General features: G+C 58.7%; 44 protein-coding genes (2 of these 44 cut by a window edge). 19 read left to right on the top strand and 25 right to left on the bottom strand.

The window, feature by feature from the left end:
• The 3 genes from Q1A59_RS05890 to Q1A59_RS05880 all read right to left on the bottom strand — a co-directional run.
• Positions 1-924, bottom strand: the 5' portion of a protein-coding gene (locus Q1A59_RS05890) for a VWA domain-containing protein (RefSeq protein ID WP_298404949.1). It extends 336 nt beyond the left edge of the window; the window shows 924 of its 1260 coding nt (coding positions 1-924); its start codon is at positions 922-924; the stop codon falls past the left edge of the window.
• A 194-nt stretch (positions 925-1118) separates the two neighbouring features.
• A complete protein-coding gene (locus Q1A59_RS05885; protein WP_298404947.1) occupies positions 1119-1502 on the bottom strand; it encodes a hypothetical protein in 384 nt (127 codons plus the stop codon).
• Between the two features lie 288 nt (positions 1503-1790).
• Positions 1791-2549 (bottom strand): RNA polymerase sigma factor, encoded by a 759-nt coding sequence (locus tag Q1A59_RS05880; protein ID WP_298404944.1) that lies wholly within the window; start codon positions 2547-2549, stop codon positions 1791-1793.
• A 240-nt stretch (positions 2550-2789) separates the two neighbouring features.
• Here Q1A59_RS05880 and Q1A59_RS05875 point away from each other — a divergent pair, with 240 nt between their 5' ends.
• Positions 2790-3869 (top strand): hypothetical protein, encoded by a 1080-nt coding sequence (locus Q1A59_RS05875; RefSeq protein ID WP_299644317.1) that lies wholly within the window; start codon positions 2790-2792, stop codon positions 3867-3869.
• Here the strand turns inward: Q1A59_RS05875 and Q1A59_RS05870 are convergent.
• The 4 genes from Q1A59_RS05870 to Q1A59_RS05855 all read right to left on the bottom strand — a co-directional run bounded on the left by Q1A59_RS05870 (position 3861) and on the right by Q1A59_RS05855 (position 8280).
• The gene (locus Q1A59_RS05870; protein ID WP_298404940.1) at positions 3861-4907 is read right to left on the bottom strand and encodes a UDP-glucose--hexose-1-phosphate uridylyltransferase; all 1047 of its coding nucleotides are present in this window, start codon (positions 4905-4907) and stop codon (positions 3861-3863) included. The two genes, Q1A59_RS05875 and Q1A59_RS05870, sit on opposite strands and share 9 nt — an antisense overlap.
• A 14-nt stretch (positions 4908-4921) precedes the next feature.
• The gene (locus tag Q1A59_RS05865; protein WP_298404938.1) at positions 4922-5761 is read right to left on the bottom strand and encodes a carbohydrate ABC transporter permease; all 840 of its coding nucleotides are present in this window, start codon (positions 5759-5761) and stop codon (positions 4922-4924) included.
• Between the two features lie 13 nt (positions 5762-5774).
• The gene (locus Q1A59_RS05860; protein ID WP_298404936.1) at positions 5775-6716 is read right to left on the bottom strand and encodes a carbohydrate ABC transporter permease; all 942 of its coding nucleotides are present in this window, start codon (positions 6714-6716) and stop codon (positions 5775-5777) included.
• Between the two features lie 244 nt (positions 6717-6960).
• Entirely contained in the window at positions 6961-8280 is a 1320-nt protein-coding gene (locus Q1A59_RS05855) for a sugar ABC transporter substrate-binding protein (RefSeq protein WP_299644313.1), read from the bottom strand.
• A gap of 547 nt (positions 8281-8827) precedes the next feature.
• Between Q1A59_RS05855 and Q1A59_RS05850 the strand changes: the two genes are divergently transcribed.
• Both Q1A59_RS05850 and Q1A59_RS05845 read left to right on the top strand, forming a co-directional pair.
• The gene (locus Q1A59_RS05850) at positions 8828-9292 is read left to right on the top strand and encodes a MarR family winged helix-turn-helix transcriptional regulator (RefSeq protein WP_298404930.1); all 465 of its coding nucleotides are present in this window, start codon (positions 8828-8830) and stop codon (positions 9290-9292) included.
• A gap of 5 nt (positions 9293-9297) precedes the next feature.
• On the top strand, positions 9298-10569 hold the full coding sequence (locus tag Q1A59_RS05845; protein WP_298404927.1) for an MFS transporter: 1272 nt from the start codon (positions 9298-9300) through the stop codon (positions 10567-10569).
• Here the strand turns inward: Q1A59_RS05845 and Q1A59_RS05840 are convergent.
• The 3 genes from Q1A59_RS05840 to Q1A59_RS05830 form a co-directional block, all read right to left on the bottom strand.
• A complete protein-coding gene (locus tag Q1A59_RS05840; RefSeq protein WP_298404925.1) occupies positions 10517-12118 on the bottom strand; it encodes a hypothetical protein in 1602 nt (533 codons plus the stop codon). The genes Q1A59_RS05845 and Q1A59_RS05840 overlap by 53 nt on opposite strands.
• 64 nt (positions 12119-12182) lie before the next feature.
• The gene (locus Q1A59_RS05835; protein WP_298404923.1) at positions 12183-13454 is read right to left on the bottom strand and encodes an alkaline phosphatase family protein; all 1272 of its coding nucleotides are present in this window, start codon (positions 13452-13454) and stop codon (positions 12183-12185) included.
• Between the two features lie 170 nt (positions 13455-13624).
• Entirely contained in the window at positions 13625-19435 is a 5811-nt protein-coding gene (locus Q1A59_RS05830; RefSeq protein ID WP_299644308.1) for a caspase family protein, read from the bottom strand.
• Between the two features lie 525 nt (positions 19436-19960).
• On the opposite strand from Q1A59_RS05830, the gene Q1A59_RS05825 reads away from it, so the two are divergent.
• Genes Q1A59_RS05825 through Q1A59_RS05815 form a run of 3 tightly spaced genes read left to right on the top strand, consistent with a single transcriptional unit; the run spans position 19961 to position 21498 of the window.
• Positions 19961-20674 (top strand): diacylglycerol/polyprenol kinase family protein, encoded by a 714-nt coding sequence (locus tag Q1A59_RS05825; protein WP_298404917.1) that lies wholly within the window; start codon positions 19961-19963, stop codon positions 20672-20674.
• Positions 20675-20723: 49 nt separating this feature from the next.
• The gene (locus Q1A59_RS05820) at positions 20724-21110 is read left to right on the top strand and encodes an STAS domain-containing protein (RefSeq protein ID WP_298404914.1); all 387 of its coding nucleotides are present in this window, start codon (positions 20724-20726) and stop codon (positions 21108-21110) included.
• Positions 21097-21498, top strand: coding sequence for an anti-sigma regulatory factor (locus Q1A59_RS05815; protein WP_066788037.1), 402 nt, complete (start codon positions 21097-21099; stop codon positions 21496-21498). The genes Q1A59_RS05820 and Q1A59_RS05815 overlap by 14 nt, the downstream gene beginning before the upstream one ends.
• A 35-nt stretch (positions 21499-21533) precedes the next feature.
• Here the strand turns inward: Q1A59_RS05815 and Q1A59_RS05810 are convergent, their stop codons facing one another.
• On the bottom strand, positions 21534-22721 hold the full coding sequence (locus tag Q1A59_RS05810) for an iron-containing alcohol dehydrogenase (RefSeq protein WP_298404911.1): 1188 nt from the start codon (positions 22719-22721) through the stop codon (positions 21534-21536).
• A 269-nt stretch (positions 22722-22990) separates the two neighbouring features.
• Here Q1A59_RS05810 and Q1A59_RS05805 point away from each other — a divergent pair, with 269 nt between their 5' ends.
• Positions 22991-24241: an acyl-CoA dehydrogenase family protein gene (locus Q1A59_RS05805; protein ID WP_298404909.1), complete on the top strand. Its 1251-nt coding sequence runs from the start codon at positions 22991-22993 to the stop codon at positions 24239-24241.
• A gap of 99 nt (positions 24242-24340) precedes the next feature.
• On the opposite strand, the gene Q1A59_RS05800 is transcribed toward Q1A59_RS05805, so the two are convergent.
• A complete protein-coding gene (locus Q1A59_RS05800; RefSeq protein ID WP_298404906.1) occupies positions 24341-24664 on the bottom strand; it encodes a metalloregulator ArsR/SmtB family transcription factor in 324 nt (107 codons plus the stop codon).
• A 427-nt stretch (positions 24665-25091) separates the two neighbouring features.
• On the opposite strand from Q1A59_RS05800, the gene Q1A59_RS05795 reads away from it, so the two are divergent.
• Both Q1A59_RS05795 and Q1A59_RS05790 read left to right on the top strand, forming a co-directional pair.
• Positions 25092-26876: a SulP family inorganic anion transporter gene (locus Q1A59_RS05795; protein ID WP_298404903.1), complete on the top strand. Its 1785-nt coding sequence runs from the start codon at positions 25092-25094 to the stop codon at positions 26874-26876.
• Between the two features lie 190 nt (positions 26877-27066).
• Positions 27067-28005, top strand: a complete 939-nt coding sequence (locus tag Q1A59_RS05790; RefSeq protein WP_298404900.1) for a 1-phosphofructokinase family hexose kinase — start codon at positions 27067-27069, stop codon at positions 28003-28005.
• Here Q1A59_RS05790 and Q1A59_RS05785 read toward each other — a convergent pair.
• From Q1A59_RS05785 to Q1A59_RS05775, 3 genes are read right to left on the bottom strand one after another with little or no spacing between them, the layout of a single operon-like run.
• A complete protein-coding gene (locus tag Q1A59_RS05785; RefSeq protein WP_298404898.1) occupies positions 27996-28319 on the bottom strand; it encodes a hypothetical protein in 324 nt (107 codons plus the stop codon). The two genes, Q1A59_RS05790 and Q1A59_RS05785, sit on opposite strands and share 10 nt — an antisense overlap.
• Positions 28297-29112, bottom strand: a complete 816-nt coding sequence (locus Q1A59_RS05780; protein ID WP_298404896.1) for a class I SAM-dependent methyltransferase — start codon at positions 29110-29112, stop codon at positions 28297-28299. The genes Q1A59_RS05785 and Q1A59_RS05780 overlap by 23 nt, the downstream gene beginning before the upstream one ends.
• Before the next feature lie 17 nt (positions 29113-29129).
• The gene (locus tag Q1A59_RS05775; RefSeq protein WP_298404895.1) at positions 29130-29849 is read right to left on the bottom strand and encodes an SDR family oxidoreductase; all 720 of its coding nucleotides are present in this window, start codon (positions 29847-29849) and stop codon (positions 29130-29132) included.
• Between the two features lie 253 nt (positions 29850-30102).
• Between Q1A59_RS05775 and Q1A59_RS05770 the strand changes: the two genes are divergently transcribed.
• Entirely contained in the window at positions 30103-30606 is a 504-nt protein-coding gene (locus Q1A59_RS05770) for an HD domain-containing protein (protein WP_298404892.1), read from the top strand.
• A gap of 131 nt (positions 30607-30737) precedes the next feature.
• Here Q1A59_RS05770 and Q1A59_RS05765 read toward each other — a convergent pair whose 3' ends face one another.
• From Q1A59_RS05765 to Q1A59_RS05755, 3 genes are all read right to left on the bottom strand, one after another.
• Positions 30738-32000: an AI-2E family transporter gene (locus tag Q1A59_RS05765; RefSeq protein ID WP_299644298.1), complete on the bottom strand. Its 1263-nt coding sequence runs from the start codon at positions 31998-32000 to the stop codon at positions 30738-30740.
• Positions 32001-32040: 40 nt separating this feature from the next.
• Complete coding sequence (locus Q1A59_RS05760) at positions 32041-32586, bottom strand: helix-turn-helix domain-containing protein (protein ID WP_298404886.1); 546 nt, start codon at positions 32584-32586, stop codon at positions 32041-32043.
• Positions 32587-32817: 231 nt separating this feature from the next.
• Entirely contained in the window at positions 32818-35409 is a 2592-nt protein-coding gene (locus tag Q1A59_RS05755) for an FHA domain-containing protein (RefSeq protein ID WP_298404883.1), read from the bottom strand.
• A 246-nt stretch (positions 35410-35655) separates the two neighbouring features.
• On the opposite strand from Q1A59_RS05755, the gene Q1A59_RS05750 reads away from it, so the two are divergent.
• From Q1A59_RS05750 to Q1A59_RS05730, 5 genes are all read left to right on the top strand, one after another.
• Positions 35656-36915 carry a protein phosphatase 2C domain-containing protein gene (locus Q1A59_RS05750; protein ID WP_298404880.1) on the top strand — a complete coding sequence of 420 codons (1260 nt, stop codon included), beginning with the start codon at positions 35656-35658 and terminating at the stop codon, positions 36913-36915.
• Positions 36916-36925: 10 nt separating this feature from the next.
• The gene (locus Q1A59_RS05745) at positions 36926-38650 is read left to right on the top strand and encodes a Stp1/IreP family PP2C-type Ser/Thr phosphatase (RefSeq protein ID WP_298404877.1); all 1725 of its coding nucleotides are present in this window, start codon (positions 36926-36928) and stop codon (positions 38648-38650) included.
• Positions 38647-39942 (top strand): serine/threonine-protein kinase, encoded by a 1296-nt coding sequence (locus Q1A59_RS05740; protein ID WP_298404875.1) that lies wholly within the window; start codon positions 38647-38649, stop codon positions 39940-39942. Before Q1A59_RS05745 ends, Q1A59_RS05740 begins: the two co-directional genes overlap by 4 nt.
• Before the next feature lie 53 nt (positions 39943-39995).
• Positions 39996-41243, top strand: a complete 1248-nt coding sequence (locus tag Q1A59_RS05735) for a VWA domain-containing protein (RefSeq protein ID WP_298404873.1) — start codon at positions 39996-39998, stop codon at positions 41241-41243.
• A gap of 68 nt (positions 41244-41311) precedes the next feature.
• On the top strand, positions 41312-42736 hold the full coding sequence (locus tag Q1A59_RS05730; protein WP_299644290.1) for a zinc-ribbon domain-containing protein: 1425 nt from the start codon (positions 41312-41314) through the stop codon (positions 42734-42736).
• Here the strand turns inward: Q1A59_RS05730 and Q1A59_RS05725 are convergent.
• From Q1A59_RS05725 to Q1A59_RS05715, 3 genes are all read right to left on the bottom strand, one after another.
• Positions 42729-43121, bottom strand: a complete 393-nt coding sequence (locus Q1A59_RS05725; RefSeq protein WP_298404869.1) for a hypothetical protein — start codon at positions 43119-43121, stop codon at positions 42729-42731. The genes Q1A59_RS05730 and Q1A59_RS05725 overlap by 8 nt on opposite strands.
• Before the next feature lie 237 nt (positions 43122-43358).
• Positions 43359-44789 (bottom strand): VWA domain-containing protein, encoded by a 1431-nt coding sequence (locus tag Q1A59_RS05720; protein ID WP_298404868.1) that lies wholly within the window; start codon positions 44787-44789, stop codon positions 43359-43361.
• A 10-nt stretch (positions 44790-44799) separates the two neighbouring features.
• Positions 44800-45789: a MoxR family ATPase gene (locus tag Q1A59_RS05715; protein WP_298404866.1), complete on the bottom strand. Its 990-nt coding sequence runs from the start codon at positions 45787-45789 to the stop codon at positions 44800-44802.
• A gap of 238 nt (positions 45790-46027) precedes the next feature.
• Between Q1A59_RS05715 and Q1A59_RS05710 the strand changes: the two genes are divergently transcribed.
• Positions 46028-46681 (top strand): HAD family hydrolase, encoded by a 654-nt coding sequence (locus Q1A59_RS05710; protein WP_298404865.1) that lies wholly within the window; start codon positions 46028-46030, stop codon positions 46679-46681.
• Here Q1A59_RS05710 and Q1A59_RS05705 read toward each other — a convergent pair.
• The 4 genes from Q1A59_RS05705 to recO all read right to left on the bottom strand — a co-directional run bounded on the left by Q1A59_RS05705 (position 46678) and on the right by recO (position 52188).
• Entirely contained in the window at positions 46678-49473 is a 2796-nt protein-coding gene (locus Q1A59_RS05705) for a C1 family peptidase (protein WP_298404862.1), read from the bottom strand. The genes Q1A59_RS05710 and Q1A59_RS05705 overlap by 4 nt on opposite strands.
• A 161-nt stretch (positions 49474-49634) precedes the next feature.
• Positions 49635-50453 carry a purine-nucleoside phosphorylase gene (locus Q1A59_RS05700; RefSeq protein ID WP_298404860.1) on the bottom strand — a complete coding sequence of 273 codons (819 nt, stop codon included), beginning with the start codon at positions 50451-50453 and terminating at the stop codon, positions 49635-49637.
• A gap of 245 nt (positions 50454-50698) precedes the next feature.
• Positions 50699-51388: a PH domain-containing protein gene (locus Q1A59_RS05695; RefSeq protein ID WP_298404858.1), complete on the bottom strand. Its 690-nt coding sequence runs from the start codon at positions 51386-51388 to the stop codon at positions 50699-50701.
• Between the two features lie 44 nt (positions 51389-51432).
• Positions 51433-52188 carry a DNA repair protein RecO gene (gene recO, locus Q1A59_RS05690; RefSeq protein WP_298404855.1) on the bottom strand — a complete coding sequence of 252 codons (756 nt, stop codon included), beginning with the start codon at positions 52186-52188 and terminating at the stop codon, positions 51433-51435.
• Between the two features lie 294 nt (positions 52189-52482).
• Between recO and smc the strand changes: the two genes are divergently transcribed.
• The 3 genes from smc to Q1A59_RS05675 all read left to right on the top strand — a co-directional run.
• Positions 52483-56052 carry a chromosome segregation protein SMC gene (gene smc / locus Q1A59_RS05685; RefSeq protein ID WP_298404852.1) on the top strand — a complete coding sequence of 1190 codons (3570 nt, stop codon included), beginning with the start codon at positions 52483-52485 and terminating at the stop codon, positions 56050-56052.
• On the top strand, positions 56049-56663 hold the full coding sequence (locus Q1A59_RS05680; RefSeq protein WP_298404849.1) for a hypothetical protein: 615 nt from the start codon (positions 56049-56051) through the stop codon (positions 56661-56663). The genes smc and Q1A59_RS05680 overlap by 4 nt, the downstream gene beginning before the upstream one ends.
• 104 nt (positions 56664-56767) lie before the next feature.
• On the top strand, positions 56768-57671 hold the 5' portion of the coding sequence (locus Q1A59_RS05675) for a deoxyguanosinetriphosphate triphosphohydrolase (protein ID WP_298404847.1). It continues 164 nt past the right edge of the window; only the first 904 of its 1068 coding nucleotides appear in the window; its start codon is at positions 56768-56770; the stop codon falls past the right edge of the window.

The following is a 57671-nucleotide window of genomic DNA, read 5'->3' as shown; positions in this document are numbered from 1 at the left end:
CCGCGCCTTTTCACTAACCAACTGCAACGCCGGCGCGTCATAGCTCAGCTCGACCTGCCCAACGCGGTATGTACCGATTGGCCGAGGGTCGATCAGGAGTTCAATCAACAGCGCGCGCGCTTGGGAACTTTCGAGTTCACCGAGATTGACACTGACGGCGCGATCACTGATCGGCTGGTAGCCGAGATTGTCGATCAGTGGTGTCACCTGCCAGACGGCGCGCGGTGTGACGCCTTGTACCAGCCGTAAGGTTAGCACACTGTTCTGAATGACGGTCTGTTGGGCGCGTTGCACGGTGTGCTGGAAGTAGTTGACGATTTCGCTCGGTTGGGCGATGTAGTCGGCCACTCCTTTCGAGCGATTTGCCATCTCGATCAGCAGATCTTCATTCCAATCTTTGCCAATGCCAAGCGCAGTGATCGGAATGCCTAGCCGGCCAGCATCGTCAGCCCGCAGCAGACACTCCTTCTCGTGCTCGGTTTGGCCGTCAGTCAGCAGGATTAAGCGGCGCACACCGGTCGGCATCTTTTGCAACTCGTTCAACCCCTTCTCGACCGCCGGCGCAATGCGGGTGCCGCCAGCATCGCGGATGCGGTGGACGAGATCGAGAATGGTGGCCCGATTGCGCACCGGCTGGGCTGGCACAATCACTTCGGTGCGGTGATCGAAAATAACGATGGCGATGTTGTCTTGCTGGTCAAGCTGCTCGATTGCCTTGACAACCGCCTGCCGCAGCCGCTCAATTTTCTCCCCCTTCATCGAACCACTACGGTCAAGCACGAAACAAACGTTGACCGGTATGCGTACCTGCGTCATCTGGGGCGCCGGCTGAACTTCGAGCAAGATGTATGCTACCTGTGGCGTTGTCGTGGCCGCCAAAAAGGGACGCGCCAGCGCGGCGCGCAGATTCACTTCTCCTGCCATAGCCAACTCCTCGTCGTAACCGGCTCGCCCGGTTGGCGAACGGCCTCGACGTATGCGACGATGCGACAGTGGCGACGGTTGCAATTAATCGTATTGTACCGCACCCTACCAAAGATCGCACTCCTGTACAGCCGCACGGCCTGTGGCTCTCCCTTAGCGATGCAGCCTGCACACCGTCGTGTAGCTCTACGTGATTACCGCAGATACCGCAGCACGCGTTGGTTAAGCAAATCGCTGAGCAATAATCGGTCGATCAGGGGATCGCGCTGCATCAATAACTCAATTTCGGCGCTACAGTAGGGGCAAGAAGCAATATGGCGGGCAACGAGAGCGTGTTGAGCAGGAGAGAGGAGACCTTGACAGTAATCAATTAACTGATCAGTGGAAGGGCAAAGAGCGCGGTATAAGCGATAGCGCAACGCTTGTTGCACATTGCGCAAGGTGGTGACTCGTTGGCGACACAACGCACACTGACGCAGGTGAGACACAATACCTTCACTAGCCTCGCCGTCAGCAGCCGCAATAAGTTCAGGGCCGGAAAGATGGATTGCGCCGTCGCTCAATTGTTCTTCTTCCATACCGGCGCACCTCCGTGAGCAACCAGATCAACAGGTGAACCTGCAAGCGTTTCCTGTTGAAAGAAACGCAAACGGGAACGTTTTTCACGTTCCCGCCGGTACAAGATTTTTGTTACTTCTTTTGCAATGACTATGACAACTTGCGAATATCTATCAACACCTCTATCTGATCCGTATCGATACTATTGCACCCATGTCGATCCTTGTACTGTTCGCGCTGCATTGACGCCTTTGCGTGCTCGGCGCACTCTGCGCCTTTACGTTTGAATCCGCTGCGCCCTTCTGCGTTCACGCCTGCCCAAACAACGTCCGCAGATGGCTATTACGGCTGAGTCGGCTCAAAACGTTGCGCTTGACGTTGTACACATCGTAGACGCTCTCGAACAGCGTGGTATAACGCTCAAAGATTGCTCGTGGCGTCAAACCGAGCACAAACGAACCATAGACCACCACCCGTTCGCTCTCGCTGTGCAATTGGCTATCAATAAACCGCCAGAACTCTTGCCGATCGACGCGCTGCATCGCTTCTTCATCAGGCGAGAGGCGCGGCACTCGCTGCTCGCTGATCCGATCTTCCGGCATCATCTCGGCCCACGACTGAGCCCGTACTGAGTCGATCACGACGCTTGAGGCGCACAGTTGCAAGTATTGCAACAGCGAAGCCAGATTGGGGAACGAAGCGAAACGTTCGGGAGTCACCGCGCGCCAAAACTTCGCGAACGCACCCACGACAAAATATTCGCTACTTTCGCCGCTGCTGACAAATGCGCCGCTGCGCCGGATCCATCCCTCAACCAACGGGCTATAATGTTGAAAGAGGTAATTCCACGCGGTTTCATCACGCTCGACCAGCGCCCGCCGGAATAACTCATAGCTGTAGCGCGAGTCGTGCGACTGGCCGCGGTAGAACCGCTCACTCTCAATCGCACAACGACGGGCTAACTCTTCCACGTCTATCGTGGCAAGGCCGGTCGCCGCTTCATCGCCCACGACTGACGCATGCAACGTTGCCGGTGAGTTCAAGGTGGTCATTGTAGGCGCAATCATCGATTTCCTCGTTTCGTATGCTCAATGTCTCCGCTTCGCGCCTCGGTGGCTGAAACAACCGGCGACACGATCGCTTGGTTTATGTCCCTCTGCGCTGCATTGTAGGAAGTTGCGCCGCAATCGAGAAGTATGCAAGATGAGCAAGAGATGACAAATAAGGTTAAAAATCGTAGCAGCTTTGTTGCGCAATGATGCAACGAATGAGCCACTTGCATAGTTTAGCGACAGGATAATCGTTGAATGAGTAACGTAACCATTAGCCCACTATCCACTGCGATACCCGCTCTGATCGATCCAGCGCTGTTGGCGCACCGGCAACGCCACCCACGCTACCAACCTGCCTTGCATCTGTTCGCCACAACCGATCGTGGTGATCAGGCTATCGGTCTCGTTACCCATACTCGTTGGCGACGCCAGCTCGCCCAGTTTGAGGTAGGAGAGGTGGAATTGTTTGGCAGCGCTCATTTTGACGTGACGGAAACGCTGCTGGCTGCGGCTGCCGAGACTGCCGTCGCCGCCGGCATAGCATGGTTGCGCTGCGCGTTGCCGTTGAGCATAGCCGGCCAATGGGGCATGATCCCGGCAACCCTGCACAGTCGGATCACGTGGCATGGCGGGGATGGTACGCTGATACCGGCTACACTTGCCGATGTGGCCGATCTCGTGGCGCTGGATCAGCACGCGCCTACGCCGCGTTGCGTGACACCCCTACGTTACGAACCTGATTGGCGCTGGCAGATGAGGGATCAGCCGCCGTTAGTGGCGCACGACCAACTTGGCCGCATTGTCGGCTATGTCCTGCTGCGCGATGAACACGTGATTGAAGGTCGCGCCGTCGATGCAGGGGCGGCACGCGATTTGCTGTGCCGACTGCCCCACTCAACGCACGAACTGTGGCTTACGCCCGATCATCCACTGGCGCAGGCAGCGCTTGAGTTGGGAGCCACCCTGATGCTCCATCTTCCACCAGCCGATGGCATCCTTCCGGTGTGGATTGTGATCGACCCGCTGACAGCATTGCGTGCTCATCAAGCGGCGTTCAGGGTTAGGATTGCCGCTTCGCGGTATGCTGATTGGTATGGCAGCGTAGCGTTGAGCGGCGAGTGGGGGGCAATGCGCATTGAATGCCGCGCCGGTAGAGTGCATATCAGCGTCGGAACTGGCATTGCCGATATTAACGTATGGCAGCTCAGCAATAGTGGGCTGTCAGCGCTTTTGCTGGGCCGACGCAGCGTGAGCGATCTGCGCGCTACCAACGAGCTGCGCTGCGCCGATCACGGATTAGAAGTGGTAGAGACGCTCTTTCCGGTTTCAGCGTAACCGCTCCGCTGCCTGTTCGGGTGTCAGATCGCGTTGGGGCTGACCCAGCATCTCGTAGCCGACCATAAACTTCCGCACCGTTGCCGAACGTAACAGCGGCGGATAAAAATGGGCATGTAAGTGCCAACCATCGTGCGGCAATCCATCGGTTGGTCGCTGGTGAAAGCCCATGCTGTAAGGAAATGAAATGTTGAACAGCCGGTCGTAACGTCTGGTCACATCGCGCAAGATGGCGGCTAACCCCTCTCGCCCAGCATCATCGAGATCGGGAATCGCCCCGGTATGGTTGCGCGGCAGTACCAGCGTCTCGAACGGCCATACCGCCCAAAACGGCACCAGTGCTACCCATGTCTCGTTGGCGCAGACGATCCGCTCACCGGCGTCCAGCTCAAGCGCCAGATAGTCGCAGAGCAGGCAGCGGTTGTGCTCGTGCCAGTAAGCCGTCTGCGTCGCTAGCTCTTTCCGCATCTCGTTCGGCAACTGCTCGTTAGCCCAAATCTGACCGTGCGGATGCGGGTTCGACGCCCCCATCATCGCGCCGCGGTTCTCGAAGATCAACACCGACTGTACCCAATCGATTGCGCCCAATTCGCGATATTGCTCAGCCCAAACTTCAATCACCCGCCGCACCTCAGCCTGCGACATCTGCGCCAGCGTCAAATCGTGGCGCGGCGAGAAGCAGACCACCCGGCAAATGCCGCGCTCGGCTTCGGCGTGTAACAGCACCGGGCCAATCTCGCCATCAGCAGCCGGCAAGCGGATACTCACCCGCTCGAGCGGAATATCTGGCAGCAAAGCGGCAAAATCGTTCTCGAACACAAACGTCTCGGTGTAGGCTGGGTTCTGCGCCCCATTCGCCCGCGTGTTGCCGGGGCAGAGGTAGCAGGTCGGATCGTAGGCCGGCAACTCGGTGGGTGGCAACGTCTCGACCTGACCCAACCACGGGCGCTGGGTGCGGTGGGGCGATACCAACACCCACTCGCCGGTGAGCTGGTTAAGCCGGCGATGCGGTCGACTGAAGAGATCGTGATGATGCATAGCACCTTCCTCGCTCAGCGTCCGGCTAACCCAGACGTAGCGATACCCTCGATGAAGTAGCGTTGGGCGAACAAAAAGACGATCAGCGTCGGCAAAATGGCCAGCGTCGAGCCGGCCATAATCAGATCGACGCGCGCAGCGTAGAGCGCCTGTAGATCAACCAGACCCTGCGTCACCACCTTGCGCGATGGACTGCTGATGATGATTAGCGGCCAGAGGAAGCTATTCCACGCATAAAGGAACGCAAACGTCGCTAGCGTCGCAATCGCCGGGCGAGCTAGCGGCAGGAAGATGCGGAAGAGAATGCCCCAATGCGACGCTCCATCGATCAGCGCCGCATCTTCTAAATCTTTTGGCACACTCATGAAAAATTGGCGGAGCAGAAAGGTGCCATAAGCTGTGAATAGCCACGGGATAATCAACGCTTCCAGCCGATCAACCCAACCAAAGACCAGCATCAAACGATACATCGGCACAATCAGCACTGCAAACGGCACCATCAACGTAGCGAGGTAAGCACCAAACCAAAACTCGCGTCCGGGAAATTCGAGCCGGGCAAAGGCGTAGCCGGCCAGCACCGAAGTAATCACCCAACCAAGCACTACCAACGCCGTGACGATCACGGTATTGAGCAATTGGGTACCGAGCGGAACAATATTTAGTACTTCTAAGTAATTTGACCATCGAATCTCGCTTGGCCACAGCGTTGGCGGCACCTGCACCACTTCGGTCGAGGGCTTGAGCGAGGAGAGCACCATATAGATAAAGGGAAAGACCATCACAAAGCCGGTCACGCTGAGCACCGCGTAGGCCAGCAATTTTTCCCATGGCCGGCGTAAAATTAAGCTTGCCATCAGCCCTCCTCGCTTACTCGTAATGCACCCATCGCCGCGACAGCCGGAACTGGATGAAGGTCAGCAGCAGAATAATCACAAACAGCAACCATGCCAGCGCCGAAGCGTAGCCCATGCGTCCGCCAATAAAGGCCTCGCGCCAGAGCAACGGCACAATCGTCAACATCGAGTCGGCTGGGCCAACCGTATTCGAGCGGGTCAAACCGAGCGCAATCGGCACATCAAACACTTGCAGACAATTGATTAACGTTGTCACCAACACAAAGAAGGTGGTTGGTGAAAGCATTGGCACAGTGATGTAGAGAAACTGCTGCCAGCGACTGGCTCCATCAAGACTAGCCGCCTCGTAGAGCTGCGGCGGCACCCCCTGCAAGCCAGCCAAAAAGATCACCATATTGTAGCCTATCGTCTTCCACGAGAAGACCAGTATCACGCTGGCCAACCCCCATTCTGGGCGCGTCAGCCACGGGATCGGCTCGAAGCCAAGCAGACGAATGGCATAATTGACGAAACCAAAATCGACATTGAGCAGATAGCGCCAGAGCAAGGTCACGCCAACCACTGACGCCACCACCGGAATGAAGAAGACGGCGCGAAAGAAGGTACGACCAGCGATTCGCTCGTTCAGGATCACGGCCAGCAGCAAGGCCGGCACCGTCGAAACAACTAACGTCACCAGCGAAAATGCCGCCGTATTCCACATTGCCCGGTAGAAGGTCGGGTCAGACAAGGCGCGCTGATAATTGCTCAAACCAACCAGATTCGGGTCACCGAAAAGGCGTGCATCGGTAAAGCTCAGGTAAAACGAGATAGCAAGCGGCACTAAGAAGAAGATCAAAACACCCAAAATAGTCGGCAACAGCATGCCGAAAGCGTCGATCCATTGCCGCACACGCCGCCCGCTCAGATGGCGCGCGGTTGGTGCAGGCAGAGCGGCCGGCGCTTGGTTGGCCATGGTGTACCTCCGGGAAACTATTGCTGCGCTTCAATCTGATACCCCGCTTGTCATGGCGAGCCACCACAGGCGGCGCAGCAATCTTCCTGACCACGCGAGTAACCCACTGTGGGTTCGCGCTCGCCGCAGCGGGCGATTGCTGCGGGCGCTTTGCCCCCGCGCAATGACAAGCGGGCACGTTCTCCCAAGGATATTGCCGATCAGGCGAACCGGCGCACGCCCACCGCTCGCCTATCGACAGCATCTACTTGAAGGTATTAGCCGTCTGCTCACAAGCCCGCTGACCGAACTGCTCAGGCGTGATCTGGCCGGCGATCATCTGATCCCACAAGCTCTGGACGATACCGCTAAAATCGGCCCAGTTACCATCCCATACCGGCGCTTCCAACGCAGCGTAAGGAATGCCATCGAGGAAGGCCTGATTGTTGGCCGGTGGGGTCGAAGCGAGGAAGGCACTCACCGCCTCTTGATCGCTGCGCGGCGGGATGTTGGTACCGAGCGCGGCCACCTTTGCCGTTGCCTCGGCGCTGGTCAGCACCTTCAGCACCTCCCATGCCGCCTGCGAGTTAGCCGTCTTGGCGCTGACGAGATACGGCCCCCAGAAGAGCCACGTACTCTTGACCTTGCCCTCCGGCATCACCGCCACGTCCCAATTAAACGTAGCATTCGTGCGCACGCCGGGGGTAAACCAGCGCCCATTGAAGTACATAGCGACCTTGCCGGCATTAAAAAGCGCCTCGCCATCGGCATCACCGGCCGGCAACAGCTTCTCGTCGTAGAGCATGCGCACCATCGTCGCACCGGAAATCGCCTCTGGGGTATTCAGCGCGCAGCCGCGCCGATCGGGGGTGAAGGGACTGCCGCCAGCAGCGTTGATGAAATAGCCCCAACCCGGCCCCCACCAGTTGCCAAAGCCGAGACCGTACTGCTGGTTCGCCGGGTCGGTCAACTTGCGCGCCGCCTCCAGCATGGTGTCCCAGTTCCAATTGCCCTCAGCCGCCAGTTCTTTGGGCGTCTTCAGGCCCGCTGCCTTGAACAGGTCTTCGTTGAAGTAGACGACCATGGTCGAAATGTCGCGCGGCAAGCCGTAAATCTTGCCATCGCGCGTCAACTGCTCGATCACGTTGGGGTAGAAGTTACCCAACTGGAAGCTGCTATCGGCATCGATGATCGGCTTGAGATCAAGAATCTGACCGGTATTCACAAAATCTGCTAACTCAACACCGCCGATCCAAAAGATATCGGGTGCATTACCGGCTGCCAACTCAGTCTTCAACTTCTCGAAGTACCCCTGATTAGGCGCTGGATCATAGACCGCCGTAATACCCTTGTCCTTCAGCTTCTCGTTCACTAAAGTGTTTAGCTCTTCATAGACCCGCTGCTCGGCAGCATCGCCGGGGCGGGTACGCCAGCGAATCGTTACCGGCTGGCCGCCAGTGGTCACATTGCTGCCACTACCGCCACTACCGCCGCCGGTAGTCGGTTGCCCGCCGCCACAAGCCGCGAGCAACGTTGCGAACAATGCAACTAGCGCAATCCACGACAGGGTGTGTTTCCGTAGCATCGTTGCTAGATCCTTTCTCAACAGAATATCCTTACCACGCACTACGACGCCATCACGCAGGCTCGCCATTAACGGGGCGTGCCGCCATGAGCGCAACACTGCGTGTAACAGGTGCATTGCGTGGTGTGCGCATTATATAGTTGTTGCGCGAACTATGCAAGTATATCGCAAAGAGAGCTTCGCGGGCCATTTCTTGCGCGCCACGCCATAAGGTGCAAACTATCGGGTCGCTCTCTCCTTGTCTTGTCACACACTCGGCCAAAACGCGGTACAATGTGTCACATAAGGCCGTGTCGGCGCTCAGCGCCGGAAAGGAGAGAGGTATGCAGCCCGAGTGGAGCGGCGATCCTGAGGTCAAGCCCGTCTTTTTCGCCATTACTCTGACCGGAGCGGTCGCGTTTCTGCTGATGGTCTGGCTGTTCGCATTCTACTGGTGAGCACGCCGCAGCCGCTGCGCCTGACGCCGATACGCTTGGGGTCAGGCGCAATTCTTACTTGCTAAATCCAATAATTTTGATACAATAGTTGATAAGTCTAGGGTAGGATTATGCCTGAAATTAGTACCTGCGACTCGCCGCAAATCGAAGCCTATCGCCTTTTCCTGAAGCTGCATCGCCGCTTTCAGGAGCTGAACCGTGATGAGTTTCGTCCGTATGACCTCTCGACCCCACAATACGCTATTCTCTTCTACGCGACCGAAGAGGGGGTACCGCTCAGCTATATCTGTAACGAGATGCTGGCTGATAATTCCAACCTCACCCGGCTGGTTGACCGGCTTGAGCGGCGTGGCTTGGTGCAACGTGCTACCGACCCACGCGACCGGCGGGTGACGCTCGTGCAGTTGACGCCTGCCGGCAAGGCGCTAATCGATGAATTGCGTCCACGTCATCGGCGTTTGGTTGAACAACGTTTGAGCTACCTTTCCCCAGAAGAGTTAGCCGCCTTCCATCACGCGATGCAGCATCTGTATGAGGCATTACAGACCCATCGCGATCGCGAAGATACTGAGTAACATCTATGCGCACAAGCCACGCTCTTGCGGACGTTGACCATTGGCCGGCGATGTTTCGCGCCTTACGCCATCGCAACTATCGCCTCTTCTTCAGCGGGCAACTGATTTCGCTGACCGGCACGTGGATGCAGAGTGTGGCGCAAGGCTGGCTGGTGTTACGATTATCTGACTCGCCTTTTTTGCTTGGTTTGGTGGCGGCTGCTAATTCGCTACCGGTGCTTTTGTTTTCCCTCTTTGCCGGCACCATTGCTGACCGCTTTCCCAAACGACGCATCCTGCTCATTACTCAATCAATGGCGATGGTGTTGGCAGCGATCCTCGCCGTACTCACGCTCAGCAATCTTGTGCGCATTGAGCACGTGCTGAGCTTAGCATTGCTTTTGGGTGTCGTGAATGCGTTCGACGCACCGGCCCGGCAGGCGTTTACCGTCGAGATGGTCGGGCGCGAGGATTTGCTGAATGCGATTGCGCTCAATTCGTCCATCTTTAACGGTGCGCGCACAATGGGGCCAGCCGTGGCCGGTATGGTAGTGGCATGGATTGGCGAGGGGCCAGCGTTTCTGTTTAATGCGTTGAGTTTTGGAGCAGTGTTGACGAGCCTGCTGCTGATGCGGCTTGATGCCCAGCTTGCGGCTGGCCCGCGCCGCGGTGGGATGCTGCAAGCCGGCTTGCGGTATATCGTGACTGAACCCAATGTGCGAGCTTTGTTGTTCCGCGCCGGTGCGGTCAGTTTCTTTTGCTTCGTGCATTTGCCGCTGTTGCCGATCTTTGCTCGCGATATTCTACACATTGGCGCCGCCGGCCTCGGCTGGCTGTCGGCGGCGAGCGGGTTGGGATCGCTGGTTGCCGCGTTGATGTTGGCCCAGTTACGTGATGATGCGCCCCGCGATAAGCTGCTGACAGCGGCGGCGCTGCTCTATGCGCCGCTGCTGATCGCCTTTACCCAAGTGCGCAACGTGCCGCTCGCCCTTGTGTTGATCGGATTGTGTGGCTGGGCCGGCGTTACCACCATGGCATTGACCAATACGCTCATTCAACTGATCGTGCCCGACGAGCTACGCGGGCGAGTGATGAGCGTGTTTACCCTAATGCTGATGGGTTTGAGCCCATTGGGTGGCATGCTAGCCGGCAGCATTGCCGAACTAACTGGCAACGTGCCGTTGGTCGTCGCCAGTAGTGCAGTGATCGGTTGGGTATTCGTGGTGCTGGTCGAGCGGCGCGCCCCTACCGGGAAGGAGCACACGCCGGCGGCGCAGTCAACCACGGGGCAAATGTGATATTGCTACCTACCGCCTCGCCAATCCCTTGCGGGTTCGCATCAGGCTCATACGGCCCAGAAGCATGCCCCCACCAATTGTTGCGCATGTCGAGCGCGATCTCGCTCGCAGCACCACGGCCAATACCAAAGGTAAGGTAGGTTGGCCTAATCACCGGCGTGTGGCCCTCAATGAGGTTCTGCTCGATCCGCAATGGCATCAAGAAGCTGCCATCAGGATTCACTTGTAACGTCTCACTGCGCAAACTCAGCCCCAAATTGTCGCCAATCAAGGCATTGCAGACGATGGTACCCTGCAACATACCATTGGTGGTGAGCTGTACATTGGCGCTCCCACCACGGAAAAGATTCCCTTCAATTGTGAGGTTGAGCGTATCACGTGCATTTTGATTCGCCACTCGTACCATCGGCGCACCCGAACTAAGAATATTGCCGCCAATCCGATTGCCGGAGAGTGTGACGAAATTACCGCGGCTATACGCCGCGTCGAGAGCAGCGCCAAACGGTACATCATTGCCGGCAATTTCACTCTGCGTCATCTCGAGCTGCGAATCGACCACAAGTACGCCGCCGCCGTTATCGGTAATCCGGCTGAAGCGCATCACCAAACCACCCTCTTCACTGACTAACACTGTCCCGCCGAGACCGCCGCCACGGATTTCGGTATGCTCAAGCGCGATAAAACCGCCGGGACGACCAAAGATACCGCTCCACCGTGTACCGGTCGCGCCAACGAAACGTACCGGCCGTTCGGGCTGACCGAGCGCAATCATGCGACCACCATCAATATAGATCGACACAGCCGGCCCTAGGCGCACTTCAACCCCCGGCTCGATGATCAACTCGCTCCCGGGCGGGATTTGTACATCGCGGTTGAGCACAATCGGCCCTTGGCCCGCCGCCCAGCGCGTGCTGCCACGCAGCACTAACGCCGGAATTGGGGTAGGGGCAGCGGTAGCCGTCGGTACAGGGGTCGCTTTTGGCGGTGGTGATACTGTCGGACTATCATCGATCACAAGATCAGAACGAGTTGGCGTAGGCGGTGGCGGCGAGGTCGGACGCGGTACCGCAACTGTCGGCGGCGGTGCTACTGTCGGCGGCGGTGGTGGCGCCACCGTTGGTGGAGTTGGAATGGTCGGTTGGGCCGGTGGAGTCCCCTCTGGCACTGGATAAGCCGGTACCGTTGTCGTTGCCGAGACCGTTTCAGCCTGCACCGTAGCCGCCAAGGCAGTAATTTCCTGCACAATGCTGGTTTGGGTCTGAGCAATATCAACTGTTGGTTGTGCCACCGGATAAGTAGGCCCAGCGGTTGCCACACTTCCAGCCGGCATGGGCGACGTTTGGACAGGATACGGCGCAGCTTGCGTTGGTGGACGTTCACTGGTCGCAATCGATGTTGGCGCACCTATATCATCAGTCGTAGGTGAAAAGAGAAAGGTCAGCGCAACGCCAAGTGCAAGTAGTGCTAATGCACCAATCAAGAGCAGCGTATCGCGGTTTAAGCGGGGCGCTGGCGACGATGGCGGCGGTGATGGTTCAATCTCAGACACGAAAGATCCTCCGCTAACATAGAAACATCTCTCGTTATCTTATCACACTTGCGCAAGAGGCATACTACAACGCCAGTGCCGCCAACTCAGTCAACATCTCAACCGGCGTCAAGCCGCCGTGCAAGCCACGCAGTGCAAAGGGCTGCGCGCGGGGATATTCCCAGATAATTGCCTTACCGGGCGCTGGCAAGATTGTCAGTTCACCCAAGCGCGATCGCAACCGTTCACCCGGTTGCGGGCCAAAATAGCCAGCCGCTAGCAGATCGGCGGTCGGCAACACAGTAGCACTATCGGCGAGACGCTGTTGCAATTGCGCTTGCACCTCGGCCACTGCTCCCGGCTGCACGTGAAGCATCGTCACTCGGGGCGACCCAGACGGCGGTAGTGGGTGATGATCCCCGCCACGGCGCAGGTACTGTTCGAGCTTGGGCCACCGTTGATTGAGTACAATCGCCTGCTGCGGATCGACGGCGATCTGACCATGATCGGCGGTCAGCAAGAGTAATGCCGGTTGTGGCGCGGTACGTAGCGCAGACAGCAGATGTTGTTCAAGATGAGCTAGCACCGTCTCGATGGTAGCCATCGCCGTTGCCGACTCCGGCCCGTGTTCATGCATTGCTGCATCAATCGAATCGATATAGAGTGAATAGAATGTTGGCCCGTGCTGATGAGCAAACAAATACTGCAACCGCGTCGCTGCATCGGCGAGATGTTGAAATGGCACAACCAGCGCGCCGTTGCACATAGTACGTGTGTAGACGGAATGGGCCAGTGGTGCCGGCAACAACACTGTGCTCGTTACTCCAGCAGCGCTCAGACGGCGATAAAACCGTTCGGTTGGATAGACCAGCGCTGGATCAACGCCATACGCGGCTAAGCCATCAGGCTCGCGGGCAAACACCGGCGAAAAGAGGAGTGAACCGATCACCGCTTGCAAATCAGGCACGAAGATATGCCATTCGTAGATGCCACTCTGATCGGCGGCTAAGCCGGTATGCAGTAGGGTGACATGCACCGCAGTTGTTGAGGGAAACGCACTGGTTAATTGACTGATCCGCCCTTCGTGCAGGAACCGACGCAAAAACGGCGCATGCTCGACAAAGCGATGAAAAAACTCCCAGCCAAACGAGTCGAGCAACACGAGCACCACCGTCTGGGGATGTTCCGGCAAACCTGCTAAGGCAACCGACGGCAAACCATTTGTGTCAGCACCGGTTAACAGGTGCTCAATCGTCGCTGGAATCCGGGCAAAACCGAAGGTGTCGTACAATGGGCGAACGTACCCATCAGCGTGAAACGCGGCGGTGACAGCAGCAGTCGATTCGGCAATAAGCATTAGACACTCCTTGACGATACTTGACCTGATAGTAGCACCTTGCCGCGTGTATGGGCGATATACCCCCGACAAGCAACCCTATCGTCCGAAACGAGAGACCACCTGCTGGAACACACATAAAGGAGCGCCCCTCATGGACTTGACCCACGAGCAGTCTCCATGCACAGTATTCATTCCTTCTCTACTTTGAATCCTGCTACACGCAGCAATGCGCGGTAGAAGGACTGATTGAGCGTGCCAGCTTCTTCAATGTCACTCCCATTCCAACGCCAGACACTGCGCCGACTGCGTGGATCACGTAGGGCATCGGCCAACAGTGCAACGATCTGGCGGCGTAGACCGGGTGTGATCATAGTGGCCGTTGACGTGCCAAGCGCCTCGAGCACTTGTGCGGCAACATAGGCACGAACGGCGCTTTCGCCGGTAAGCGCCTGTACCAACTCGTCTGGCAACCGCTCGCCGAGGTCGCGGTGCAGCCGATTGAAGCGCCGTGCTGCATCGATGATATCATTTTGCAATTCCACAATGTCACCGACGAGTCGGAAGAGTGCCGTCAGCACTTCACCGGTTATTTCGCGTAGCGCGGCAAGGGCAGTGATAGCAAAGCGACGCGCATCGAAACTCACCTGACTCACGGCGCTGCTCAGCAATAGTGACACCAGATCAGAACTGGCGGCCAGCGCGTTGAACCACTCAGGCATCGCGGTTGCACAGCGTGCCAACGCTGCCAATGCAATCCGTTGCGAAGGCCATCCGGCGTCAGTATTTCGCAACCGGGCAAGCAGCTCTGGTAAGAGGCAGTCATGGATAGCGAGCAGGTCGCGAATGGCGTCGGCAATCCGCTCATGGTAATCACTCCACCGGTCTTCATCAGCCCCCGCTGCCAGCAACGCTGCAAGGCAATCAGCAGGTTTAGGAACAATTGCAGTCAGTTCCGCCAACGAGATAGCTTGCCGTTTTGCCGCAATACCCTGCTGCACCGCCCGTCGTACCCGCGCAGCACGCACGGCCGGTATGTCCGGCGCAGCAGCGAGAGTAACGGCAATAGTGTCAGTGTTGGGCAAGCTACTCAACCGAGCCAACGTTGCCCACAGCGCCGCTGGCGGTTCAGACAGCTCCACCAATTGACAGAGCTGTGCCGTCTGGTCTGCACTAAGAGCGCGGGCAGAGCCTAATGCTCGCAGCGCCATCGCGCTAACCGGCGACGGCGCGGCACTCAGGCCAAGCAGAACATCCACCGTAGCCGATAGGTGCGGATGCCGAGGCGGTGTGGCCTGCAAGAGCCAGTAGAGCGAAGTGAGAATTGCCGCCTGCGTGTCGGGACTTGCGATGCGCAAATTGTCTAGTAGTGGGGGCCAGCACCCCTCAGCAAGGCGATGGATCGAGCCGAGTATGTAGCGACTGACCCGATCACCCGCATCAGACCGCGCGATCCAGTCGGTGATCCAAGCAGCGTCCGTATACTCAATCCGCTGCAACGCCCAGCCGGCATACATCGTGCGCAGATGTCCCTCAAGAATCGTATGCCCTTCCTGCGCCACCTGTGCTAGCCGCTCGATTGCTGACAACGACCACTCATCGGCGTTACTATCACGCACGAGCACCCGATACGCCCGGTAGCGGAACAGATCATGTGGGCTGGTCAACAGATCTAATGCGGCAGCAACCGATTCCGGTGTGCGCTCACCGGCTTCAAGCAGCAGCAGACTGGCACTCGCGCGCGCGACCGGATCGGCACTCGTAAGCCAGCCACGTACCTGCGCCAGCACAGCACGCCGCTTCTTTACCTCATTCGGCAGTGCTAAGGCTGCATGCTGCTCGGTTGTTAACGGCAAGGTCACATCTGCCGACAGAGTCAGCCTTCGTCGACCATCAAACACCGCACCATCAGGCTGCACCAATTGATTTGCCAACACATCCACCGCCAACTGCCACTCGCTCACTCCATGTTCATTTACCAATGCGCGCACATCGGGCAACGCTGCCTGCGCCTGAGCAATCGATACGTGATCGACGCCTGTTTCTACTAAAGCCCGATCTAAATACTGACCGATCAGAACACATATCGTATTCAGCAGGTTGCGAGCGCGGGCACGCACATGAGCACGGACGCGGGTAAGGATAAGGATACGGGCAAGGGCACGGGCCCGCCCACGGGCACGAGTACGCACACGAGTACGGGCAAGAGCACGGGCACGTGTGCGCGCGAGGATAAGGGCTTGTGCGCGGGTATGAGCACGAATGCGGACACGAGCAAGGGCATGATCGAGATCGCCGTCGAGGGTGCGAGCGCGGTCGATGGCACGGCTAAAGGCGAGGACAATGGCGTGAAAACGGACGAGAGTGTGGGCAATAGCACGGGCCCGGATACGAGCGCGAGCAGCGGCCCGGACACGAGCGCGAGCAGCGGCCCGGATACGAGCGCGAGCAGCGGCCCGGATACGAGCGCGAGCAGCGGCGCAGGCATAGGCACGGGCGAAAGCGTAGGTGCGAACATAGGGACGATCGGGGACACGAACATAGCGGCTAGGAGCATGGGAAAGGGCGTAGGCACGAGAGCGGGCAAAGTCGAGGCTGAGGTCGAAATCAGTAGCGCGATCGCGAGTGCGGACGAGGTCGAGATTGAGATTAAGATAAAGGGTATGGAAAAGAGGTTCCTCTAGGCGTGCGATAGTAGTAAGCCAACGCTGAATAATGCGTCCTGCAACAGCGCGTTGCACCGGCAGCGGTAGATCGCGCCAATCAGCACCCGTGAGGATACTCAACGCCAAAGCCACATCACGCATCAGCGCGTGATCAGTTGTAGACGCACGGTAAGTTTCCAATGCCGTGATCAGATCTGCCGGCGCGGCCCGCCGCTGCCAGAGCGGTTCGAGCAGCGGGGTGAGCGGCGAGTCAAGCATCACCTCAGCGGCGTTCAGCGGCACATCTGGCGCACGCCATCCCAAGCTATAGACGGCACGGATCAGCATGCGCCACGCCGGATCAATCCCGTCGTCTCCGGCGTGCAGCCAGCGACGCACCGGTAGCAATGCTGGGGTGAAGGCAGTGGGATATACCTCGGCATACCGCTCGATAGCCTTGAGCAAGATTGCTGTCGGTTCGACGAAATCACGGCCTGCAACAATCAGCACCGGTACAAGATCAGGGTGTGTCAGCTCACATTCCAGCAGAAGATCAATGGCAGCGAAGCGGCGAGCTGGATCAGGATCGGTCATCACCTGAACCATGCCTTTCACAGCGCCGGATTGCGACCACAGTTGTTTTAATGCTGTCACCACTGCTGCACGCAACGGTGCGGGCGTATCGTCAGCGATCGTGGCAGGCCATGTATGGGGAGCACAGGCAGTCACCAACTGTACTACCGCTTCGGCAACGACTTCTGCTGGCGGCGGAGTGATCAGCTCACCAACACAGCGAGCGATGAACAGTGCATTGCGTGGCAAGATTCCCGGCGCCGGTTCAGGCGCGTTAATCAGTGCCCGCATTAGTGTTGTCAGCTTTTGCTTAGTACGGCTAAGATTAGCAATGGCAAGGATCAGCACCTCATGCCACGCCGGGTCATCGAGACGAGCAGTAATCGCCTGTGCTGCCTCGGTATCGTCCCAACTCAACGCTAGCGCTGCAAAATATTCTTGAAAACTGCGGTGGAGGAAGGCGTAGATACCTTCACAACGCTCCATAAACAACCCGGCCGCCTCACGCACATACGTGATGATTGCTTCAGCATCGATCCGCGCACGCCGCTGCCTTTCCGGTGAAGGTGCAATCGCTTTCAGCGCCGTGGTCAACCAGTCATGCAACTCGTCGTAGGAAACGAAACCGGTGGGATGGTCAGCATCGGCGTGCAACCGTAGCGCCACCTGTGCCAGCGCATAGCGCAGTTCATAGTGTTTCATCCCGATTGCGACGAGCGCATCAGGGCGGTGCCGCAAAAAGGCATCGGTCACCCGGTCGTACAGTTCAACCCGGCGGCGGGGCAGATCGGTCGGCGCTGCACCGTATTGGGCGATCAAAGCGGTCAGCAAGAGTGGGTTACCGGCTAATTCGCGCAAATCGGGACGCTGCCGATCAACGAGCGCTTGCGCGAGGGTCGCAACACGCGCCGGTAGGTCAGCATCACCGGTTGCTACGGCCACTGCACTCCCCCACGCTGTGCAGAAGCGCCGGATAGCCACCTCGCTTAGCTCGGCGACGGTATAATGCGGAATAGTGGCGGGCAGGGGGGCCAGATAATAACCAACGATGCGGCTGGTAATAAGAATTTGGTTGCCGCCGTGTTCGGCCGGTAGCGTCCAATCGGTGTTTCGATCCTCATCAACCGGACAGTAGCCACTCACCGGATCACGTACATACTCGTGGATAAATGCGGTCAGCGCATCTACCACCCGCCCACGCCGGGTCTGATCGGCAATCTCATCGAGACCATCACACAGGATCAGCGCCTGACCGTGAGTCAGTGCTTGGTGCAAGAGCCGTTCCCCCTGCTCGGCATGAGCGAACAGCGGCTGGCCTAGCCAAGGCTGACGGCCTAGAAACGCAGCAATGGTCAAGCTGGTATCTCGTCCATCCGCCCAGCGCGCCGCTTCGTAGTCGGCAAGGCGCAAGAGCACCGGCAGACGCGCAGCCCCAAGATCGACATCTGGCTTCTGATCGGGATTCTCTTCATCAGCGTACACCTGTACCGCAGGCACAACGACCCGCTCACGCCCCGCCAACAATGCCTGCGCAAAGGTAAGCGCCGTCCAGCGCAACAGAGTGGTCTTGCCGGCGCCGGGATCGCCAAGCAGTACTGCCCACCGCTCGCGCGCCAGCAACTCGCCGAGGTTCAGACGGGAAGGCCGACCATCAGGCGACGTAGCGTCACCATCAACAGAACGGCGCAGCAGGTTGAGTGCGATTGGATCACCACGGGCCAGCGTTTGGCGAATCAATGCCCGCTGGAGGTACGGATCAGACGTATCGGGTGCCCGCGACAAAACCAGTTGCTCGACATAGCCGGCAGCGGCGCGTCGTTCAGCAGGCGGCGCAGCATCCGCTTTCAGCGCCACATAGACTCGTTCAAGCGGCAGTTTCTGCACCGGCCCGCCCAAACCACGCAGATCAATCTGCTGGTTGAGTTCGATAAGCCGTTGCAGATACGCACCACGATCAAGCGGTGGCAGCGGAGTAGACTGAGCTGGCGGTTCAAAGTGCACCAGTGGCATGCGCGTGAATTGCCCGCTAAGCACCGGACGCTGAAATGGCGCGAGGTTGCGATCAAGGTAACTATGCAGGCTCTGTATCGTCACCCAGCCGTCTGGCTCGCGAGCATCAGGAGCGTGGCCATACAGCGCCTGCAGCACATAGTAGGTCATGCGACCGTGCCGGAGCTGATCGTCTTCACGAGCCAGTTTGTTTGGTAGGCAAGCAGCCAACGCCGCCCGCCCAGTGGCATTGCCGGGCAGCAGACGCCTCACCTCACTTAGCACCAGCGTTACCCCGTTGTCACGATAACCGGGACCAAGAAAATCGCCGCTGTAGCAACTATCGAGGATGAATAGTCGCTTACGCGCGCCTTCACCCTCAAAATAATCCCTGCGCAGACGTTGTAAACTCAGCGACTGATTGATTCGAAACGACTTTTTCTGTAATTGGGCGTAGTCAAAATCCCACGAGGCAAGGAAGACCTCTGGGTCACCATCATCGAAACTGACCGGTACGCCGTGACCGGCAAAGTAGAACACTAGAAAATCATTGACGCCAGCACGGTCAACGAATAGCTCATCAAGGGCAGCGGTGACATTGGCCAGTGTCGCCTCGGTGCCACAAAGGAGGCGACGATGCTCTGGTGGTACGCCCAGATCGTTGAGCAGCGCATCCATGGCGCGCGCATCGTTCTCGGCGTAGCGCAGTGCGCTTAGCCCGGAGACATGATTGTACTCATTCACGCCAACACAAACGGCAAAGCAGCGATCAGGCAGGCTTGGACGGCTAGTCATACGACTGTAAGCTAGGTTTAATTAGTCATATTAACTACTACAGCAGTCGGTTCAAGATCCTCGCTCTCTGCAGCTAACCGCAGTACATGCAGGAGAATGCGGTCAGGCATAGAACGCCACCCCTTACGCTTGGCTCGTTCGCGTTTCACGCTGAACAATACAATGGTACAGCTCAATCTGCTGAGATCTAGACATTATTTTATCAGAAGAAACGGGGGTTTAATAGTCTATCTGAGCCTCTAAAGCAGGAATATTGGTGCATTTGATGGTTGAGCCGCACTGCCGTGCAGAATTGGAGCCGCACTGACGCGCGACTGTACGGGTGGCGTGCGGCGTGCGGGTGATGGTTGAGCCGCAGCGCCGCGCGGCGCTCCTATCTGCGGCACGAGATCACCCGTGACCATTCGTTCATTCGTTTTTGTCATTAAACATTCACAATACCCACTACCGGTCATCAATTGACGATTTGCCTGCCTACGGATAGAATAAGAGGCAAGTTTCGCCATCGATAGCACCGGCGCCACTATGAGTACACGCGATCTGATTGGCCTACTTGTCTCGTTCGGGTACGCCTTTGGTCTTCTTATCATAGCCGAAGTCATCCGCCGCTGGCGCGGCTATCCGCAAGATTTCACCCGCAAGTTCGTTCACATTGGCGCTGGAATGTGGGTGTTTGGCGTACTAGCCCTCTTTGAGAACTGGACGATCGGCATCATTCCCTTTGCCACCTTTATCGTACTCAATTTCATTTTTTACCGTTTCCGGCTGCTCGAAGCGGTTGACGCGCCTGACAGCACACCGGGAACGGTCTATTTTGCCTTGTCAATCACGATCTTGTTTCTGATCTTCTGGCGCACCAATTCACCAGACGATCGTGGATATATTGCCGCCGCCGGCACAATGGCAATGACGTGGGGCGACGCTCTCGCCGCAATCATCGGCAAGCGCTGGGGCCGCCATCACTACCAAGTCGGGCGTGGGCGACGCTCGTTTGAAGGCTCGGCTGCAATGTTTGCAGCGAGTGCGATCGCAATGTTCCTCACCCTGCTGCTGGTGCCGGGGTCGGCACTCAGCCCACAGAGCGCGCCGATCGGGGCGGGGGTGGCCCTTGCGGCAAGCGTGGCCGCGGCATTCGTTGCAACGGTTGCCGAAGGAGTCTCACCACACGGCACCGACAATCTGAGTGTGCCATTGTTAGCTGGGGCGGTCATTGCCGGAGTGCTTGCAGGTATGCGATAATATGAGGGCGAACATACAACGCTCGCTGGAATGAGATGAGGAGCGCGTCTTGGATAATCTTCGCATCCCGATCTTGAAAATTGGAGACATCCTGATCGCCTCGATTCAGGTAGCTCTCCATGATGCCTCCGCAGTACAATTTAAAGACGATCTTTTGCAAAAGATCCATGACACGCGCGCTCGCGGGGTGATTATCGATCTGACGGCGCTCGATGTCGTTGACAGTTTCATCGGGCGTCTCATCGCCGACATCGCGGCGATGGCCGGCCTGATGGGAGCGCGGGTCGTGCTTACCGGCTTGCAGCCGGCGGTCGCGATTACGTTGGTCGAGCTAGGGCTTGAATTACCGCGGGTGCTCACGGCGCTCAACCTCGAAAAGGGGTTGGCCATGATGCAGCGACTGACCAATGAGGAGAGCGACGATGGCGCAGAGTAAGACTGCTGTCATTCGAAGCGACCTTGATATTGTCATCGCGCGCACCATGGCTCGCGATATGGCCAAGGCGCTTGGCTTCGGGCCGATTGATCAAGCGCGCATCGCAACTGCCGTAAGCGAGCTGGCGCGCAATATCTTCCTCTACGCTGGTACTGGCAATGTTACGGTACGTGATATTGAGAAGGGGTCGCGCAAGGGGATCGAGATTATCTGCGAGGATCAAGGCCCCGGCATCCCGAATATTGATCTGGTGATGCAAGATGGCTATAGTACCTCGCGCGGCATGGGGATGGGGTTGCCCGGCGCTAAACGGTTGATGGACGAATTTGATATTAAGTCGAAAGAAGGCGTTGGGACAACGATTGTTTGCCGGAAGTGGCGCACGTAGAGGGGCGCCGCGACTGCGGTGCCCCTCCGCTATTACTAGACGGCTATGCGATCGCCTTCGTCGTAGGCTTTGGCGTACAATTCGATGATCTCTTGCTTGGTTGGCTTGCGCGGATTATTAGCCGGGCTACCGCTATCGATCGCCGCATCCGCCATCGCCGGCGCTAACTCCATCAGCCGCTCACGTTCAACACCCAACTGGCGCAGCGACGGGATCTTGATATCACGCACCAGTCGGCGGATCGCAACGACGGCACGATCGGCTGCTTCCATCAGCGATAGGCCATCAATCGGCTCACCCATTGCCCGCGCAATATCGGCGTAGCGCTTCGGATCACCCACTAGACTGAACTCCGTCACCACTGCTAACAAGGCCGCATTCGAGACACCGTGGGCAATGTGGAAGTAGGCACCAATCGGGCGCGACATGCCATGCACAAGCGCCACCGACGAGTTGCTGAACGCAATACCAGCTTGCGTCGCGCCGAGCATCATTTTCTCGCGTGCCTCAATGTTGTTGCCATTTGCCCACGCCTGCCGGATGTTGCTAGAAATTAACTCTATCGCCGACAAACACAGCACATCGGTCATGGGCTGCCGCTTGACCGAAACGTAGGCTTCGATCGCATGCACCAACGCATCAACACCGGTAGCTGCTGTCACGCTTGGCGGCGACGAAACGGTCAACATGGGATCAACAATTGCAATCGTCGGCATCAGGTGCGGGCTGCCGATGAGCATTTTAACATCGGTTTTTTGATCGGTAATCACCGTATAAATAGTTGCTTCGCTGCCAGTGCCGGCGGTAGTCGGAATAGCGACCAACGGCACACCGGGATTGGCAATCTTGCCGATCCCCTTGTACTGCTCAATCGAGCCGGGGTTGGTCACTAGCACCGCCACCGCCTTGGCAGTGTCGATCGGACTGCCGCCACCCACCGCCAAAACGAAATCACACCCGCCCTCGTGATAGGCAGCTAACGCCTCTTGCACATACTCAACCACCGGTTCGGTATTGACACCGGCATACACGACGCTGGCAATCCCATGATTGGCCAGATTCTGCTCTACCTGCCCAACAACACCGATCTTCTGCATAATCTGATCGGTGACAATCAGCGCCTTTTTCCATCCCCGTTTGGCGCACTGCGCGCCGGTCTGCTCAACGGCACCCGAACCGATCACCATCTGCGCGGGCATGATAAACTCTCGTGGCGGCATCATAAGCCCTCTCCTTTCTGGTAAGTAAATTGCGAACATGTGGGACAGTAACACGGCGTGATTGCCTTGAAGTGTAATACAATGTGCACATTGCGTCAAAAGGTAGCCTGCCGATGATCAAAGAAGAATAGCCGCAAAAAACGCCCAAATGAAACACCATCTGCTGCACTGCCCCGCTTGGCACGCATCATCGCCACTCACGGTATAATCAAGGTATTCGTGTAGCGGCAAGCGCGGCTGACCCGCTCGGCCCGATATAAAGGAGTATCGCAATGGATTTGACGGCAAACTACGACATGTTTCTCGGCCCTGAACACGACATGCTGCGTCAGACGGTGCGCAACTTCGCCGAGCGCGAGGTAGCGCCTCACATCCGCGAATGGGATCGCAGCGGCGCGAAAGCTGAAGGGCCGGAAGATCGCCCGCATCTGCGTCCGGTGCTGAAACGAATGGGAGAGCTAGGGCTACTCGGTATCTGCATTCCGCAACGGTACGGCGGGGCCGGGATGGATTATCTCGCTTTGGCGGTGGTATGTGAAGAGTTGGAGCGAGTCGATAGCTTTCTGCGCGTGGTGATGAGCGTGCATACCGGCCTCAACTCGCTCTCACTGCTGCAATGGGGCACCGAAGAGCAGAAACAACGCTTCCTCGCACCACAGGCCCGCGGCGAAAAACTGGCCGCCTACTGTCTCACCGAACCGAACAGCGGCACCGATGCCGCCGCAATGCAAGCCACCGCCCGCCGCGACGGCGATTACTACGTTCTTAACGGTGAAAAGATATGGATCAGTCTGGCCGATCTGGCCGACAATTTTCTTGTCTTTGCCAAGACCGACCCGACAGCAGGCCCACGCGGCATCACCGCATTCATCGTCGAACGCACAATGCCCGGCGTGAGCAGCTACCCGATTCACGGCAAACTCGGCGTGCGCGCCGGCAACACCGGCGGCGTCGTCTTCCAAGACGTGCGGGTGCCGCTCGCGAATCGATTGGGTGAAGAGGGGGAGGGGTTCAAGATCGCGATGGCTGCGCTCGACAATGGTCGCTACACGGTGGCTGCCGGAGCAACCGGCCTGATCCAAGCTAGTCTCGAAGCCAGCATCCGTTATGCCCGCGAGCGGCAGACCTTCGGCGTGCCGATCGGCGAACACCAGCTTGTCAAGCGGATGATTAGCCACATGGTGCGCAAACTCGACACCTCGCGGCTGCTGGTGTACCGGGCCGGCTGGATGAAAAACAAGGGTTTGCGCAACACCCGCGAGACGACGCTGGCTAAATGGCACGCGACCGTGAGCAGCTTTGAAGCTGCCGACGACGCCATCCAAATCCACGGCGCGTATGGCTACGCCGACGAGTATCCGGTTGAGCGGTATCTGCGCAATGCGCGCGGCGCGATCATCTACGAAGGCACCCGTGAGCTGCAAGAGCTGTTGCAGGCGGATTTCGTGATGGGCTACCGTAAGTATCCCAACCTACGCTGCGAATTGCCGGCGTATGACCCGAATTGGTGGGAGGGTGAATAGAGACCGTTGCAGGAGAGACGTTGCCGAGAGACGTTGTTGAAAGATGTTGCCGAGAGATGTTGCCGAGAGACGTTGCCGTGCAACGTCTCTACCATAGGATTACGTCTCTTCACTCAAGGTTGCTAACATTTCTTGGGTATCAATCAGATGGTTGTTGAAAATCTGCCGGGCCACGTCAAGCAACTGAAAGATCATCGGATCGCGCACGCGATAGTAGACAGTGGTACCCTCTTTACGCGAATCAACGATATTCTTATTGCGCAGCACAGCGAGCTGCTGCGACACATTCGATTGCTCGATCGCCAGCGCCTGCTGCAATTCCTGCACGCTCCGCTCGCCAGTGCGCAGTTGATCGAGAATGGCGAGCCGGGTGGGATGGCCAAGGGCCTTGAAGAACTCGGCTTTGAAGCGATGCAGCGGCATAGGATACCTCTTCAAATATTCTAATATTTAGATACTTGTAACATAAAAGTGTGCAACCGTCAAGATAGAGAAGGTATCCCCACGACGAGACCAGATAGAACGCTGCACCAAATAGCTCTGCGTGGCAACGGGCGCTCAGTGGAGTTGCCGACCGCCGTAGCGATTGCTCCGCGCTCAAGAGATGGCTTCAGCCAGTTTTGGCAAGGCGCTGCCTTACCAAAACCGCCTTCGCAATGACATACGACAACGCGAGCGCATACCAACTACGCCAGATGAGCTACTGTCTTGCAAATTTCCGCTGCTCTACCATAACAGCCATCTCGTTCCAATCCGCCTAGTTATCCCGTTGACAGCCCTTGGCAACAGTGCTATACTTCGCAAATATGATAATATGCAAGTATTATCATATTTTGATTAAGGCATCATCATGAACAGCACGCTCAATCGAATCCCATTGTTCTCCATCTTGCGGCGCGAATTTGCCGGTTATTCAGGCAATGCACTACGTGCCGATGTGCTAGCCGGTCTCACCACCGGTGCAGTCGCTCTGCCACTTGCCCTCGCTTTTGGTGTCGCCTCTGGCGCCGATGCACCGGCTGGTCTCGTCACCGCTATTCTAGCCGGTCTGATCATTGGCGGTCTAGGTGGTGCAGCATACCAGATCAGCGGCCCAACCGGCGCGATGTCGGCGATCTTGATCGCAATTTCAGCGCGCTACGGGATCGAAGGAGTATGGGTTGCCACCTTGCTGGCCGGACTTATGATGATTGCACTCGGCATTGCCCGGTTAGGACGCTACATCGCGTTTATCCCCTCACCGGTTATTGCCGGATTTACCAGCGGCATTGCGCTGATCATCGCGATCGGCCAGCTTGATAATGTGCTTGGCATTCAGACTCCTAAAGCTGAAAATGCCCTCGAAAAACTGCTGCACTATTTCACCCACCCGCTGATGCCTGATTGGCACACTGTGCTGATTGCCGGTATTGTGATTGCGGTGATGCTTGTCTTGCCCCGTTTCAACAAAACTATCCCTGCGTCGTTGGCAGGGATTGTCGTTGCAACTGTAGTGAGTGTTGGGTTAGGCTGGAATGTACCGATTATTGGTGATATTCCACGAACCATTTTGCTCGAGCATCGCTTAACATGGGAGCATATTCCGTGGGAACATCTAAGCGACATCTTGGCACCAGCCGTCTCGATTGCCGCGCTCGGCGCGATCGAGAGCCTGCTCTGCGGCGCCGTCGGTTCAACGATGAGCGGCAAACCGTTCGACAGCAATCAAGAGCTGGTCGCACAAGGGGTCGGCAATTTGCTTATCCCTTTCTTCGGTGGAGTACCGGCCACCGCTGCCATTGCACGCACCAGTGTGGCAATCAAAAGTGGGGCAGTCACCCGACTGACTAGTATTATCCACTCCCTGCTTTTACTCGCGAGTGCGTTGGCATTGGGGCCAATTATTCGCTACGTACCACTGGCAGCACTGGGAGGCGTACTCTTGGTCACGGCGTGGCGGATGAATGAATGGGAGAGCATTCACTTCTTCGTCAATACCCGCCTGCGCCACGCACTGGCTGGCTTTTTCATCACGATGCTGGCGACGGCTGCGCTCGATCTGACCCAAGCCATCTTGATCGGGATTGCGATTTCGGCAGTCATCTACCTACGCCAGTCGGCCACTAGCACCGTTGTAACGAGCGCACCAATTAATCCCCAACAGTTGCAAGTGCAAGGAACGCCGATCACCGCTACCTGCCCCAGCATTCACGTTTACTACTTGACCGGGCCAGTCTTTTTTGGCAGTGTGACAACGGTGCTCGAAGCATTTGAGACCGCCAGCGATTATCACACAATTATCATTAGCATGCGCGGTGTGCCACTCGTTGATGCGATGGGCATTCAGGCGCTGCACCAGATCGTGGAAGAGCACCATGCCCGCGGCGGCGAAGTGATTTTCACTGCGCTTCAACCTAATGTGCTCGAGATGTTCCGGCGCACGGGTCTGTTTGATTTGGTCGGCGCACGCAATATCTACTGGAGTTCGGCGGACGCGATTATCGAGTTGCACGAAAAGCGGCTGGTCGCCGGTTGCCCGCGCTGCCACGCCCATAGCGAGAGTTGCCAAGTGTTGCAGATGGCACGCGCGCGACTGGCCGGGCAACTGACGAATCCGCCCACGCCTGCGGCTGAGCCATCAAAGCAGGTGGGTTAGGCTCAACTATTAGTCGGGGCCAGCCGACGGGTCACCCCTCCCCCGATTCATCACCCGACAAACAACCATGCGCCAGAACCCGTCGGGCAGCCCCGACGGGTCACCCCCACTAGCCCTCTTACACGGTTTTGGTATACTACTGAAAACGCTCTTTGGATGAACACGCTGCTCATCGCTAAGTGAACATGGTATGCCTCAACCATCAACTCTCTGTGTTATTACCCCTAATCCGGCACTTGATCGGATCTTGATTGTACCGGAACTACAACCCGGTACCATTCGGCGCGTGTCAGACGTTCAGGTTGCTGCTGGTGGCAAAGGCTTCAACGTCACTCGTGCAGCGCAAGCAATAGAGGTCAATGCCGTGGTTTGCGCACCGCTTGGCGGTTTAACCGGTCAGCAGGTAGCATGGCTTGCCGCGCAAGAGGGTCTGCCGATGCATACGGTGACCATCGGTGGCGAAACCCGTATCTGCACATTGCTGATCGATCCAACCACCGAGCGAGTAACGGTGCTTAATGAGGTTGGACCGTGCGTAAGTGAATCCGAGTGGCGCGAATACGTAGATCGAATTTTGGCCATACCTACCGCTTGGTATCTCATCTGCGGCAGTCTACCGCCGGGGCCGCCACCTACAGTGCTTAGCTATCTGATTGAAGTCTTGCATCGGTGCGGTCGCCGAGTGATGGTTGACACTAGCGGCCCGGCGCTAGCGGCGGCAGTTGCCGCCAAACCGGATGTGGTAAAGGTCAACGGGGCAGAATTGGGTTCATTGCTCGACGTGAGCATTGACAATGTAGCGATAGCGCAACGCGCAGTCGAACATGTGTACAGGCAAGGTATCAGCAGAGTCGTAGTGACGCTTGGCGCACACGGTGCAGTGGGCATTGACAAAGAGGGCGGTGTACTCGCAATCCCGCCACCCATCACTGCCCATAATCCGATCGGGTGTGGCGACTCGTTCTTTGCCGGGTTTGCGGCAGCGATAAGCACCGGCGAATCGCTCGCTGAGGCCTTGCGGATCGCAACCGCCTGTGCCGTCGCTGACGCGCAAACGTTAGCGCCCGGCGCGATTAATCGTGCAGTTGTTGACGGGCTGTTGCCTCAGGTTGCGATCAGCTACTGGTGAACCTCAGCCGGCTGCGGCGGAGATGCACCAATGAGGCGGGCCAATTGGCGCATCTGATCGGCAGTCAGATACGCGCTGCGTTGACCGGTCGCGGTGTAAAACGTGAGATCACCACTGGCGCCAAGGATTAACCGGTAGCCGCCGAGTTCGCGAATCCGCTTCTGCACCGCGCCGAGCAATTCGCGCAACACCGCTACCTCATCGGCATTGAGCACAACTGCATCATACCCGCGAATGAGATGATGCAATATCAACGCTGGCGTCGCCTCAGGATGGTAAGCCGCTTCAAATTCACCGATCAGCGTGATCTGCATCCTCTGCCTCCCTCATGACCGGCCGGTCGCGAGTTGCGATCACCACCTGCCAAATACTCTCTTCCGCAAAGGGCACCGGCGGCAAGGCCGCATCACCAAAAACGCTCAGGGGACGAAGGCCAGCGGCGCGCAGCATTGCCGTCAATTCAGGGAAGCCGTAGAGCCGGATCTGATCACCGGGATGGGTGACATCAATCCCGCGACTGGCATCAACATAGCGATAATCGATTTCGAGCGTCGCGCGCCGCGGATCAAAACGCGCCTCACGCAAGACAAACCCACTGCCGATCGGATACCAACCACTGCGAAAATCGTGCAGATAACGGCTAATCTGGTACGGATTCAGGCACTGCACCACCAGCTTGCCGCCATACACGAGCGCGCGGGCAATGCCGTTGAGCACCGCTTGGTTCGTGGCATCGTCGAAAAAGCCAAGACTGCTATTCATGAGTAGCACCACATCAAACCGCTCGCGGTACGGCAAATCCCGCATATCGCCGGTGACAAACTCCACGTTCAACCCACGTTCGGCGGCAACCGCACGGGCATGGTCGATCACCGGCGCCGCAGCATCAAGGCCGGTGACCGTCCACCCGCGCGCCGCCAATGCCAAGCTATGGCGCCCACCGCCGCAAGCCACATCGAGAATCGTCTCAACTCCTTGCAACCCAAGGGCATCGATCAGAAAATCGACTTCGCGGCGGGTCAACTCATCGGCATACTGGCGATAGTGGGCAAACTCATAGACTTGCAGCAGCTCTTCCCACCACTCACGCGACGCCTGTTCGGCCATAGCAGCTCCCGACGCAATTACAGATCGACAGTGCGCGGCATAATGGGTAATTCATCAACTCGCAGACTTGGCGGCAAGGTGCAGACCCACAGCAGCGCCTGCGCCACATCATCGACCGTCATCAAACGTTTGCGTAATTCTTCGGCCGGGTTGAGCGGGGCAATATCAGCGTCGATCATGCCAGAGAAGACAGTGGTGACGAAGACATTGTACGGGCGCAACTCTTGGGCTAGTGCCTGCGACAAGCCCGACAGGGCGAACTTCGCCGCACAGAAGGGTGCGATATTCGCAACCCCAATTTTGCCGACCCGTGAACCGAGATTCACGATCGTCCCACTACGCTGGCGCTTCATATACGGCGCGACTGCTCGCATCAGGTAGAACACGCCGTTCAGATTAACATCCATCACCGCCTGCCATTCGGCATCGGTAAACTGCTCAAGCGGAGCGATCTTCTCGACATTGCCAGCGCAATTGAGGACGATATCGATCCGGCCTAACATCTGCACGGTCGAGTCAACGAGATACTGCACCTGCGCTGGCACCGTAATATCGGTGGGAATGGCGAAGGCATTGTAGCCTTCGGTCGTAATCATACTGACCAGATGTTCGAGCCGATCACGCCGCCGGGCAGCAGCGATCACGGTTGCACCTTCGCGCGCGAAGAGACGAGCAGCCGCGTAACCCACCCCGCTCGAAGCGCCGGTAATAATGACAACGCGCCCTTTCAATTTCATAGTGTCTTCTCCGATCATCACCACATCACAACGGCTCCATAGGTATTATACCTGAGGAATATCTGAAATATAGACCTTTTCAGCAGAACAGGATGGTAATGCCGTGGTAGAATCATTGCGCTACCATTGCGTTGGCGAACAAGAAGTGGTATAACTTAACAGGCATGACGACATCAGGAGAAGGGGCGCAATGTACTGGGAGACAATCGCAGATCTACTACACCACCCACGGGTTGTTGAGACACGCCACCACATGCACCACAGTGTTCCCAAGCATGATCATCTGCTCCGCTCGGTTCACTTTTCATATTATCTAGCGCCTTTTTTTGGTGCCGATCAGGTGACGTGCGCGCGCGCCGCCCTCCTCCATGATCTTGACTCACGGTATGGCACGCTGACCACGCACGGCGCAATCGCCGCACGAGTTGCTGCCGAACTCGGTGAGCCAGCCGAGGTTTCTGCCGCGATCATTAGCCATATGTACCCCTTCGGGCCGCGTCCAACCACACGGGAAGGCTGGGTATTAGCGGTGGCGGATAAACTGGCATCACTCGCCGATCTAGGGGCATTTGTTAGTGGCCTTTTATCGGGGCACAGCCTGCGCGTGCGCCGACAGCTTTGCCAGAGTGACCCCTTCTACGCTGCCCGTTACGCTCGCCGTCGTCGCCGCCGGCTGATCAGTTCGTTATGGCGCCGGCTTGGGCGCACCAGTTTGTCGCGTTGGCGCTTGAGCGGCCAAACACCGCAGGTACATTAGCAATTGCCCCGCTACCAACCGGCTCATACAACGAGTGACAGGCGCCATTGCCTGTCGCTCATTTATGCCGAACCGATACCCCGCCAACACTCGCAGCAAACGCAAGCAGAGCGTGATCGACGGCACGCGCATCAATCGCTGCTTGATCGCTCGACAGATACCTCGTCAGCTAGAGGCGAGCGGGGGGCGTCTTGAGCCGGTTGATCTGTCGACAGAGCAGTTTCAGCTATCACTTCAGCCAACGCCGCCACCGGACGCAAACGGGCCGGCAACACACCGGCCGGGCTCGGCGGGTCGCTGAGCCGCCCATACAGATACAAGAACAGATCGCGCGCCATCGCGCTGAGCGGAGCCGAGAGAATAGCGCCCAGCAGACCAAAGACCTGCGAGCAAACGACCAACACCACCATCAGGATGGCCGGATGCACACCGACGCTCTCGCCAATGATGCGCGGCACCAGAATATGATTTTCAAGCTGCTGGATCGCGATGTAGAGGATCGTCACCGCCAGCGCGGTGGTCGGCGAATCAGCCAACCCCAGCAAGATCGCCGGAATCGCGCCGATAATCGGGCCGATCACTGGCACCAACTCGGTGATACCAGCAACGACGGCCAACAGAACAGTATACGGAATCTTCATTCCCGCCATGTTGAGTGCCGTAAGCCCAATCCACGAGGCGAGACCGACCGAGGTGCCAAGGATCAACTGGCCGCGTAGGTAGCCGCTGAGGTCGTGATTGATGATCGAGAGCATCGCCCACACATCAGCTCGCAAGCGCGGGTGGATCAAGTTGTTGAAATACTCGCGCCCGGCGCGGGCATCCATCAAGACATAGAAAAGCCAAAACGGGACAAGAAAGAAGCCAAGCAGGAAGGTCACAGTATTGAAGACCGAGAGCACGCTATTGATCAAAAACTGGCCAATTCCTTGCAAGTAGCCCACGAAATTAGCCCGCAGCGTGCTCAACCCCTCAGCAGTGGCTGAGGCAATGGCATTCTGCACTTCCGCCTGCACGGGTGGCGGCAAGCTAGCCAGCAACTGTTCGTACTCATCAATCAGCCGGTTGGCTTCGCGCTGAATCGTCGCAATATCCGGCAACGCGCGGATCAATTCGGCGATCTGGGCAATGAGCGGCGGCACCACAAACGCAATCGCAGCGACAATAACGCCGAAGATAACCACATAGACCGACAGAATTGCCAGCCAGCGCGGCAGCCACCGCTCAAAACAATTCACTAACGGCAAGAAGAGATAAGCGAGCACCCCACCAAAAATAAACGGTGTAATCGCCGAGGCGGCGTTGCTCACGAGCCAACTAATGAGATAGAGCGAACCAGCGACTAACAGCCAGCGCGCACCAAGACGGATCCGTTCAGGGGTGAAGAAGTTCATGCAACCTCTACAACACTACCGGCTTGGCATCGATCGAGCATCAGCGTTCATCACGTGGGTTCAACGTACTGACCGTCAACATCGTTGCGATCGAATTGCCGGTATTTGTCCAGCTATAGGCCGTATCATCACGAAAGAAGAGCGTATCGCCAGCGGCGAGGTCATATTGCTCTTCACCTAAAGTATACCGCACATTGCCGGCCAGCACATATACCATCTGGCTGCCCCGCGATGAGAAACCCTGCTGGCTGCTACCGGGATAGGCCTCGATCAAGCGCGCATCAAGATCGCTATTAGGTGGCAGCAATGAAAAGACTTGCACCGGCGCATCATCAAGCGACAAGCGCACCCGATCGGCAGGCCGCACGATCTGACCAACTTGCTGATTATCTTCACCCTCGAAGAAATGGGTCATCTGCACGCTGAAAAACTGCGCCAGTTTGCGCAGATTAGCCACCGAAATATTGACTTTATCACGTTCGAGGCGGCTGAGGAATGATGGGGTCAACCCCGATCCTTCAGACACCTCTTGCAGCGTCAGACCACGCTCCTGACGCAATCGCCCGATCTTTTGTCCGAGTGACATACACTATCTCGAAATAATACAAAAGTAAGCGCACACAACCGGCGCGCTCTACGGTTGCCATGATCTCAACTGTTTCAATTTGTCAATTGTGATTATACGCCAACGGTAGCCTTACGTCAAGGTGTTGCACAGGGGTAATAGCAAAGGTTTAGACGATATTAAAGCAGGATGACGCAAAAAATGCACAGGTTTCATTAATGTAAATGACGTATTAGTTCATGCGATGGATAATTATACCATCCGATCACGACGGCGCAGCACCCATGCTGCAATCGCCAAACAACCGATCGCATACCCGATCAAGGCCAACCAGCGCCCGACCAGATGCACTGGATCGTGGCTGAACGCGGCTTCCGTTTCGAGAAAAGCCGGTGTGCAACCGGACGGAATACTACCCTGATCATCCGTATTCGGCAAATTACACAACTGATTAAGATCTAGGCTCGCGCCCAGCGCATCCATCGCCCAACGGCTGATCGTCAACCACGAGAGCGGGGTAGCTAGCCCTTCGATCGTGAAGATGAGGCCGGCAAACAAAATCTGGGGGATTAGCGCAAACGGCACCAGACTAATCGCCCGATCAGGCGTCGCCGAGGCCGCACTAATAGCTAATCCCAGCGCCATACCCGCGCTGGAAGACAAGACCAGCGTGAGAAACGTTTCAATGAGCGGCGGCAACAGAATGCCGGCCTCACCCGGCAATGCCACTTTCAGCAACACCATGCCGAGCAAGACGATCGTCTGCACCAATACCAGCGCGCTCAGCACCGTCACTTTCGAGAGGAGGTACGGACCGATACGCAGATTCACCAACCGTTCACGCCGGTACACGGCTTGTTCTTTCGTAATTTCGCGCGCCGCGTTAATGATACCAAACCAGACACTCACCGTTGCCAGCATAAAAAGCAGCTTCTTGGCCTCACCGCGCTGGATGAGGTCTTGGGCCTGCACACCAGTCAGCGCATCGCTGCGCGCCACCAACAGCAGCAGCAACGCAATGATAGGCGCTTGCAGCAACAAGATTAGTAGGTTCCGCCGATCTTGCAGCATCAGGTCAAAATAGCGCCGGGTGAGCAAGACAAACTGCCGCCACGCCGACACGCGCTGCGGCGACTGCACGGTAGCGTTGCTCTGCACCGGCGGCCCGCTTGGCGTTGTCGCCAGCCGGTTGGCGACATATTGCTGGTACAACGGCGAATGACGATAGCGGATCTCCCATAATTCGGCCAAACTAGGCGGCGTCTGCGCTGCCGGATGGGCCGCTCGCCACCCCTCATATTCAGCCCGCAGATCTTGTTGCACCACTGGATGATCGGCAGCGGCCACTCCCTCGATCTTGGTGTAGATATCAGCAAAATCGCCGCTGGTAATTTGAAAGAAGCGCAGCGCCTCAGCCGGCGGGCCAAAGAAGACCATGCGCCCGTTGCCAGCCATAAAAATCACGTGGTCGCACTGCGTGATATTGGCGGTAGCGTGCGTTACCAGCACCACCGTGCGCCCACTGTCGGCCAATCGGCGCAGAGTATACATCATCTTCTTTTCGAGACCGGGATCGAGGCCACTGGTCGGCTCATCAAGGAAGAAGAGGCTAGGGTCAGCAAGCAGCTCCGCGCCAATGCTCACCCGCTTGCGCTGGCCGCCCGATAGCGCCTCAATCGGCTTGTCACGGTGCGGCGCCATTTCCACATCGTCGAGCACGCGCTCGATCCGCGTCTTCACCTCGCTATCGGCAGTGTCCGCCGGCAACCGCAGCCGTGCGGCATATTCCAAGGCCCGCTGCACCGGCAACACCCGATGGAGAATATCGTCTTGCGGCACGTAACCTAATACCGCCTGATAAGCCGCAAAATTGCGGTAAAAATCATCGCCATTGACCAGTACCTGCCCCCGCTCGGCGGGAGCATAACCGCAGAGCGCTTTCATCAGAGTACTTTTGCCGGTACCGGAACCGCCGACAATCGCGACAAATTCGCGCGGCGCAATCGAGAGCGAGACATCGTTGAGAATCACCCGCTGCACACCGTTACGGGTAACGACCCGCGACAGATTGCGCGCATCAATGCGCAATACCCCTTGTTGATCGTAGCGATCAAGACTGGTAACGTTGTACACAAGCTTGAACGCACCGATCTGGATCACATCACCGGCCTTGAGCGACACTGGCGTCATCACGCGCTGGCCATTGACAAACGTGCCATTGGTGCTGCCCATATCGCGCAGAACAACGCCGCCGGGAGTGCGATCAAGCTGGGCATGAAAGCGCGACACTTGCGGATTATCGAGAATGATGTCACATCCCACCCGGCCAATGGTTATTTCTGGATCGTTAGGATCGAGCGGAAATTGGGTCGGAGCCGCACGCAGCGCATCCGCCGTTGCTAACGCCGCATTGCGGTAGGTCAATGAGACAAAATTGCCGGTCGCCGGATCGCCAATCCGGATCACATCGCCATCGGCCAACACGCGCTCGGTGACACGCTGGCCAGCAAAGAGCAGACCATTGCGGCTGCCCACATCAACAATCCGGTGGCCTTGACCATCCGGCTCAATCCGGGCATGGCGAGCACTGACAAAACGCGACTGCAAGACTAGATCATTATCCGGGGCGCGCCCAAGCGTAACCGGTTGCGCGCCTAAGACCACATCACGTTCGACGCTAGGTTCGCTGATATGCAACACCGCACTGCCGGCAGCGATAATTGTCGCTGGTGTATAAGCCGCTGACGCGGGCAACGACCTCCCGCACGACGGGCAGAAGCGAGCGTCAGCGCGGGCCAGCGGGGCTTGGCAAAACGGGCACAACGGCGGCTGGGCAATCGCCACAGGACGGCTCCTATGCTATAATGCGAGGCGTTCGAACCGATCTTGTGATAGCACAGATTACCATGATTTGCAACTAGATGCGCCCCAACCGTTGCGGCTATCCACTATGAAACGCGCTTTGGGAGGGTCGGGCAAGTTGCAAGAGGGTAGGCCTCGTTACCTGAACCTCATTGCATCCCGTCTCTTTTTCTGAACGTCATATCACGCAGGCAGCGTAACGCATCTCGGCAGCGACAAGGATCAGCGGTGGCAACACAAGATATCGGGCGATGCAGAGTTTGCGGCAAAGCAACCGGGACAGCCCAGCAGGTTTGTCCACACTGCGGCGCACCGCTGGATCCCTTCCCCGAACGAGTAATCGTAACCGGCGAACGGCAATTAGCCCTTACCACCGACACCATCAGCTTACATGATTTGGTAGCGCTTGTGGAAGCGGGGGTTGCGTTCTGGCGGCGGCGCTACGAGAGTTCCACCGGGGTGGCGCGCGAGCAGGCAGCGTATGCGCTGCATGAATTGTCGCAAATGCTCGCCAGCCTTGCCCAACAGATCGCGCAAGGGCGCGAGACAGTGCAAATCACCACTCGCCTTCCCGTCCAGCGCCGTTACCCGCTTGCCTGCCCGCTCTGCGGGCGCGGCAACCGTGCCCAAGCGCGGTTTTGCGTCTCGTGCGGCGCGGCGCTGCAACCATCGCGGCGGGCTGGCGTCCCGCCACCGCCGCTGCAAGCCCAAATTGCCGTGCGTAGCCACATTGGTCAGGTGCGTGCGGTCAACGAAGATACGGTATATGCCGGCACCCTGAGCCGCGGCGATGAACCGTTTGGCGCATTGTTGTTGGTCGCCGACGGCATGGGTGGCGCGGCTGCCGGTGAGATTGCTTCACAGATCGCCGCCGAGACGGTCAAAACCAGCTTGCAACAGGCATTGAATCAAGCCTTGCCCGATCATGATGATGGCTGGCTGGCGCTGTTGCAGGCAGCGGCGCAAACTGCGCACGAACAGGTCGCAGCGGCGGCTCGCATTGATCAGCGCCGGGCCGGGATGGGCACCACGTTGACGGTTGCGCTTGCGATTGGCCGGCGGGCGTATCTCGCCCACGTCGGTGATAGCCGGGCCTACCTGATCACGCCGGGCAGCTCTGGCGAACCGCCAGCGTGGCAACAACTAACTACCGATCATACGATCGTAGCGCGCTTGGTTGATATTGGTCAACTCAGCCCAGCAGCAGCGCGCACGCACCCGCAACGCCACATCCTTTACCGTTCGCTCGGGGCCGACCAACCATTAGCAGCCGATACGCGCGCCCAACCACTGGCATCCGGCGATATTTTGCTACTCTGCTCTGATGGGTTGTACAATCACGTCAGCGATGATGAGCTGGCCCGCTTGGCCGTCAGCCAGTCACCAGATCGGGCTGCTACGTCCTTGATCGAACTCGCCAACCAGCGTGGCGGCCAAGATAATATCTCAGTCGCGATCGCTCGCTTTACGAACCGATCTGCAACTTAGGCTAAGGTTTATGCGTTGTTCTATATGTGGGGCGGAAAATCGCGCGCACGCTCGTTGCTGCGCTGTCTGCGGCCAGCCATTGCCGGGACGCCAGCCATTGCCAGCCAGCGAGGGGTTGCTGAGCGAGATGCTCACCCAAGCGATTGCGCCACCAACATCACTGTATGCCGGCGAGGAGGAAACGATGGAGACCAACTTGCCACTCTTTGCCAACCGGTTTGCGCCGCTCTATCCTCTCACCGAACCATGGCCGGTTGGCCCGCTCAAAGTACGCGATCTGGCACCGTGGCAACGCTGTTGGGCCTGTGGCTCAACCGCTAACGACGCCAACGAGTCGTACTGCATCGATTGTGGCGCCGCGCTGGAAGGGCGTGTCTACCCCGCTTTCCTCTCGCAACGCGATGAGCCGTCTGGCCCAGCTTTGATTGACCGGCTGGCCGACCCGCTGGCCCGCGCTATCTTACCCGACATTGTCGAACAGTGCGATTTGAATGGCATGCAACTGACGGTGCTAGCCGATACGGAGTTGACGCCCTTGGCGACACCGCTCGATGAGACAACAGCGTTGACGATTGGCGCCTCGCTTGCCCAATTGCTGGTGAATCTGCATGGCTCGGGTATCACTCTTGGCTCGCTCACGATCGATGATCTCGGCTTGAGCGGGCCGGCAACGGTCTGCTTGCGGCAGGCCAACCAGCTACGGTTAGTCAGTGACACCGAGCGTGAAGCTGCGTTTCAGGCCGACTTGTTGGCGTTGGCGGAAGCGCTGGAACGGCTGACCGCCATCCCGCGCACGACCCAACGGTTGAGTGAAGAAACGGTGGCGGACGTTGAACAGATACCCGATGGCTTAGGGGTGGTCTTACGCCAGATCCGCACCGGTGAGCTGCGTGATGCTGCCGCAGTCGCAGCCCGCTTGACCGCCTTACGCGATGAACGTACCCATCCCGTGCCTCTCTTCCAACTCGCCGGTTCGTATACCGATGTCGGGCGCGTGCGCGATCACAACGAAGATAGCCTGTTTACGCTGACCCTTTGCCTCGAAAACAATGGCCAGCGCCAGAGCTGCGGCGTGTACATTGTCGCCGACGGTATGGGCGGCCATGCCGCTGGCGAAGTCGCGAGCGGGATGGCAGTACGCACAGCGGCGCGTGTAATCATTGACAACTATCTGCAACAAATGATCGCTGGATCGCGTCCGTATCACGAGACTGAGATACGCGAACTGGTGCGGCAAGCAGTGTTATCCGCTAACGAGGCTATCTATCACGCGAGCCGTGTCCAAGCGAACGATATGGGATCGACGTTGACCATGGCGTTAGTCATAGGCGATCGGGCTGTGATCGCAAATGTTGGCGATAGCCGCACCTATCTATTTCGCGATGATAAGCTGCGCCGGATTAGCAAAGACCACTCGTTGGTGATGCGGCTAGTGGAGCTTGGCCATCTGCGCGAAGAGGACATCTACACCCACCCGCAACGCAATGCGGTGCTCCGTTCGCTCGGTGATCGAGCTGAGCCAGAAGTTGATCTCTTTAGTCTACGATTGCTCCCCGGCGATGCGCTCTTGCTCTGTTCCGACGGCCAATGGGAGATGACGCGCGATTCGGAGATGGAACGGATTATAACCGAAGAACCCGATCCGCAACGGGCCAGCGCCGCGCTAGTCGCCGCGGCTAATCGGGCTGGTGGCGAGGACAATATCGCAGTGATTCTGGTGAGAATGACACTATGAACTGTCCACAATGCGGTGCAACGATCCATAATGACGTACTTTTCTGCCCTGAATGCGGCGCGCGCATACCCACCAGCGGCCAGCTAGCGAACGCAGCGCCACCGTTGCAGGTGTTGCAGGGCCGGTATGAATTACGCCGCCGGCTAGGTGCCGGTGGCATGGGATCGGTCTATCTGGCGACTGATCGCCGGCTCACAACGGCTCAATGGGCGGTGAAGGAAATGAGCGACATGTCGATCACTTCACCGCTTGAGCGCCAACAAGCTCAAGCGGCCTTCCGGCAAGAGGCGGAGTTGCTGGCTAAACTCAACCATCCCTATTTGCCGCGCGTGACCGACCACTTTGAAGAGAATGGCCGCCACTATTTAGTCATGGAGTTTGTGCCCGGCGAGAACTTGCGCGATTACACCAATCGTGTCGGTTTGCCCCGGCCCCTGCATGAAGTTTTACGCTGGACAGCGCAAATCTGCGAGGTGCTTGCTTACCTGCACGCGCAACAGCCGCCGATTATCTTTCGCGATCTCAAACCAACCAACGTGATGATTACGCCTGACGGCACAATCAAGTTGGTTGATTTTGGCATCGCTCGCCTGTTCAAACCGGGCAAAGAACGCGACACCCAAGCCTTCGGCACCCCCGGTTACAGCGCCCCCGAACAGTACGGTCGCGGTCAGACCGATCCACGATCTGACATTTATAGTCTCGGCGTGTTGATGCACCATCTGCTGACCGGCCACGATCCAAGCACCACTCCGTTCCGGCTGCCACCGGTCAACCAACTCAATCCCTCAGTTCCGCCATATATCGCGGCTGCCATTACGCGCGCCACTGACAACGATCCTGCCAAGCGGTTCGCTAGCCTGATCGAGTTGCAACAGGCCCTGTTCGGAAGCAGCAATTTGGTAAACCGACAAGCCGGCCTGCCCCCGGTAGCGCAAGCGGCGCGCGTTGAAGCGATGGCCCCCGCACCGGCGATGAGGGCGGCAAGCACTGGCTTGGCAACCGCCGGACTCTGGATTGGGATTATCAGCACGGTGCTGATGGTGATTGCATTGGGAATGGTTGGTCTTGATCCGGCCCTTGAAAGTAATGATATATTGGCTGGTTTGGGCGTGTTGATTGCGATAGGCGCCGCTCTGTTCGCTGTCATTAGCGGCATCCTGAGTCTGATCGCTCTCGTGAGTCCGAATACGGCCCAAACCGTGCATGGCCGCCGTGATGCCGCGATCGGGTTCGCCGCCAGCGCCGGCGCGTACCTGCTTTGTTGTGTGTTGGGGTTTTTCATTGCGTAGCTAGGCGGATATGTCGCCGACGTTGCGTTCGATGCTATACAAGGATGTTGCGTATGTCTCTGCAGATCACGCTCACCTGCCAGTGGGGCCGCGCGCCAATCCCAGCTAGCGCTACGCCGCAAGTCGGCTATTTGCTGGTCGAGGCTTTGGCGCCGGCTTCGCCGGCAACGGCAATGCCGCTCAATCTCTGTTTTGTGCTCGATCGCTCAGGCTCGATGCAGGGCGCCAAACTCGCCAGCATGAAAGCCGCCACTCGCCGGGTAATCGAACTGCTCCGTCCCCACGATGTCGCAGCCATCGTGATCTTCGACGATACGGTGCAGACACTGGTGCCAGCAGCGCCGGTTGGCGATAAAGCGGCGTTGCTAACCGCCGTTGATACTATCACCGAAGCCGGTGGCACGGCGCTGTCGCTTGGGATGCAGGCCGGACAAACCGAGCTGCAAAAGTATCTCGGTCCCGATCGCATCAGTCGTATGGTATTGCTCACCGATGGCCAGACATGGGGTGACGAACTGCTCTGCCGCGATTTGGCTCAAGAACTTGGCAAGGCTGGCGTGCGGATCACGGCGCTGGGGCTGGGGGCCGAGTGGAACGAGCAGTTGCTCGATGATATTGCCGCTGCTAGCGATGGTCACTCTGATTACATAGCCGAGCCGGAACAGATCACGACCTTCTTCCAACAGGCAGTGGAAGCGGCACAAGCGACCGTCGCCACCGATGCTCGCCTATTGCTGCGGTTCGTCCGTGATGTTACGCCACGCGCAGTCTATCGGGTCAAACCGGTCATTGCCAATCTGGGATACCAGCCCATTGGTGACACTGCGGTGGCTGTGCGGTTAGGCGATCTGGCAGGCGGCCAACCGGCAGCCGTGCTGCTTGACCTGATGCTGCCGCCACGAGCTAGTGGCCGGTTTCGGCTGGCGCAGGCCGAATTGCACCTAACGCCGGTGGACCAAACGGCTGAAATGATCATCAAACAAGACGTACTGCTTGAGGTAGCCGATCAGGCCGGGCCAGAGAGTTACAATCCTACCGTGATGAATCTGGTCGAGCGTGTGACAGCGTTTAAGCTGCAAACGCGCGCGTTGAGTGAAGCGGCTAGCGGCAACGTCGCCGGCGCAACCCAGAAATTACGCGCCGCAGCGACGCGCTTGCTTGATTTAGGGGAACTGGAGCTAGCTGAAAAGACTAACCAACAAGCGGCAGCGCTCGAACAGGGCCAACAACTAAGCGCCGCAGCGCAGAAAGAGCTACGCTATGCGACTCGACGGCTGACGCAGCGGCTGGAAGATGAGTAAGCAAACGATGCGATGGAATCGCGCAATCGCCATTCGGGAGCGATTGCTTGCCAAGGTGAGGAACGACTATGATCATCTGTCCTTCCTGTGGAGCGCAGAATGAGCCTACCAACCGCTTCTGCGATCAGTGCGGCACCCGCTTAACCGGCGCAGCGCCAACCGCTCCCGCGCCCACAGCCGTCTCGCCCGATCAACCTACCGCTCTCGCGCCATCCTGCCCGGTGTGCGGCGCGACGGTACTCCCCGGTGAACGGTTCTGTGACAATTGCGGCGCCGACTTGCTGGCAACACCAGTTGCATCGCCAATAACACCTGATCAGGCAACGTTGCTCGCGCCACCTAGCGCACCGCAACTCTTCTGCCCTGATTGCGGCGATCCGGTGTTGCCCGGCGAACGGTTCTGCGACAATTGCGGCGCTGACCTGAGCAGGTTGTTTGCCCCGCCGCCCGCCGCTGACACGCCTACCGTCATTGCCCCGCCGCCGGTAGAAGAGCCTGTTGCCGTCCATACGCCACCGGCAAGCGAAGCACCAGCTCCTACGCCAGCCATCCCGGCAGAAGGGCCAACCATGGTCGCGCCGCCAGTGGCCGAATCACCCGCGCCGCCAGTGGCCGAATCACCCGCACCGCCAGTGGCCGAACCACCCGCGCCGCCTGCTACGTCAGCCGCCCCAGCAGTTGCACCTATCGATCTAATAGCCGAGCGTGCCCGGCTGGAAGCGTTGCTGGCTGCACACCGGGACACAGTCGCCCAATACGAACAGATGGCTGCCCGCTATCCCGCCGGCAGCGTACCGACGTTCATCACCGCTGGGCTCGATGCGGCACGGGCCGAACTGGCCAAGACCGAGGCGGAATTGGCGGCGCTCCCCACCGGCCCTGATCCGGCAGAGGTTGCTCGGCTCGAAGCATTATTGGCGGCGCACCGCGACACCATTGCTCAATACGCGCAGATGGCTGCCCGCTATCCCGCCGGCAGCGTGCCAGCATTCATCACTGCCGGTCTCGATGCAGCGCGGGCCGAACTAGCCAAGACTGAGGCCGAACTCGTTGCCCTGACCGGCAGCACCCCAACGCCAGCGGCACCTGCGGCAGCGCCGGCTGAGCCAGTAGCCGCCCATCCGGCAGTCCCAACCCCCATTGCTACCCCTATCCCAACCCCACCGCCAGCGGTAGCCCGGTTGGAGCTAGCTGATGGCAGTGAGATTATCCTTGAGCCGGGCAAACACGAGTACGTGATTGGACGCGAGGACCCGGTGAGCAACATCTTTCCCGAAATTGACTTGACCTCTTACGGTGGCGAGTCGGGTGGCGTGAGTCGCCAGCATGCCAAAATCGTACATACCGGCGATCAGTGGAGTATCGTTGATCTCAACAGCACCAACCACACACGGGTGAACGGCACGCGGATCGAACCGCAAACGCCAACCCCGATTAGTGATGGCACAAAATTGCAATTCGGGCGATTGGTGGCAACCTTCCGGATCAGTTAACTGTAGGGGCGGTGGCGCCGCAAACCGCACATACTAGCGGATCGCCGGTTGCCACCGCCCACACGTTGCAAGCTGGGCAGCGAAAACTGAGTACACGCGGCGTTGGCGTAGGCAGAATCGGCGGTTGCCGCCACGCCGTGCGTAGACTGGCATAATAAGGCGCACCGAGCAAGGTCGCATGCTCGACTCGATCACCGGCAAACTGCAACTCAAGGATCATCCCCGGTACCAGCAGGTGGCGCGCAATCACATTGGTTAGCGCCGCATCGTCGATCGTCACCGTCTGCTCAGGACCACCATCCGGCCACGGCTGCGCCGCCAACGTCACCGTCTCGCCAGCAAAAAAGCCGCCGACATTCAACACTTCCCGAATCACAACCCGCATTACGCATCATTCCTTATTATGTAGAGTGCAGCAGCCGCATTGCCGCACTCTATGAACTCGTGCCGAACAAGAGCATGCTAGGCAATGATACAGCCAACCAGCGCACTGCTCAAACTCTCGCCGGCAACAAAGCCGCCGGCGTTCAACCTGATGCAGAGTGCAGCAGCCGCACGCTAGAATAGCGCTTAACCCGTGCCGAGCAAAAGGGTTTGATACGCGGCAGCAAAACATTCCCTGCTACGGATGCAAAAACAACCGGTCAATCGCTGTCGCCAATTGGCGCAACGTCGTCACCTCATGCATTGCATCGCACATCGGCGCATACTTATAGATATCGCTACTCAGCGAACCGGGATCGTAGACCCCCCACTTCGCGCGCTCTTCAGTCGCAAACCAGACGATGCGGCGGGCACGACGGCGAATCTGCTCGAAGGCTGGCAAATTGGGATCATTCTCGTTGTTGCGGCCATCGCCGAGCACAATCACCGTCGTGCGCCCGTCAACCAGATGCAACTGATCGCGGCAAAACTCGCCGAGGGCATTCCCCAAATCGGTGCTATAGCTGCGGGTAGGCCGGATTTCGGCCAACACCTGCGCAATCGCCTGTTCGGGGCGCGATTCGGCGAAGTAGTGAGACATATCGTAGAGCCGGTCGATGAAGGCAAAAGAACGGGTGCGACTAACCTGATCGTGCAGCGCATAGATCATCAGCAGCATGCACGACATCACCTGTTGCGTACTGACGCTGCGGTCACACAAGATGACCAGCTTCGGCTTGAGATGGCGTTTACGGTGGCGCACGAGCATCGGCACACCACCAAAACGCTGGTTGGTGCGGATGGTTGCCTTAGCGTCGAGCGTGCCGGTCTTGCCGCGGCGCTGGCGTAACGCCAACCGAGTGCGCAGGCGCGCGGCCAATTTGCGCACCAGTGTGCGCATTTCCGGCAATAGGCTCTCATCGATCCGCTCGAGCGGCATATCGAGCAGCTCGCGCTCGCTGGGCCGACCTTGACCTTGGCGAGGCCCTTGCCCTTGCGCCTGCTCTTGCATCTGCTGGGACACTTGCTGGCCGATCTGCTGCTCAAGCGCCGCGAGATTTTCGCGCGCCGCCTGCTCGATCGCGCGCAGCGCCTCTTCGCGCATGCCTTGCTCACGCAGTTGCTCAAGCAATTGGCGCAGCATCTGCTGCAACCGGTTCATCTGCAATTCGCGCATTGCCTGCCGCGCCATCCAATCGCGGTAGCGCGGGTTGGTGAGGTGCGGCGGCGAGACGTTAGCCAGCATTGCGCGGATTTGCTGATTGCTGAGCGGTTGGCCGCTGACCATGCTCTGAAAGAGCTGGCCGAGCGGGCTAGGTGGGAATTGGGCGAGCAGTTGCTGCAACTGGCGCAAGAGCTGCTGCTGCTCTTCGGGCGAGAGCTGGCCGCCGCCGGGTTGCTGCATCGCCGGCGGCGCATCTTTGCCAAAATAGAGCGGAAAGAGATCGTTAAAAATCGCCTGATCCTGCCGCTCTTTAATCAACGCCGCCTGCAATGCCAGCCGGAAGATATTGCGATCGCTAATGCCGGCCTGCTCAATCGCCCGCAAGGCATCAGCCGACTCGGCCACGCTGATCCGCACGCCAGCCGCACGCAACCCGGCAATAAACTCGGTAATCCGTCGCTCCATACTTGCTCCGCTAGTTATTGCTCCAATCACCGCCACGATAACCGCCGCGCGGACGGTCGGGCCGGTCGGGCCGATCCGGACGGTCAGGGCGGTCAGGTCGGTCGCCCTGCTGCAACAGCCGGCGCGCCCGTTGCAAATCGCTCTCGTACTTGAGCAGCACGTTGAGCGTGGTATCAAGGGTCGCCTTATCAAGCTGGCGAGCGTTCAATTCGACCAGCGCCCGTGCCCAATCGAGCGTCTCGGAGACGCTGGGATGCTTCTTGAGGTCAAGCGTGCGCAGGCGCTGCACCAGCGCTACGGCCTCGCGGGCCAGCTTGGGCGCAAGGCCGGGCACCTTCAACTGCACCACCCGCAACTCAGCCTCGAGGTCGGGGTAATCGATGTGAATGTAGAGGCAACGGCGCTTGAGCGCCTCGCTCAGCTCACGGGTATTATTCGAAGTGAGAATAACGGTCGGAATATGCTTGGCCCTGAGCGTGCCCAATTCCGGCACCGAAACTTGAAAATCGCTCAGCACTTCAAGCAGGAAGGCTTCAAACTCGGCGTCAGCCCGATCGATCTCATCGATCAGCAGCACCACTGGTTGATCGCTGGTAATGGCGCGCAACAACGGGCGTGGCAGCAAGAAACGCTCAGAAAAGAAGACATCCTCCTGCGCAGCGAGCCGATCGGCGGCTTCGCGCAGACTTTGCGCATCGCCGAGCATCTCGGATAACTTCTCGCGCAACAGTTGGGTATAGAGCAACTGCTTCGCGTATTCCCACTCGTACAACGCCTTGGTCTCATCGAGACCTTCGTAACACTGAAGGCGAATGAGCTCGCGGCCCTGCGCCGCGGCCCACGCTTTGGCCAGCTCGGTCTTGCCGACGCCAGCAGGTCCTTCGGCGAGCAACGGCTTGCCTAGCCGTTCGGCAAGGAAGATTGCAGTGCTGATCTCATCAGAGGCGATATAATTGTGTCGCCCCAACATTTCACGCACATCGGCCATTGAATTGAGCATGCCGGGGGCCTTTCTGTGATGAGTAACGACGTGAAGGATGGCACATATACGTAGCCACAAACATCGCAACTAGCAAGCGCAGCAAGAGGAGTTTCATCGAGCCAATGGTTGCACTGCGCCACCCAACTTACCCGCAGGAATCTCCTGTTTCATGACCCTGCACCATTAATTGGATATTTTCATTATAGCACCGTTTCTTGGCGCAAACCGGCCATCACTCTTGCGGTATACTAACTGCATGAGCAGACAACGACCATTTCGTGCCATCTTATTCGACCTTGACGGCACACTGACCGACCCTTTCACCGGTATTGCCCGCAGCGTTAACTACGCGCTGGCACAGATCGGTCACCCGCCGCTACCCGATGACGAACTGCGCGGCTGGATCGGGCCGCCGCTGCATGCGTCATTCGAGCAATTGCTTGGCGATCCGGCGCTGGCCGATCAGGCGGTTGCCCATTACCGACAACGCTACTGGGAAATTGGGATGTTCGAGAATGCGGTCTTTCCCGGCATTCCCGACCTCTTGCGCGACCTGCACGCGGCTGGGGTACGGCTATTCGTCGCCACTTCCAAGATTCGCCCGCCCACCGAACGGATCTTGGCCCACTTCGGGTTGCAAGCCTACTTCGAGGCCATCGCCGCCGTTGACCCCGACGACCGCAACAGCAACAAGGCAATGGTCATCGCCACCCTGCTGCCCCGGCTCGGCACCGACCGGGCATGGGCCGTAATGGTTGGCGACACCACCTACGACATTGCCGGCGCGCGGACACACCGGATGCCATGCATTGCCGTCACCTACGGCTACGGTGCCTACCACGACCTTTATCGGGCCGCGCCGTTAGCGCTGGCCCGCTCGGTGGCGGAATTGCGGGAGTTGGTGAGTTAAAGCGCCAACCGGGCCGCCGGATCGCCGAGCAGCATATAGTTGCGGGCGTCATTGCGCGCCATCCACAGCGTGGATAACTCGCGCGGTTCGGGTTGCTTGCCAAATTTGATGTTCTCTAACTCTTCGGCGAGTGTCATCGAGCGAGCGGCTTGAATGATGTTGAATTGATCGGTCGCACTGCCGAGCCGTTTGCCGGTGATCAGCCGCCCAATCACATCTTCAAAGCTTTGGGTCTGGCTGCGCGCGCCATCCATGCTGAAGCCATACGTCCATGCGCGTTCGACATGGCCAACCACGCCGAGCGCGCCGCGCAGCAGTATCTGCTGCGGCAGTTGGGCAACGAAGGTGAAGGGCGCGATCAGCGGGCGGCCTCTGTTGGGATCGAAGATAAATTCGTCTTGCCGCGGACAACCGGCACCATAGCAGGCAAACAGCAGCGCCACCATCCCTTCGAGCGAGAGGGTGCTTGGCAGGTCTTCGGCAGCAAACCAATGCTCGCGCTTGATTCCACCGAAGCCTGTCCAGTCTTGCGTCACTAGGGCGCCTTGGTATGGGATCAGTTCGCGGTCGTTGGCCGGCAGGCCAAGGCCATGGGTGGCACTGAAGAGGATGGCTGGCGGCTGATTATCCTCACGCAGCGCCTGTTCAAGGTTGCTGCGAGTAGCATCGTTGGCCAGCAACAGCCGTTTGCCATACCCCAACCGCTGCGGCAGGCTTTGGTCATGCCAACGCGAAAGTGGCGTCACTAGCTCAATCGCGCTGCGCTCGGTCGATTTATCAAGGTCGTGGCGGGTGCCGAAATAGACAATTTCACGGCGTAAGCGTATCTCGTTCGCCTTGCGTCGCTCGTAGTCAACCAGCCGTTGGGCGTAGGTCGTGTAATCAGCATAGCGATGCTGGCCGCGTTCATCGGTAAAGCAAACTCTTCCCACCCCCCAGAAGATATCGAGTTCATACTGGAAGTTGAAGCTGATGAAGGCTTGATCGTTCGGCGCCAGCGGGCCGGGCCGGGCCGCGATCAGCAGGTAGAACGGCACGCCTTGGCTCGGTTTGACCGGACCGGCCATTGTGCCGTGGCGGGCTAACCAACCATTAACCCGCTCGTTTGGACGGCACACCAGCACCGGCACGCGCTGTTCCCACGGCTGGCGGATGTCGGCGTAGCGGCTGGCCCATTCGGCGCAGGTTTCGCCGGGGCGGAAGGTGACTGCCGGCAAGGAAATGCCTTGTTGCTGGGCACGATGATCGATCAACGGCCACAGCGCCTCGATCAGGCGAGCGTCATCGGTGGCGCTAACCACTAATGCCCAGCGCGCTTGAGCCAAATCCTCTTGATCGACATCAGCAACCACGCCGAAATGCTTCTCTTCGGCCTCGTTACGAGTCTTATGCAGAGTCTGCAACTCTTTCGGATCTTCGCTGCGTTGAGCGAGATCGCTGGCGGTTTTAGCGTCAATCCGCAACAACGGCTCGCCGCGCCGGCCATCAATCCCGTTGGGGTAGAGTTCGTCGGTGCTCTGTTCATTGGCAATCAAGATGAGCGGGCCACTATAACCGGCGACTACTGGCGACAGGATTGGTTCCGGCGTTACTGGCGCTACCTCAACCGGCGCCACTGATTGCGGCTGGCCGCCAGCTAACGCACCGATCCGCTCGATTAGCGTGTCGAGGCGTGTACGGATGGCCTGCACTTCGGCAAGGATAGCGGCTAAGGTTTCACCGGAAGCAGCGTCTAATGCCGGCGTTGCCACCTTCGGCTGTTCAACGATCACCCCAGTGGCGATCAACGCTGCCAACCCTTCATCGAAGATTAGTTGGTATGGCACATAACAATAGCCGGGGCCATCTGGGTTCTCGTTCGCCCAGTCACTCCCCCACGAATTGCGCACAATGAAATAGCCGCCACCGGGGGCGGAAGGGTCATCGCGGTAGCCCAAAGCGCACATTGCATGCCCACCCAACCGCTGCTCGCCGGGCAAGGCGCGGCGCACCCGTCCGATCCGGCGCACTTGGCCGCTGCTCGTCCAATGCTCACCGATCATCAACCCGATCAGCACCGGCTTACCAGCGGCCAACGCCGCCTTGATCTGATTGACATCGCGGGCCGGCAACTGATCGATGCCGGCAATCCGGCGCTGCTTGGCCTCGCGGAAGGCAACATCGCTGGGTCGTTCGTGGCCGGGATTAGTATGGTCAACCGGTTCTGGTCGGTACGGCCACGTCTCTTCGCGGCAGACCCCCAATTCGGCAACCGCGCGCAGCGCTACCAGCGGGTTTGTGCCGACATCGCCGGGAATACGGTCACGTTCCTTGCTGATCCAATAGATAAACTGCTCGGAGAGATCGGTGGGATCGTTGCTCAGCGTCTGCACCATAGCCGCGATAGTAAACGCGACACAAGTATTGCGCGGCCCTTGGCTGACCGGTGGCGGCAGGGTCATCAGCGGCGGTACTTCGCTCGGCAGACCGACCGGCGGGCTAAAGGCAGCGGCATCAACTTCGGGCAGATCGTCGAAAATCGCGCCAGTGCCGACCGGTTCCATCGCCACATCAACGCTGAACGAGCTAGCATCAGGCACGACCTCGAGCGCCGCCATCACCATAGCCCGCACGTCGTCATCGCTGCGGCCCAGCGCCTGCGCCAGCGCAGCCAGCCCGCTGCCCAAGCCGGTATTGCTCGACCGCGCAGTCGCCACCAACTCTTCGACGCTGGTAATCCAATAGGCGGCCAAGGCTGTGCGGGTCGCTTCATCTATCGCGGCTACTTCGGTCAGCGGGGTCAGGGTGCGCATAACAATCTCCTTGGAACGCAAAGAGTGCAAAAGGTTTGAACGCAACGACGCGAAGGGCGCAAAGGGTTTGAGATGTTGCACACAAGCGCGCTTATACCATCCTCTAAGAACCTTCGCATCGTTGCGTTTATCATCCTCTGCGGCTTTGCGCCTTCCTCCATTCACATTCGTGCCAAGATTCCGCGCAACAACGCTGCAAATCGCGGCTTGGCCGCCTCACCGGCTTCGATCACCTCAATGTGATTCGCCGGCGGCCCATCGGGCAGGGCAAGGTTGGTAATCAGCGAAAAACCAAGCACACGCATCCCGCCGTGAATAGCAACGATAATCTCTGGCGCGGTAGACATCCCTACGGCGTCAGCTCCCAGCATGCGCACCATCCGAATCTCGGCGGCGCTCTCGAAATGCGGACCGCTTAACATGCAGTAGACCCCTTCGCGCAACGTGATGTTGAGATCGGCGGCAACGGCGCGGGCCAACGGTACCAGTTCATTATCAAACGCACCTACCATAGCTGGAAACCGCGGCCCTAGCCGCTCGTCATTCGGCCCGCGCAGCGGATGGTGGCCAGCCATCCCCGGCAAAAAGATCTGGTCACTAATCCGCATAATATCGCCGACCTGCCAATCGGGGCATAACCCGCCGGCGGCATTCGTGACAATCAATGTATCACAGCCGAGCGCGCGCAACACCCGCACCGGGAAGGTCACCTCTTGCATGCTGTAACCCTCGTAAAAGTGAAAGCGCCCACGCATCACCGCCACCGGCTGTCCGGCCAATAACCCAACCGCCAGCTCGCCGCGATGGCCAATCACCTTTGGCTCGTGGAAACCGGGAATATCGCGGTACGGGATCACCGCTGCGTCATCCATTTCATCTGCCAGCGCACTCAGACCAGAACCAAGGATCAAGCCAACCCGCGGTATGTGGCGCAGGCGCGGCGCAATCGCAGCGCGAGCCTGTTCGATATCGTTATACATGCGACACCTACTTGGTTATTCAACGTACAAGGACTATAACGGTTTCTCGAGTTGATTGCTATTGCGCTGGCGCTCCTCGTTGTTCATCGCATCGCCGTGCGTAGGGACAGTGCGATGCTCTCTCCCCGCGCGGCGATGCCGCCCTGCGAGCACGGAATCTATCCGCTCAGGCATCCCTGACGCTAAAACAGGCGATTGCTTCGGGGGCTGCGCCCCCGCGCAATGACAACCGGGTTGACCAACGACTAAATCCGGCTCAACAGATCGCGCTTCTTGGCCTCAAACTCTTCGGGGGAAAGAATGCCACGATCGCGGAGGTGAGCCAGTTCTTCCAGTGTGCGCTGGATATCGATCGCCCGACCGGATTGACGGCTGGGAGTGTACCCATCGGTATCAAGATAGCCATAGCCGCGATCGAGGTTATGCTTAGCTTCGAGCAGCATTCGCTTGAATTCAACCGGCGCTTCAATGCGATCCATCACGTTGGCGCCCTCGCTGCCTGATGCGGTCAAGATTTCAATCGTACCAAAATTGAAGATACGCCCCAAAATGCTCTGGCGTAGCTCGATGTCGTTGATCTTTTCGAGCGATGAATCGATCACTCGCTTATTAAACACACCGCGCACTTGCAAGACCCGCCGATCAGTAATGATGATCTGCTCGGAATTCCAGCGTAGAAAGTCGATGAATCCGCTAATGAGCACAATAATGCTGATCACGATGCAAATCAGCAGGATCAAATTACTGATACTAATCCCGCCAATCATCGCCGTTGGGTTATCGCGAAACGCCATATTTGAGGCGACGCCAGCCGCAACCAATATGGCAATTAATGTGAGTTCGGCCAAAATGTTGACAATAAGCACATAAATGTGCTGGCGGGCAACGTATAGGATTTGTTCTCCCCGCCCGAGCAGGCTTTCTACGTAGTTCATGGCCCGCCCTCCTCTGTTGTTGGCAACGTTGTAGTCATACTATCCTACCGCGACGAAAGTAGACGATCGAGAAAATCAGCAGATTTGAGATCGCGTTCCAGCAGATGGCGCAAACTGGCGCGCAGCAACTCGGCTGCTTCCCGGCGTGTCGCTGCCGAGATGCGCAATTCTTCACTAGCGGCGACTGGTTGGGCCTGAAGGTAGCGTAAGAGGCGAAAGGTCGCTTCGCTCATCGGCAAGGCAGCCGGGTCAGCCGCTCGATCACGCGGGCAGAGCACACCGCCAAGCGCCGGACTGTAGCGATCGGCTTCAGGGGTGAGCAGTTCATCGCACACCACACAGCGGTGGAGTTGTGGGCGATAGCCAAGCAAGTGCAGTAGGTGCAACTCGAAACTGCGCAGCGCTAGCTCAGGCAGAGGACTACGATCGAGCGATCCGAACGCCTCAACTAACAATTGGAACAGCGGCGGATTCTCCTCCGCTTCAGTGGTGAGGCGATCGTACAATTCGGCGACGTAATAGCCGCACCCAAGCCGCGTTAAATCGGTGCGCAGCACCGGAAAGGTATTCACAATTTGACTCTGAGTGACAATATCAAGATTACGCCCGACGGCAAGCATCATCTGCGCGTGGGTGAAGAGTTCGATATGGCCTGCGAGCCGGCTCTTCATCTTGCGCGCGCCTTTGGCGATGACCCATCGCTTCCCGGTTGGCGTAGCAATGAGTAACAGGCGGTCGGCTTCAGCCACATCGCTGCGGCGAAGGATCACCGCTTCACTGCGATAGACTCGCTCTCGCATGGATCTGGTCGCCATTGCGCGCCGTCAGGCTAGGCTGGCGATGCGCCTTGCGCGGGAATTCATTGATTGCCCGCCAGATAATGATACTCACTTGATCGTTGATCAGTTCATGACCATTGCAATTCTCTTGCACGCTGTATTATAGCCGCTCATAAGAGGCCGATCAAGCAGGTTTTCGCTTTACCACTGCACCGGTCTAGGGTACAATAATGAGCCGGTACGCTTGGCACTATCACTGCAATGCGCAAATGTAGGAACGCTCTGCGGCGTTCCTAACCGTTACGGTTAGCCCAGATGTATCTCAAACGGCTCGAAATCCAAGGCTTTAAAACTTTCGCTGCCCGCACCGTGTTCGAGTTTCAACCGGGGATTACTGCCGTGGTTGGCCCGAACGGTAGCGGCAAGTCAAATTTGGCCGACGCGGTGCGTTGGGTACTGGGCGAGCAGAGTATGGCGACGCTGCGCTGCAAACAGGCCAGCGAGCTGCTGTTTGCCGGCGGTGGCCGTCGCCCGCCCGCCGGTCTGGCCGAAGTCGCGCTGACGATTGACAATACCGACCGCTTGCTGCCGCTCGATTTTGATGAGGTGACAATCACCCGCCGCGTCACCCGCACCGGTGACAATGAGTATTTCATCAACCGCGCTCGCGTCCGTCTGCGCGATTTGCTGGCTGCAATCGAGCCACTCGGCGGTTCGTATACGATTATCAATCAGGGGTTGGTTGACGCTGCCCTCACCCTACGCCCCGCTGAGCGCCGTCGCCTGTTTGAAGACGCGGCAGAAATCGGCGGCTATGAGCTGCGCAAGGCCGAGGCCCTCCGCCGTTTGCGCGAGAGCGAGACCAATTTGCAGCGCGTGACCGATTTGCTGGCCGAGCTGGAGCCGCGCTTGCGCGCGTTGCGCCGGCAGGCCGGTCAAGCTCGCCAGTACCGCGAGTGGCAGGCCGAATTGCAGACGTTGTTGGCCCACTGGCACCATGCCCAGTGGCGCGAGGCCCAAGCCCAAGCCCAACAGGCGCAAGCGCAGGCGCAACAGGCCGATGACGAGCTGGCTCGCCGGCGCGCGGTGCAGGCTGAAGCGGCAGCGGCGGTGCAGGCCCGCCGCGTTGCGCTGCGCGAACAGCGCGAGGCGCTAGGTGCGTTGCACCATCAGGCTTCGGCGCTGCACCACCAAGCCGAGACATTGCAACGCGAGCTGGCCGTCGAGTATGAGCGGATCGCCGCTGCCGCGCGCCGCCACGACGAGCTAGAGCGGCAAATGTCGGCACTGGCGGAACAGCAGCGGCTGGCCGCGCAAGAGCGTGATCGCGTGGCTGCCGAGGCCGCGCAGGCCGCGCAAGAGGTGGCGGCAGCCCGGCGTGATTTGGCGCTGGCCGAACGCGAACGGCAGGCCGGCGAACATGCGCGGATCAGATTGGCTACCGAACTCAAGGCTGCGCAAGAGCGCGCGTTGCAAGCTGCCCGCGCCGAAGCGACGGTCGCGAGCCAGATCGAGCAGATAATCGCCCAACAGGCCCGTTTGCGCGCCGAAAGCGAACGCTTGGCCACCGCTTTGGCACAGGCTGCCGGCACAACCGGCGCGGCCCAAGCTGCCGTGGCTGAAGCGCAAGCTGCGCTGGTCGCCGCTGAACAAGCGTATCAGGAGAACACAGCGGCGGTACAAGCCGCGCGCCAAGAACTCGATCGCCTGCGCGCGGCCCGCGCCGCCGCCGACGAAGAGCGCGCTACCCGCCGCCACACACTAGCCGAACGTGAAGCCCGCCTAGAGGCACTTATCCGCCTTGCCCGCTCGCATGCCGGTGCGTTTGCCGGTGTTAAGGCGGCGTTGGAATGGGCCGAACGCAACGGCCGCACCGGCTTTACGCTGGTGCAACAGATCATCCGTGTGCCCGCCGAATTGGAAACCGCGATCGAAGTTGCGCTTGGCGCGCGCCTGCAACACATCGTGGTCGAACAGTGGCGCGATGCCGAAGAGGCGATTGCCGAATTGCGCCGCACCGGCGTCGGTCGGGCTACCTTCTTGCCGCTCGATACGCTGCGCCGGCCCAGCAGCGATTCCCGCCGCCCTGCCTTCTCGGCGCAGGTAATCGGCGTCGCTGCCGAGCTGGTCGAGTACGATCCACGCTATGCCGTGGTGGTCGCACAGTTGCTTGGCCGCACACTGGTTGTCGCCGATTTGGCGACCGCCCGCGCCGAGCTGCGCCATTTGCCGTCCGGCTGGACAATTGTCACGCTTGCCGGCGAGCAAGTGCAGAGTGGTGGCGCTGTCACCGGCGGCGCTCCTACCCGTGAGAGCGGCGCGTTGCGCCGTGAGCGCGAGCTGCGCGAACTGCCAGAACAGGTTGCGGCGGCGCGAGCCGCGCTTGAGGCGATTGACCGGCAGCGCGTCGCGCTCGATCAAGAGTTGCAGTCGGCTACTACCCGCCTGCGCAGCGCCGAGCACGCCGAACGTGAAGCGCAGCGCCGACGTGAAGCGGCCCGCAATGCGCTCGATCAGGCCCAACGCCGCACCCGGCAAGTGGAACAAGAACAACAATGGGTGATGGCGCAACAAGAGCGGCTGGGGCAAGAGTTAGCAACGCTCGCCGAACAGTTGACCGCCTTGCACGAACGCCAAACCGGTTTGCACGCCGAACGCGCCGCTGCTGAAGCAGCTCTCACCGCAGTGCGCGAACGGCAAGAGCAGCAGGCTAGCGCTGATCGCGCCAGCCAAGAGCGGTTGGCCAACCTGCGCGCTGCACTCAGCGCCGCCGAAAGCCGGCAGGGCATGCTCTCTGAAGTGCTCGCCGGCCACGAACGCACGCTCGCCAACCTCGTGCGCCAGCGCAGCGAACTGGAAACCACGCTACAGGCATTGCGCGACGAGCGCACCCAACGCGAAACGGCATATGCGGCGGCACTGGCTCGTCAGCAGCAATTGCTGGCCGAACTGCACGGCCTGCAGGCGCAGATTGAGCCGGCGGAAACCGAATTGGCTGCCGCCGAAGCCGAATTGGCTCGCCTCGAAGCCGCTGAAGCGCAAGCTACTACCGATCTATTAGCCGCCGAAGCCGCCCATAGCCGGTTGGCCCGCGAAGCGCAACGCGCTGCTGACCGCCTTGAAACGCTCTTCGAGCGGGCCGTCGCCGATGGTATTGACCTGACCGCACCGCCTCCCGCCAACGATAGCCCACCGTTAGCCGAACTGCCGGCAGCGATTGAAGCGTTACGCAGCCGCATCATCCGCCTCGGCACGGTCAACCCGCTGGCACTGGAAGAGTATGAAGAGGCCAACAACCGCTCTGCCTTCCTCACCGCGCAAGCCGATGACCTCCGCGCCGCCAGCGCGACTCTCCACCAACTTATTGATGAACTCGATCGCGCGATGAACGACCGCTTCCAGCACACCTTTCAAGCCGTCGCCGCCGAATTCAGCGCCACCTTCCAAGAACTGTTCGGCGGCGGCAGCGCCCGCCTTGAGCTGATCGAGACCGATCTCGACAGCAGCGAGAGTAATGGCAAACGCCCCCAGCAAGGCGTCGAGATTATCGCCCGCCCGCCGGGCAAACGTCCGCAAAACATTGCCCTGCTCTCCGGCGGCGAACGCACACTCACCGCAGTGGCGTTGCTCTTCGCGATTTTGAAAGTCAATCCGAGCCCATTCTGTATTCTCGACGAAACTGACGCTGCGCTCGATGAGAGCAATGTGGGCCGGTTTCGCGAGATGTTACAACGCCTGACCGATCGCACTCAATTCATCGTGATCACCCATAATCGTGGTACGATTGAAGTAGCCGATACGCTTTACGGAGTGAGCATGGGTGACGATGGCGCTTCGCGGGTAGTCTCGTTGCGCGTGGAAGAGTACGTGGGGGAAGAGGCATGATCCATGCTGCCGAATTGGCCGACCTCTTGAGCGGGCGAATCGGATCGTTGACGATCACGCCTGATGGCGCATTGCGCCACGACGATCCCCCGCCGGGAGCGATCTTTCCCGGCAGCTTCAACCCGCTTCACGCCGGGCATCTGGGGTTGCAACGAGCAGTGGTGGTGATGACCGGCCAGCCAGTGCATTTCGAGCTGACGATACGCAATGCTGACAAAGGCGAGTTGCCGCTGGCCGAGATTGAACGGCGCGTCGCCCAATTCCGCGGCAAGCATTATGTCATTCTCGCTGCTGCGCCGCTCTTCGTGCAAAAGGCGCGCCTCTACCCCAGACGTGCCTTTGTGCTGGGGTACGATACCGCGCTGCGGCTCGTCGATCCGCGTTACTACGGCAGCGCCGAGGCGATGTCAGCCGCCTTCGCTGCCATTGCCGCCGCCAACTGCCGCTTCTTCGTCGCCGGTAGGCAGATCGACGGGCGGTTTCACACGCTTGCCGATCTCACCTTGCCGGCGGGGTACGAATCGCTCTTCATCCCGGTGCCCGAACACCTCTTCCGGCATGACATCTCTTCGACCGAATTGCGCGCAAAAGCGGTGCAAGAACAACCCTAACCTAGACGCAACGTGTGGTAAAGTAGTGACACAGCGTTGCTGTGTCCTACCCAAGAAACATAGCAACGCTGTACCCCTACATTCCACACCAACGGAGCACCCGTATGACCCGGCCTTCGGTGCGTGAAATGCATGAAGCGCTCGAAGCGCAAATCCTCTCGCCATACGCGGCCAAGAGCGCCGATGCCGTGCGCGACCGGCCCGAACCGCCCTGCCCGATTCGCACTGCTTACCAACGCGACCGTGACCGCATCTTGCACTCGAAACCGTTTCGCCGGCTCAAACACAAAACCCAAGTCTTTATCGCCCCCTTGGGCGATCACTACCGCACCCGGCTCACGCACACGCTGGAGGTCACGCAGGTGGCGCGCACCGTCGCCCGCGCATTGCGCCTCAACGAAGACCTGACCGAGGCGATCGGTCTCGGTCACGATATTGGTCATGCGCCGTTTGGTCACGCTGGTGAAACTGCGCTCAGCCGGATCTGTTCCAGCCACTTTCGCCACAACGAACAATCGCGCCGGATTGTCGAAGTGCTGGAACAGCACGGCGAAGGGATGAACCTTACCTATGCCGTGCGCGAGGGGATCTACATGCACTCCAAGGGGCGACGCGACATCACTGCCAAAGCGTGGGGCACCGCCAGCACCCTCGAAGGCCAGATTATCAAACTCTGCGATAGCGTGGCTTATATCAACCACGACATTGACGACGCTATTCGCGCCGGCATTCTGCGCACCGAAGACCTGCCCGCCGATTGCATCGAGCTGCTCGGTGACAGCCACAGCAAACGCCTTGCCACCATGGTCGGCGATATGATCGAGCATAACTGGTGGGCAACCGGCGAAGGCGTTCCGCCTGACCCGCCATTGATCTCGATGAGTCCGACCATCTTGGCTGCCACCAACAAGCTGCGCGATTTTCTTTACCAAACTGTCTATTGGCGGTCAGAAGCGAAAGCGGAAGATGAGAAGGTGCGTTTCATTATTGAAACGCTCTACACCCATT

The sequence above is a fragment of the uncultured Chloroflexus sp. genome, assembly GCF_937951745.1.
Classification (GTDB): Bacteria; Chloroflexota; Chloroflexia; order Chloroflexales; family Chloroflexaceae; genus Chloroflexus.
This window is presented reverse-complemented; position numbering and strand designations above follow the sequence as displayed.

Coding starts and splice junctions, on each gene's coding strand:
- Q1A59_RS05885 (WP_298404947.1), bottom strand. CDS start 1,502: ATGGAAGAAGAACAATTGAGCGACGGCGCAATCCATCTTTCCGGCCCT.
- Q1A59_RS05880 (WP_298404944.1), bottom strand. CDS start 2,549: ATGATTGCGCCTACAATGACCACCTTGAACTCACCGGCAACGTTGCAT.
- Q1A59_RS05875 (WP_299644317.1), top strand. CDS start 2,790: ATGAGTAACGTAACCATTAGCCCACTATCCACTGCGATACCCGCTCTG.
- Q1A59_RS05870 (WP_298404940.1), bottom strand. CDS start 4,907: ATGCATCATCACGATCTCTTCAGTCGACCGCATCGCCGGCTTAACCAG.
- Q1A59_RS05865 (WP_298404938.1), bottom strand. CDS start 5,761: ATGGCAAGCTTAATTTTACGCCGGCCATGGGAAAAATTGCTGGCCTAC.
- Q1A59_RS05860 (WP_298404936.1), bottom strand. CDS start 6,716: ATGGCCAACCAAGCGCCGGCCGCTCTGCCTGCACCAACCGCGCGCCAT.
- Q1A59_RS05855 (WP_299644313.1), bottom strand. CDS start 8,280: ATGCTACGGAAACACACCCTGTCGTGGATTGCGCTAGTTGCATTGTTC.
- Q1A59_RS05850 (WP_298404930.1), top strand. CDS start 8,828: ATGCCTGAAATTAGTACCTGCGACTCGCCGCAAATCGAAGCCTATCGC.
- Q1A59_RS05845 (WP_298404927.1), top strand. CDS start 9,298: ATGCGCACAAGCCACGCTCTTGCGGACGTTGACCATTGGCCGGCGATG.
- Q1A59_RS05835 (WP_298404923.1), bottom strand. CDS start 13,454: ATGCTTATTGCCGAATCGACTGCTGCTGTCACCGCCGCGTTTCACGCT.
- Q1A59_RS05830 (WP_299644308.1), bottom strand. CDS start 19,435: ATGACTAGCCGTCCAAGCCTGCCTGATCGCTGCTTTGCCGTTTGTGTT.
- Q1A59_RS05825 (WP_298404917.1), top strand. CDS start 19,961: ATGAGTACACGCGATCTGATTGGCCTACTTGTCTCGTTCGGGTACGCC.
- Q1A59_RS05815 (WP_066788037.1), top strand. CDS start 21,097: ATGGCGCAGAGTAAGACTGCTGTCATTCGAAGCGACCTTGATATTGTC.
- Q1A59_RS05810 (WP_298404911.1), bottom strand. CDS start 22,721: ATGATGCCGCCACGAGAGTTTATCATGCCCGCGCAGATGGTGATCGGT.
- Q1A59_RS05805 (WP_298404909.1), top strand. CDS start 22,991: ATGGATTTGACGGCAAACTACGACATGTTTCTCGGCCCTGAACACGAC.
- Q1A59_RS05800 (WP_298404906.1), bottom strand. CDS start 24,664: ATGCCGCTGCATCGCTTCAAAGCCGAGTTCTTCAAGGCCCTTGGCCAT.
- Q1A59_RS05795 (WP_298404903.1), top strand. CDS start 25,092: ATGAACAGCACGCTCAATCGAATCCCATTGTTCTCCATCTTGCGGCGC.
- Q1A59_RS05790 (WP_298404900.1), top strand. CDS start 27,067: ATGCCTCAACCATCAACTCTCTGTGTTATTACCCCTAATCCGGCACTT.
- Q1A59_RS05785 (WP_298404898.1), bottom strand. CDS start 28,319: ATGCAGATCACGCTGATCGGTGAATTTGAAGCGGCTTACCATCCTGAG.
- Q1A59_RS05780 (WP_298404896.1), bottom strand. CDS start 29,112: ATGGCCGAACAGGCGTCGCGTGAGTGGTGGGAAGAGCTGCTGCAAGTC.
- Q1A59_RS05775 (WP_298404895.1), bottom strand. CDS start 29,849: ATGAAATTGAAAGGGCGCGTTGTCATTATTACCGGCGCTTCGAGCGGG.
- Q1A59_RS05770 (WP_298404892.1), top strand. CDS start 30,103: ATGCACCACAGTGTTCCCAAGCATGATCATCTGCTCCGCTCGGTTCAC.
- Q1A59_RS05765 (WP_299644298.1), bottom strand. CDS start 32,000: ATGAACTTCTTCACCCCTGAACGGATCCGTCTTGGTGCGCGCTGGCTG.
- Q1A59_RS05760 (WP_298404886.1), bottom strand. CDS start 32,586: ATGTCACTCGGACAAAAGATCGGGCGATTGCGTCAGGAGCGTGGTCTG.
- Q1A59_RS05745 (WP_298404877.1), top strand. CDS start 36,926: ATGCGTTGTTCTATATGTGGGGCGGAAAATCGCGCGCACGCTCGTTGC.
- Q1A59_RS05740 (WP_298404875.1), top strand. CDS start 38,647: ATGAACTGTCCACAATGCGGTGCAACGATCCATAATGACGTACTTTTC.
- Q1A59_RS05735 (WP_298404873.1), top strand. CDS start 39,996: ATGTCTCTGCAGATCACGCTCACCTGCCAGTGGGGCCGCGCGCCAATC.
- Q1A59_RS05730 (WP_299644290.1), top strand. CDS start 41,312: ATGATCATCTGTCCTTCCTGTGGAGCGCAGAATGAGCCTACCAACCGC.
- Q1A59_RS05725 (WP_298404869.1), bottom strand. CDS start 43,121: ATGCGGGTTGTGATTCGGGAAGTGTTGAATGTCGGCGGCTTTTTTGCT.
- Q1A59_RS05720 (WP_298404868.1), bottom strand. CDS start 44,789: ATGGAGCGACGGATTACCGAGTTTATTGCCGGGTTGCGTGCGGCTGGC.
- Q1A59_RS05715 (WP_298404866.1), bottom strand. CDS start 45,789: ATGCTCAATTCAATGGCCGATGTGCGTGAAATGTTGGGGCGACACAAT.
- Q1A59_RS05710 (WP_298404865.1), top strand. CDS start 46,028: ATGAGCAGACAACGACCATTTCGTGCCATCTTATTCGACCTTGACGGC.
- Q1A59_RS05705 (WP_298404862.1), bottom strand. CDS start 49,473: ATGCGCACCCTGACCCCGCTGACCGAAGTAGCCGCGATAGATGAAGCG.
- Q1A59_RS05700 (WP_298404860.1), bottom strand. CDS start 50,453: ATGTATAACGATATCGAACAGGCTCGCGCTGCGATTGCGCCGCGCCTG.
- Q1A59_RS05695 (WP_298404858.1), bottom strand. CDS start 51,388: ATGAACTACGTAGAAAGCCTGCTCGGGCGGGGAGAACAAATCCTATAC.
- recO (WP_298404855.1), bottom strand. CDS start 52,188: ATGCGAGAGCGAGTCTATCGCAGTGAAGCGGTGATCCTTCGCCGCAGC.
- smc (WP_298404852.1), top strand. CDS start 52,483: ATGTATCTCAAACGGCTCGAAATCCAAGGCTTTAAAACTTTCGCTGCC.
- Q1A59_RS05680 (WP_298404849.1), top strand. CDS start 56,049: ATGATCCATGCTGCCGAATTGGCCGACCTCTTGAGCGGGCGAATCGGA.